Source organism: Tropicimonas marinistellae, from assembly GCF_001509585.1.
Taxonomy (GTDB): Bacteria; Pseudomonadota; Alphaproteobacteria; order Rhodobacterales; family Rhodobacteraceae; genus Tropicimonas; species Tropicimonas marinistellae.
Genome location: NZ_LNCI01000019.1, coordinates 1 through 54,184, shown reverse-complemented (window position 1 = coordinate 54,184; position 54,184 = coordinate 1). Strand labels below are relative to the sequence as shown.

49 protein-coding genes and 1 tRNA gene are annotated in these 54,184 nt (G+C 62.8%); 23 read left to right on the top strand and 27 right to left on the bottom strand.

All coding sequences use genetic code 11. The features are described from left to right. Positions 1-182: 182 nt before the first annotated feature. The 4 genes from msrQ to ARC39_RS24310 all read right to left on the bottom strand — a co-directional run bounded on the left by msrQ (position 183) and on the right by ARC39_RS24310 (position 3,612). Positions 183-821, bottom strand: coding sequence for a protein-methionine-sulfoxide reductase heme-binding subunit MsrQ (gene msrQ, locus ARC39_RS24320; RefSeq protein ID WP_068119179.1), 639 nt, complete (start codon positions 819-821; stop codon positions 183-185). Beyond that, positions 818-1,024: a GDCCVxC domain-containing (seleno)protein gene (locus ARC39_RS26325; protein ID WP_078059459.1), complete on the bottom strand. Its 207-nt coding sequence runs from the start codon at positions 1,022-1,024 to the stop codon at positions 818-820. The genes msrQ and ARC39_RS26325 overlap by 4 nt, the downstream gene beginning before the upstream one ends. A gap of 3 nt (positions 1,025-1,027) precedes the next feature. Further along, positions 1,028-1,957: a protein-methionine-sulfoxide reductase catalytic subunit MsrP gene (gene msrP, locus ARC39_RS24315; protein ID WP_068119176.1), complete on the bottom strand. Its 930-nt coding sequence runs from the start codon at positions 1,955-1,957 to the stop codon at positions 1,028-1,030. 113 nt (positions 1,958-2,070) lie between these two features. Then, the gene (locus ARC39_RS24310) at positions 2,071-3,612 is read right to left on the bottom strand and encodes an FMN-binding glutamate synthase family protein (RefSeq protein ID WP_078059460.1); all 1,542 of its coding nucleotides are present in this window, start codon (positions 3,610-3,612) and stop codon (positions 2,071-2,073) included. Between the two features lie 300 nt (positions 3,613-3,912). Here ARC39_RS24310 and ARC39_RS24305 point away from each other — a divergent pair, with 300 nt between their 5' ends. Next, positions 3,913-4,398 carry a fasciclin domain-containing protein gene (locus tag ARC39_RS24305; RefSeq protein WP_068119173.1) on the top strand — a complete coding sequence of 162 codons (486 nt, stop codon included), beginning with the start codon at positions 3,913-3,915 and terminating at the stop codon, positions 4,396-4,398. Positions 4,399-4,525: 127 nt separating this feature from the next. Continuing rightward, positions 4,526-5,266: a ParB/RepB/Spo0J family partition protein gene (locus ARC39_RS24300; protein WP_068119169.1), complete on the top strand. Its 741-nt coding sequence runs from the start codon at positions 4,526-4,528 to the stop codon at positions 5,264-5,266. Positions 5,267-5,711: 445 nt separating this feature from the next. On the opposite strand, the gene ARC39_RS24295 is transcribed toward ARC39_RS24300, so the two are convergent. From ARC39_RS24295 to ARC39_RS24275, 5 genes are all read right to left on the bottom strand, one after another. Continuing rightward, on the bottom strand, positions 5,712-8,822 hold the full coding sequence (locus ARC39_RS24295) for an efflux RND transporter permease subunit (protein WP_068119166.1): 3,111 nt from the start codon (positions 8,820-8,822) through the stop codon (positions 5,712-5,714). Then, positions 8,819-9,949, bottom strand: a complete 1,131-nt coding sequence (locus tag ARC39_RS24290) for an efflux RND transporter periplasmic adaptor subunit (RefSeq protein WP_068119164.1) — start codon at positions 9,947-9,949, stop codon at positions 8,819-8,821. The genes ARC39_RS24295 and ARC39_RS24290 overlap by 4 nt, the downstream gene beginning before the upstream one ends. Before the next feature lie 514 nt (positions 9,950-10,463). Further along, positions 10,464-11,141, bottom strand: coding sequence for a CPBP family intramembrane glutamic endopeptidase (locus tag ARC39_RS24285; RefSeq protein WP_068119161.1), 678 nt, complete (start codon positions 11,139-11,141; stop codon positions 10,464-10,466). Positions 11,142-11,305: 164 nt separating this feature from the next. After that, positions 11,306-12,628, bottom strand: coding sequence for a HAMP domain-containing sensor histidine kinase (locus ARC39_RS24280; protein WP_201455802.1), 1,323 nt, complete (start codon positions 12,626-12,628; stop codon positions 11,306-11,308). Further along, positions 12,597-13,283: a response regulator gene (locus ARC39_RS24275; RefSeq protein ID WP_068119192.1), complete on the bottom strand. Its 687-nt coding sequence runs from the start codon at positions 13,281-13,283 to the stop codon at positions 12,597-12,599. The genes ARC39_RS24280 and ARC39_RS24275 overlap by 32 nt, the downstream gene beginning before the upstream one ends. A 224-nt stretch (positions 13,284-13,507) precedes the next feature. Here ARC39_RS24275 and ARC39_RS24270 point away from each other — a divergent pair, with 224 nt between their 5' ends. The 3 genes from ARC39_RS24270 to ARC39_RS24260 are packed head-to-tail and all read left to right on the top strand — an operon-like array spanning position 13,508 to position 16,574. Then, positions 13,508-14,713: an HlyD family efflux transporter periplasmic adaptor subunit gene (locus ARC39_RS24270; protein ID WP_068119157.1), complete on the top strand. Its 1,206-nt coding sequence runs from the start codon at positions 13,508-13,510 to the stop codon at positions 14,711-14,713. Next, the gene (gene devC, locus ARC39_RS24265; protein WP_068119154.1) at positions 14,710-15,885 is read left to right on the top strand and encodes an ABC transporter permease DevC; all 1,176 of its coding nucleotides are present in this window, start codon (positions 14,710-14,712) and stop codon (positions 15,883-15,885) included. The genes ARC39_RS24270 and devC overlap by 4 nt, the downstream gene beginning before the upstream one ends. Beyond that, positions 15,885-16,574: an ATP-binding cassette domain-containing protein gene (locus ARC39_RS24260; RefSeq protein WP_068119152.1), complete on the top strand. Its 690-nt coding sequence runs from the start codon at positions 15,885-15,887 to the stop codon at positions 16,572-16,574. The genes devC and ARC39_RS24260 overlap by 1 nt, the downstream gene beginning before the upstream one ends. A gap of 375 nt (positions 16,575-16,949) precedes the next feature. Here the strand turns inward: ARC39_RS24260 and clpB are convergent, their stop codons facing one another. From clpB to ARC39_RS24245, 3 genes are all read right to left on the bottom strand, one after another. Further along, positions 16,950-19,565, bottom strand: coding sequence for an ATP-dependent chaperone ClpB (gene clpB, locus ARC39_RS24255; protein WP_068119149.1), 2,616 nt, complete (start codon positions 19,563-19,565; stop codon positions 16,950-16,952). Positions 19,566-19,759: 194 nt separating this feature from the next. Beyond that, a complete protein-coding gene (locus ARC39_RS24250; RefSeq protein WP_068119146.1) occupies positions 19,760-20,845 on the bottom strand; it encodes a polyamine ABC transporter substrate-binding protein in 1,086 nt (361 codons plus the stop codon). A 114-nt stretch (positions 20,846-20,959) separates the two neighbouring features. After that, positions 20,960-22,534 (bottom strand): bifunctional metallophosphatase/5'-nucleotidase, encoded by a 1,575-nt coding sequence (locus ARC39_RS24245; protein ID WP_068119143.1) that lies wholly within the window; start codon positions 22,532-22,534, stop codon positions 20,960-20,962. 161 nt (positions 22,535-22,695) lie between these two features. On the opposite strand from ARC39_RS24245, the gene ARC39_RS24240 reads away from it, so the two are divergent. From ARC39_RS24240 to ARC39_RS24230, 3 genes are all read left to right on the top strand, one after another. After that, a complete protein-coding gene (locus tag ARC39_RS24240; protein WP_068119140.1) occupies positions 22,696-23,034 on the top strand; it encodes a DUF952 domain-containing protein in 339 nt (112 codons plus the stop codon). After that, complete coding sequence (locus tag ARC39_RS24235) at positions 23,031-24,077, top strand: quinone-dependent dihydroorotate dehydrogenase (RefSeq protein WP_068119138.1); 1,047 nt, start codon at positions 23,031-23,033, stop codon at positions 24,075-24,077. The genes ARC39_RS24240 and ARC39_RS24235 overlap by 4 nt, the downstream gene beginning before the upstream one ends. Positions 24,078-24,230: 153 nt before the next feature. After that, positions 24,231-24,572: a nuclear transport factor 2 family protein gene (locus ARC39_RS24230; RefSeq protein WP_068119135.1), complete on the top strand. Its 342-nt coding sequence runs from the start codon at positions 24,231-24,233 to the stop codon at positions 24,570-24,572. Positions 24,573-24,590: 18 nt separating this feature from the next. Here ARC39_RS24230 and ARC39_RS24225 read toward each other — a convergent pair whose 3' ends face one another. The 3 genes from ARC39_RS24225 to ARC39_RS24215 are packed head-to-tail and all read right to left on the bottom strand — an operon-like array spanning position 24,591 to position 26,855. Next, the gene (locus ARC39_RS24225) at positions 24,591-25,913 is read right to left on the bottom strand and encodes an MATE family efflux transporter (RefSeq protein WP_438273279.1); all 1,323 of its coding nucleotides are present in this window, start codon (positions 25,911-25,913) and stop codon (positions 24,591-24,593) included. Position 25,914: 1 nt separating this feature from the next. Then, positions 25,915-26,421, bottom strand: coding sequence for a PaaI family thioesterase (locus ARC39_RS24220; RefSeq protein ID WP_068119188.1), 507 nt, complete (start codon positions 26,419-26,421; stop codon positions 25,915-25,917). Continuing rightward, on the bottom strand, positions 26,421-26,855 hold the full coding sequence (locus ARC39_RS24215) for a PaaI family thioesterase (protein WP_068119129.1): 435 nt from the start codon (positions 26,853-26,855) through the stop codon (positions 26,421-26,423). The genes ARC39_RS24220 and ARC39_RS24215 overlap by 1 nt, the downstream gene beginning before the upstream one ends. Before the next feature lie 145 nt (positions 26,856-27,000). Here ARC39_RS24215 and ARC39_RS24210 point away from each other — a divergent pair, with 145 nt between their 5' ends. The 8 genes from ARC39_RS24210 (at position 27,001) to ARC39_RS24175 (ending at position 34,606) form a co-directional block, all read left to right on the top strand. Further along, positions 27,001-27,369 carry a MerR family transcriptional regulator gene (locus tag ARC39_RS24210; RefSeq protein ID WP_068119185.1) on the top strand — a complete coding sequence of 123 codons (369 nt, stop codon included), beginning with the start codon at positions 27,001-27,003 and terminating at the stop codon, positions 27,367-27,369. 215 nt (positions 27,370-27,584) lie between these two features. Then, positions 27,585-27,983, top strand: coding sequence for a MerR family transcriptional regulator (locus ARC39_RS24205; RefSeq protein WP_068119126.1), 399 nt, complete (start codon positions 27,585-27,587; stop codon positions 27,981-27,983). 33 nt (positions 27,984-28,016) lie between these two features. Next, positions 28,017-29,795 (top strand): acyl-CoA dehydrogenase C-terminal domain-containing protein, encoded by a 1,779-nt coding sequence (locus ARC39_RS24200; protein ID WP_068119124.1) that lies wholly within the window; start codon positions 28,017-28,019, stop codon positions 29,793-29,795. Positions 29,796-29,811: 16 nt separating this feature from the next. Further along, complete coding sequence (locus ARC39_RS24195; protein ID WP_068119121.1) at positions 29,812-30,024, top strand: hypothetical protein; 213 nt, start codon at positions 29,812-29,814, stop codon at positions 30,022-30,024. Between the two features lie 21 nt (positions 30,025-30,045). Then, positions 30,046-30,690: a glutathione S-transferase family protein gene (locus ARC39_RS24190; protein WP_068119119.1), complete on the top strand. Its 645-nt coding sequence runs from the start codon at positions 30,046-30,048 to the stop codon at positions 30,688-30,690. A gap of 3 nt (positions 30,691-30,693) precedes the next feature. Beyond that, on the top strand, positions 30,694-31,905 hold the full coding sequence (locus ARC39_RS24185; RefSeq protein ID WP_068119115.1) for an acetyl-CoA C-acetyltransferase: 1,212 nt from the start codon (positions 30,694-30,696) through the stop codon (positions 31,903-31,905). Between the two features lie 32 nt (positions 31,906-31,937). Continuing rightward, entirely contained in the window at positions 31,938-32,411 is a 474-nt protein-coding gene (locus tag ARC39_RS24180; RefSeq protein WP_068119114.1) for a cupin domain-containing protein, read from the top strand. Further along, positions 32,408-34,606 carry a 3-hydroxyacyl-CoA dehydrogenase NAD-binding domain-containing protein gene (locus ARC39_RS24175; protein ID WP_068119111.1) on the top strand — a complete coding sequence of 733 codons (2,199 nt, stop codon included), beginning with the start codon at positions 32,408-32,410 and terminating at the stop codon, positions 34,604-34,606. Before ARC39_RS24180 ends, ARC39_RS24175 begins: the two co-directional genes overlap by 4 nt. A gap of 114 nt (positions 34,607-34,720) precedes the next feature. Here the strand turns inward: ARC39_RS24175 and ARC39_RS24170 are convergent, their stop codons facing one another. Next, positions 34,721-35,401 carry a Hint domain-containing protein gene (locus ARC39_RS24170; RefSeq protein WP_068119108.1) on the bottom strand — a complete coding sequence of 227 codons (681 nt, stop codon included), beginning with the start codon at positions 35,399-35,401 and terminating at the stop codon, positions 34,721-34,723. A gap of 327 nt (positions 35,402-35,728) precedes the next feature. Between ARC39_RS24170 and ARC39_RS24165 the strand changes: the two genes are divergently transcribed. Further along, the gene (locus ARC39_RS24165; protein WP_068119105.1) at positions 35,729-36,745 is read left to right on the top strand and encodes a hypothetical protein; all 1,017 of its coding nucleotides are present in this window, start codon (positions 35,729-35,731) and stop codon (positions 36,743-36,745) included. Between the two features lie 98 nt (positions 36,746-36,843). On the opposite strand, the gene ARC39_RS24160 is transcribed toward ARC39_RS24165, so the two are convergent. From ARC39_RS24160 to ARC39_RS24135, 6 genes are all read right to left on the bottom strand, one after another. Continuing rightward, positions 36,844-37,734 carry an SPOR domain-containing protein gene (locus ARC39_RS24160; RefSeq protein WP_068119102.1) on the bottom strand — a complete coding sequence of 297 codons (891 nt, stop codon included), beginning with the start codon at positions 37,732-37,734 and terminating at the stop codon, positions 36,844-36,846. Positions 37,735-37,817: 83 nt separating this feature from the next. Continuing rightward, positions 37,818-38,450: a uracil phosphoribosyltransferase gene (gene upp, locus ARC39_RS24155; RefSeq protein ID WP_068119098.1), complete on the bottom strand. Its 633-nt coding sequence runs from the start codon at positions 38,448-38,450 to the stop codon at positions 37,818-37,820. After that, a complete protein-coding gene (locus ARC39_RS24150; RefSeq protein WP_068119095.1) occupies positions 38,443-39,429 on the bottom strand; it encodes an adenosine deaminase in 987 nt (328 codons plus the stop codon). Before ARC39_RS24150 ends, upp begins: the two co-directional genes overlap by 8 nt. Continuing rightward, positions 39,429-40,640 (bottom strand): phosphopentomutase, encoded by a 1,212-nt coding sequence (locus ARC39_RS24145; protein ID WP_068119091.1) that lies wholly within the window; start codon positions 40,638-40,640, stop codon positions 39,429-39,431. The genes ARC39_RS24150 and ARC39_RS24145 overlap by 1 nt, the downstream gene beginning before the upstream one ends. Further along, positions 40,637-41,947 carry a thymidine phosphorylase gene (locus ARC39_RS24140; protein WP_068119090.1) on the bottom strand — a complete coding sequence of 437 codons (1,311 nt, stop codon included), beginning with the start codon at positions 41,945-41,947 and terminating at the stop codon, positions 40,637-40,639. The genes ARC39_RS24145 and ARC39_RS24140 overlap by 4 nt, the downstream gene beginning before the upstream one ends. 4 nt (positions 41,948-41,951) lie before the next feature. Next, on the bottom strand, positions 41,952-42,377 hold the full coding sequence (locus ARC39_RS24135; RefSeq protein WP_268874358.1) for a cytidine deaminase: 426 nt from the start codon (positions 42,375-42,377) through the stop codon (positions 41,952-41,954). Positions 42,378-42,559: 182 nt separating this feature from the next. Here ARC39_RS24135 and ARC39_RS24130 point away from each other — a divergent pair, with 182 nt between their 5' ends. Both ARC39_RS24130 and ARC39_RS24125 read left to right on the top strand, forming a co-directional pair. Next, positions 42,560-43,000, top strand: a complete 441-nt coding sequence (locus tag ARC39_RS24130; RefSeq protein ID WP_236545387.1) for an NUDIX hydrolase — start codon at positions 42,560-42,562, stop codon at positions 42,998-43,000. Between the two features lie 179 nt (positions 43,001-43,179). Continuing rightward, a complete protein-coding gene (locus tag ARC39_RS24125; RefSeq protein ID WP_068119079.1) occupies positions 43,180-45,075 on the top strand; it encodes a propionyl-CoA synthetase in 1,896 nt (631 codons plus the stop codon). A 101-nt stretch (positions 45,076-45,176) separates the two neighbouring features. On the opposite strand, the gene ARC39_RS24120 is transcribed toward ARC39_RS24125, so the two are convergent. Beyond that, complete coding sequence (locus ARC39_RS24120) at positions 45,177-45,938, bottom strand: NAD kinase (RefSeq protein ID WP_068119077.1); 762 nt, start codon at positions 45,936-45,938, stop codon at positions 45,177-45,179. Positions 45,939-46,135: 197 nt separating this feature from the next. Between ARC39_RS24120 and glyA the strand changes: the two genes are divergently transcribed. Beyond that, entirely contained in the window at positions 46,136-47,422 is a 1,287-nt protein-coding gene (gene glyA / locus ARC39_RS24115) for a serine hydroxymethyltransferase (RefSeq protein ID WP_068119182.1), read from the top strand. A gap of 63 nt (positions 47,423-47,485) precedes the next feature. Next, on the top strand, positions 47,486-48,196 hold the full coding sequence (gene gst, locus ARC39_RS24110) for a glutathione transferase, Atu5508 family (RefSeq protein WP_068119074.1): 711 nt from the start codon (positions 47,486-47,488) through the stop codon (positions 48,194-48,196). Positions 48,197-48,313: 117 nt separating this feature from the next. On the opposite strand, the gene rplA is transcribed toward gst, so the two are convergent. The 4 genes from rplA to secE form a co-directional block, all read right to left on the bottom strand. Continuing rightward, a complete protein-coding gene (gene rplA / locus ARC39_RS24105; protein WP_068119072.1) occupies positions 48,314-49,012 on the bottom strand; it encodes a 50S ribosomal protein L1 in 699 nt (232 codons plus the stop codon). Positions 49,013-49,015: 3 nt separating this feature from the next. Continuing rightward, complete coding sequence (rplK, locus tag ARC39_RS24100) at positions 49,016-49,444, bottom strand: 50S ribosomal protein L11 (protein ID WP_068119069.1); 429 nt, start codon at positions 49,442-49,444, stop codon at positions 49,016-49,018. Between the two features lie 144 nt (positions 49,445-49,588). Next, complete coding sequence (nusG, locus tag ARC39_RS24095; protein ID WP_068119066.1) at positions 49,589-50,122, bottom strand: transcription termination/antitermination protein NusG; 534 nt, start codon at positions 50,120-50,122, stop codon at positions 49,589-49,591. A gap of 220 nt (positions 50,123-50,342) precedes the next feature. Continuing rightward, entirely contained in the window at positions 50,343-50,534 is a 192-nt protein-coding gene (gene secE / locus ARC39_RS24090) for a preprotein translocase subunit SecE (protein WP_068119064.1), read from the bottom strand. Positions 50,535-50,750: 216 nt separating this feature from the next. On the opposite strand from secE, the gene ARC39_RS24085 reads away from it, so the two are divergent. Together ARC39_RS24085 and ARC39_RS24080 are read left to right on the top strand one after the other, a co-directional pair. Beyond that, on the top strand, positions 50,751-51,995 hold the full coding sequence (locus tag ARC39_RS24085; protein WP_068119062.1) for a hypothetical protein: 1,245 nt from the start codon (positions 50,751-50,753) through the stop codon (positions 51,993-51,995). 539 nt (positions 51,996-52,534) lie between these two features. After that, positions 52,535-52,611: transfer RNA gene (locus ARC39_RS24080), tRNA-Arg, on the top strand. Positions 52,612-54,184 lie beyond the last annotated feature (1,573 nt).

Sequence of the window (54,184 nt, the reverse complement as noted above, 5' to 3'; positions counted from 1 at the left end):
GATACTAACCAATACCCGCAAGGGGTTTTTTGCAGAAACATGACAGTTTTTTGGGATTTCTTGGAAAGAAAAACAATATCAATGCCTTACGGGATAAAAAACTCCCCGGACGTCCACAAAACCCAGCGTGGGAGGATGCGGCCGGCGCAAAAACCACGCACCGGGCGAGTCGGCAGGGAGACTCAGGGGCGCGTCGGACGTCCCCGTGCGAACAGGGCCGGCATCCCGATGGATTTGGGAACCTTGCGCAGTGCGAGCAGCCCGAGAATGGCGGCGAGGTAGTAGATTGGTTCCATCTGCCAGCCCTTCACCAACATCACGTAGTGGATCGCCCCCAGCGGAACCACAACATAGGTGAGACGGTGCAGTTTCCGCCACCTCAGGGCGCCGAGGCGCCGCACGGACCAATTGTTCGAGGTCAGCGCCAGCGGCAGCATCAGGACGAATGCCACCATGCCGATGGTGATATAGGGGCGCTTCACGATGTCCTGCCAGATCAACGCCGGAATCTGAACGTCCAGAATCAGCCAGACCAGCAGGTGCACGAGGATATAGAAGAAGGCGAGCAGGCCGATGGCGCGGCGGAACTTGATCAGGCGCACCCCGGTAAACCGCCCCAGGGGCGTGACCGCCAGCCCGGCGATCAGCAGCCACAGGCCCCAGAGCCCCAGCTGGTGCTCGATCGCCTTGACCGGATCGACGCCGAGCCCACCCGTCACACCCTGCCAGAACAGCCAGGCCACGGGCACCGCCCCGAGAATATAGAGCGGCCAGGCGGGAACATGGCGCAGCGCGCCGTTGATCGTCTGGGAGGGGGTCATGTGCAGCACTCTCTTTCCTGCCGGACCGGCGGGCAGGGCATTTCACCGAAGGAACAGAAGACACAGCAATCGCCCGGCAACGGCCGCAGCAGCGCCGCGCAGGCGGGGCACTCGAAGAACCACTGGCAGGCATCGGTCGGCATGGTCGCTTCCGTACGATGTCCGCAGTCAGGGCAGGTCAGCACGTTCGACCGGTCGCTCATGGCTCAATAGAACTTGCTGAGGTCCATACCGGTATAAAGCCCGGCGACCTCGTCGCCATATCCGTTGAACTTCTGCGTCGGAATACGCTTCACGAACAAACCGCCGCCGATCCGCCGCTCCGTCGCCTGGCTCCAGCGCGGATGATCCACCTCCGGGTTCACATTGGAGTAGAATCCGTATTCGCGCGGGATCGCCTTGTTCCAGGAGGTCGGAGGCTCGTCCTCGGTCAGCGTGATGCGGACGATCGACTTGATCGACTTGAAACCGTATTTCCACGGCACGACCAGCCGGATCGGCGCGCCGTTCTGGTTCGGAATGGGTTCGTCGTAGAGCCCGGTTGCCAGGATCGTCAGCGGGTTCATCGCCTCGTCCAGGCGGAGTCCCTCGACATAGGGCCACTCCAGCACCCGGGTCCGCGTGCCGGGCATCTCGTCGGGCCGCAGCGCCGTTTCGAAGGCGACGTATTTGGCTCCCGGCTGCACGCCCGCCCGGTTCAGCAGGTCGGCCAGTTCGAACCCCACCCAGGGTATCACCATGGACCAGCCTTCGACGCACCGCAGCCGGTAGATCCGTTCTTCCAGCGACGTGCCCTTGAGTACGTCATCCATGCTCCACGTGCCGGGCCGCTCGACGAGCCCGTCGATCTCGACTTGCCAGCCGTCGGTCGTCAGCGTGTGGGCATTCCGCTTGGGGTCTTCTTTCCCCGTCCCGAACTCGTAGAAATTGTTGAAGCTGGTGACCTCTTCCAACGTGTTCGGGGTCTCTGCGGTGGAATACTGCGAGGCGGCCGCGCCCAGTTTCGCCTGAACCGGCCCGGCGATGGCGCCGAACGTCGCCGCCCCCGCGGCAAACATGATCTGCCGGCGGTTCATCCACGCGACTTTCGGTGTCACATCCGACCATCCAAGGTCGTTCTTCCAGCGTCCGGCCATTTCGGTCCTCCTGCGATTTCCTTCTAGATACGGCAAAAATCCCGCAAGTTGCGGCTCTGACATCAAATATCACGCGAACGTTGACGATTGTCAGGCCGCAGGGCGCGCATCGGTCAGGGCAGGTGCAGCGTATGGCCCGCATCCGGCGGCCGCTGGAACTTGGGCGGCAACTCCCCGGCACGATAACTGGGGTAGATCTCGTTCATCGGAATCGACGTGCCGTCCGACTGCACGATACGGACATGCCGGCGCCGAATCTGGCGCGGCTCGCTCACGCCGACCGAATGGGCGATCACCTCCACCTCGTGGGTGAGCGCGGATGCGTATTGCGCGACGCGCGCCTCCTTTTCCTCCACGACCAGCCCTTTCTGGAGACGCGGATCGTGGGTCGTTATTCCCGTCGGGCAGGTATTGCGGTCGCATTTCAGCGCCTGGATGCAGCCGAGCGCAAACATGAACCCGCGCGCCGAGGTGACGAAATCCGCGCCCGCCGCCAGCGCCCAGGCGACATCGCCGGGGTTCACGAGCTTGCCCGAGGCGATCAGGCGAATCCGATCCTTCAGTCCGAACTCGTCGCGCAGGTTGGCGACGCGCGGCAGCGATTCCCGGATCGGCATCCCCATGAGGTCGATCAAAGGCATCGGCGCCGCCCCGGTGCCGCCCTCGCCCCCGTCGATCGTGATGAAGTCCGGCGCCGCCGCTTCGCCGCGCAATGCGAGCCGGTCGAAGAACTCCCGGAACTGCGTTGGCGAGCCGATGACGCATTTGAACCCCACGGGCTTGCCGGTCACCTCGCGGACATGCGCAACCAGGTCGAGAAGATCATCCCAGTCGTCGACCTCCTCGTGCCGGTTCGGCGAAATGCTGTCCCGCCCCGCGGGGATGCCCCGTATCGCGGATATCTCCGGCGTGATCTTCGCGCCCGGCAATATCCCGCCCTTGCCCGGTTTCGCGCCCTGGCTGAGCTTGATCTCGAACATTCGCACCTGCTCGTGCATCGCCACCTGGCGCAGTTTCTCGTCCGACAGCTTTCCGTCCTCGTCACGGACACCGTATTTCGCCGTGCCGATCTGGAAGACGATGTCGCAACCGCCCTCCAGGTGATAGGGCGAGAGCCCGCCCTCCCCCGTGTTCATCCAGATCCCGGCGCGCGCCGCGCCCCGGCTCAGGGCACGCACCGCTGGCCTGGAGATCGCGCCGAAGCTCATGCCGGACAGGTTGATGATCGACCGCGCGACAAACGGCGTTCGGCACTCGGGTCCGATGACCATCGGTTCGGTCGACGCGAACTGCCCGTCGATCGGCGGAAAGGCCGCATTCACGAAGATCGTCGTGCCGACCGCGCCGATATTCCGCGTCGATCCGAAGGCCACCATGTTGCTTTCCCCGTCGGCGGCATGGTCCACCCATTCCCGCTGCGCCCGGTTGAACGGCAGCTCCTCGCGATCCATGGCGAAGAAGTATTGCCGGAAGAACTCGCCCAGCTCCGAGAACCATCCCCGGAACCGCCCGATCACCGGGTAGTTCCGCCGGATCGCGTCCTTGGTCTGGAACCGGTCGGCGACGAAGAAGCTCACCGCCACGAACAGGACCACCCCGATGATGAAGACGAACGACAGCGACAGCATCTGGAGCGACCACAGCGTCCAGCCCATGACTCCATCCATTCCGACATCCTCCCCGGCCCCGCTCCACAGCACAGCCTCACCCTGACGCGCCGCACCGGGTGGAGCAAGAAATTTGCCCGCATCCCCGGCCCCGGCGATCACATATCGTCATCGCTTCGTGACTTGACCTCGCGCCACCGCCGGGCTTAGCGCGCGCCGGGCGGATATCAACCACGATTTTCGAGATTTCGGCGCGCGCATGGCACATCCACATCCGGACCGGCCGCGTAGGGATATTCGACGTCCAGTTCGGGCGTTCGAAGTCTGAACACACAAGGAGATCCGGATATGATCCGCAGAACGTTCCTCGCCCTCGCCTCGGCCACCATGCTGTCCGGCCCCGCCCTCGCGGACGGCCACTCGATGGACATCGTCGACACCGCCGTCGGCGCAGGGTCCTTCGAAACCCTCGTGGCCGCCGTCACCGCGGCCGGGCTTGTCGACACACTCAAGGGCGACGGTCCCTTCACCGTCTTCGCCCCCACCGATGACGCGTTCGCGGCCCTGCCCGACGGCACCGTCGAATCCCTGCTTCTGCCCGAGAACAAGGACCAGCTCGTCTCCATCCTGACCTACCACGTGGTCCCGGCCAAGGTGATGGCGGCGGACGTGGCCGGCCAGACCGTGACCGCCAAGACGGTCAATGGCGGCAAGCTCACGGTCGACGGGCGCGACGGCGTGATGATCAACGACGCCGAAGTCGTGCAGGCCGACATCATGGCCTCCAACGGCGTCATCCATGTCGTCGACAAGGTGATCCTGCCCGAGGGCTGACCTTTCGTCGGCGGGCGCTGCCATGGCGGCGCCCGCCGCGACCCTGCGCCAGCGGACGCCCCGCCGGCCCCGCGCGCAACGGCGCGCGACCCGCGGCATACTCTCCCGGAGCTTCCAGGAGACAGACATGCCCGCCCCCCTCCACGACATCGCCCTGTCCGACATCGACGCCGAGGCCCTGCCCCGCGACCGCGCCGCCAGCGATCACGAGGCCTTCGCCGAACTGCGCCTCTCGATCCTGCGCGACGGCCTGCGCCAGCCGGTCGAGATCTTCGCTTGCGAGGGCCCCCGCCCCTACGGCCTGATCTCCGGCCACCGCCGCCTCGCCGTCTTCCGCGACCTCGGCCGCGAAACCATCCCCGCCTTCCTGCGCCGCCCCGCGGACATCCCCGAAGCGCTCGCCGCCATGGTCACCGAGAACGAGATCCGCGCCCAGATCAGCCCGTGGGAGAAGGCGCGGCTCATCCTCACCTGCCTCGCCGCCGGGCTCTTCGACACGCCAGACGCCGCCATCGACGGCCTCTTCCCCGCCCTCTCGCGCCAGAAACGCTCGCGCCTGCGCGGGCACCTGATGGTCGCCGAGGCCTTCGACGGCTGCTTCGCCACGCCCGAACGCCTCTCCACCGCCCGGCTCGACCGCCTCGCGGGCGCGCTGCGCTCGGGCTGGGAAGACCTGCTGCACGATGCCTTGCCGAGCCGCGCCACCCATTCGCTCGCCAGCCAATGGGCCGCCCTCGCCCCGGTGATCGACGAGGCGCTGAACCCGCGCCCCGGCGAAGCCACCCCCGGCACGCCCCGCGCCCCCCGCCGCATGGCCCGGATCCGCCATGGCCTTACGGTGCGCCGCGAACTCACCCGCACCGGCTGAATCCTCCGCTTCTCCGGCCCGGAAGCGAAATCGCCGGGCCTCATCGACGACGTGCTCGACCAGATGGAACGCTGGTTCGGCCAGGAGTGAGACGCACGGCGGCGCTCATGGCACCGCTGACACGGGGTCTCGACGGCATCGCGCGGCACGGGCTCAAGGCGACGCTGCCCGGCTCGCGGTGCGTCTGTCGGGGCGCATTGCTACGCGTTGCCGACCCACGCGCATTGTGATGGCTTCGTAAGCGTAACAGACTTCCATGTGTAGCGACCGACCCACTGCTGCCGTTCATGCCGCAATTCTCTTGCACCGCGGCGACCCGTCGAAGCCGACATTCGTTGCAGGCTCACAGTCGGGATACATCTGAGGTCGGCACAGGGCGCCTCACATCAACTCTGACTTCCGAGCCGGCACCCGTCCGGCGTTGGGGGTGAGTTCCTCAGACCTTTTAAGGCGACGGCACGCTTCGAAGCGCCCGTTTCTCTCCGAGCATCAGCATCGCCGGTGTGACGACGAGGGTTAGAACCGTGGCGACGACGAGGCCACCCGCAATGGCGGCCGACAGTTCTGTCCACCACTGCGTGGAAGGGGCGCCGTAGATGACCTCGCGGGTATAGAAGTTCAGATTGACGCCGATGACCATTGGCATGAGCCCAAGGGAGGTCGTCAGCGAGGTAAGGACCACCGGCCGCAATCGCTGGGCGCCGGTACGCAGCGCGGCCTCCAGCGGGCTTTGCCCCGCGCGTTTGAGATCTTTGTAAGTATCGATCAGGACGATGTTGTTGTTCACCACGATCCCGGCAAGCGCGATTACCCCTATGCCCCCCATGACCACGCCAAACGGGCGCCCGGTCACCAACAGACCCAAAAGCACGCCGGCAATTGAAAAGACGATCGCGCTCATCACCACCAACGCCTGGTAGAAGCTGTTGAATTGTAGAATGAGTATGCCGAACATCAGGAAGACCGCAGCCAGGAACGCACTGATGAGGAAGTTCATGCTCTCTTCCTGATCTTCGGCCTCGCCGCCGAAACTGTAGCTGACGCCTTCCGGCAGGTCGGCAGAGGCAAGCGCAGCGCTAAGCGCGTTAACTTGATCGTTGACCAAAAGCCCGGGCAGAACATTGGCTTCGACGGTCGTTACGCGTTTCTGGTCCAATCGTCTGATGATACCGGTGCGCGGGGTTGGTACGAACGTGACGAAGTTCGAGATCGGGACCAGCCCGGCGGAGGTTGGAACGCGCAGGTTGCCCAGCTCGGCAAGCGAGCGTTCCTGCCGCGGAAACCGCACCCGGATGTCGAGAGCGTCGTCGGTGTCATCGGGCCGGTACTCCGCAACGGTAATACCTTGCGTCAGCAGTTGGACCGCCTGGCCAAGCAGGCTGACATCGGCGCCAAAGCGCGCGGCCTCTGCGCGGTTGACCAGGATGGAAACCTCGACGCCGGGAAGCGGGCGGGTGTCCGTGACGTCGGTGAAGGTTCCCATCTGGCCCATGATTTGCCGGATGGTCTCAACAGCAGCAAACTGGTCTTCCGGCAACCGGGAGGTGACCTTCAGGTTGATTGGCTTGCCCGAGCTCGGGCCGCCACTGTCTGTCTGGACCTGAACGTCGATGCCTGCAATGTCGGCCACGCTTAAGCGGATGTCGGCGCCGATCTCCTCCGCGGTCCGCCGTTTGCTCCAGTCGACCAGTTCAAGCTGGAGCGTGCCAATGGTCTCCTCGTCGCCTTGCCCGGCACTCATCGTCGAACGCGCATAGATGCTGGCAATCTCGTCATATCCAAGCAGACGGTCTTCCACCGCCCGTACCAGTGCATCGCGTTCGAAGATCGAGGAATTGTCCCGCGCGCGCACCTGAACCTGCATGAATTCCGGCTCGACGGAGGGAAAGAACGTCAGACCCCGACCGAACTTTCCATAAAGGCCGAAGCTGCCCAACAGCAACGCAATCGCCAGCAGAAACGTCGTGCCCGGGCGCAGGATTGCCCATTCGAGCAGCCTGACATAGGCGCCAGTGGCCCCTTGCATTCGACGCGGATCGCCAAACTCGGCCTCATGCAGTGCAGCTTTTGCCCCGGCGGTCTGAGCCTGCCGCTTACCGATGACCCCGCCAAACACTGGAATGAAAACCAACGCCATGAACATCGATGCGAACAGGGTCAGGATCACCGTGATCGGAAGGAATTTCATAAACTCCCCGATGATGCCGGACCAGAACAGCAACGGGAAGAAGACGCTCAGCGTTGTCGCCGTTGAAGCGATGATCGGCCATGCCATCCGTTTTGCAGCACGGGCGTAGGCCTCGCGCGGCGTTGCACCTTCCTGAAGTCGCCGGTCCGCGAATTCGGTGGTCACGATTGCGCCGTCCACGAGCATGCCGACCACCAGGATCAACGAGAACAAGACCACGATGTTCATCGTGTAGCCCATGACCCAAAGCGCGATAACGCCAGCCAGAAAGGCCCCCGGGATGGCAAATCCCACCAGTATCGCCGAGCGCAACCCAAGCGCGAACACGATGACGATCATCACCAGGACCACGGCGGCGATGACGTTGGCCTCCAGATCGCTCAGCAGGTCTTTGACCGTTTCGCTTTGGTCCTGCAGGTAGGTGACGTTCACGGTATCCGGCCAGTCGGTACGCATCTCGGCAACCAGGGTTCGAACAGCCGACACTGTCTCGATGATGTTGGCACCGGCGCGTTTCTTGACTTCGAGCGCCAGGGCCGGTTGGCCGTTGATGCGGGCAAATGAACTGGGATCCTCGAATGCCCTGCGAACCAAGGCGACGTCGCCGAAGGTGACGACGGCATTTCCACGTACCTTGATCGGCATGGACATGATGTCGTCCAGGTCTTCGATAAGGCCGGGCACCTTGAGGATGATGCGTCCGACGCCGGTCTCGATGGCTCCCGCTGCAATCAGGCGGTTGTTGCGCTGGATCTGCCCGATCAATTCGTCGAAGCTGAGATTGTAGGTCTGAAACACGGTGGGATCGACCAGCACTTCAAGGAATTCGGAACGCTTGCCGCCGATATCGACTTCCAGCACGCCTTCGAGCGCTTCGATTTCGTCCTGCAATTCTTCGGCCAACCGGTTGAGCGTGCGCTCGGGTACCGGGCCGGACAGGATCGCCGTGATGATCGGGAAAAGGGCCGTGTTAACCTCGGTGATGGTGATGTCATAGGCGTCGTCGGGCAGTTCGCTTTCGGCGCGGTCGGCGGCGATACGAACATTGTCGAGCGCTTCGGCATTGTCAGCGCCGGCGTTGAATTCCAGCAGGAGGGTGGCTGACCCTTCGGAGGCGTAGGACTCAAGGCTGTCCAGTTCGCTGATCGAAGTGAGTTCCTTTTCCAGCGGTTCGAGCAGAAGGCGTTCGGCATCGCCCGGGCTGATGCCGTCGAGACCTGTCGAGACGTAGAAGAAGGGCAGAGGCACCTCTGGATCCGCCTCTTTCGGAATCGAGACATAGGCGTAAGCGCCCACCGCGAGCACCACTACCAGCGCCATGACGACGGCCCGCGTTCGTGCGAATGCAGCGGAAATGATCGCGTTCATTGTCCAGGCTCTTCGGCGCTTGGACGAACGGTTTCCCCGTCGCGCACAAATCCCTGGCCGACCGTGATTATATCGGCCGTATCCGGAAGTCCGGTCACCCAAATCCCATCAAGTTGCGAACGAGCGAGGGCGACATGGTGAAAGCGTACGACGTTGTCGGCGCCGACCGTCTTGACGCCCAGTTCACCATCGGCATTGAGGGACACGACCGAGGGCGAAAGGAAATGGGCAACCGTTTCGCCGGTCGGAATCTCCACCTCGGCCGATATCCCCGCGGGAATCTCGCCGTCCAGATTCTGAACACGGACCTCGGCCAGAAAGGTTCGCGTTTCTGCCGAGGCAGACGTCCCGACGAAAATGACCCTGCCTTCGCGGACCTCGCCCGTGATGAAGCGCACGGTTGCGGTCTGCCCGTCATGAATGCGAGTCAACGACTGCTGAGGCACTTGAATAGTCACCGTCAACGGGCGGTTGTCGACGATCCGGCCGACTTCCGCTCCGGCAGAAATGAACTCACCCGGGTCCAAGTCCAAGGCTTCGATCCGCCCTGTGAACGGCGCCGTGATCCCGGCATCGACAACAGCCTCTCGGGCATTGGTAAGCCGCGACTCTGCCGCCGCGAATGCGACCCGGGCCAGCACCAGGCGATCCGTCGTTGCGACGCCACGTTCGAATAGCGTCTGTGCATTTTGAAGCTCACGCCGTGCCTGCGCTACGTCCTCACGGGCGCGCGCCAGTTCTGCGGAGGCCTCAGTTCGATCGAACCGGGCCACGACCGCCGCTTGTTCGACCATCTGGCCCTTGACCACATAGACCTCGTCGATTGTCCCCGACGTCTCGGCCCGAAGCGCAGAGTCCCGGTCAGGAAGGGCTTGACCTTCGGCTTGAAAGAGCTGCGTGACGGACTCGGCTGTCGACCGGCGCACGGCAACCGAAACCGGTTGCGGCTCGCCGCGGCGTGTCACTGGTTCGGAGGTGTCAGATGGAAAGACCAGGCCACTCCCCATCCAGGCAACGATCGCCACCACAAGTGCACCGGCGATCCAGACCGATCGTGACGCGCCCCGATCGGTCTCAAAGCTCAGCGTTTCACGCTGGGACGTTTCGTCTGCTGCACGAACTTTCATCTCGCTTTCCTTTGGATGTCCGCCCGGTGCGCTGGCAAATAGCAGCTTCGAGAACTATCGGCGTTTTCAGCGGAAATTTCCATCTTTCAAATCGAGATGCGGCACCGAGCCCGTGGGCAGGTCTATCCTGCCGATAGAAGCTCAACGATCTGCCGCGCCGCACGTCCACAGGGCCGGCGAGCGTCTCTTTCCTGCCGGTATCGCGGATCTCGATGGAGCCGAGAAACCGAAAAGCGTGTTTCGAATGAGAAGGGGGAAACGCCACGCCAAGCTCGTCCCGACATTCAGGTGAATGGCGTTGAGTTCCGCAACTTGGACTTTGGCGCAGACCGCCGCGAATGGCAGTTGTCTGCCGTTTCTACCTATTTCGGCAACTGGCATGGACGGAAATTTGCGGCCCGTTCCAGACCTTTAGGCAACGCTAGCACGGTGTCCGCAACGCGCCGGGCGGCTTCATTGGTGGAGGAATGTGAAGCACGATCAAGGCACATTTCCTGACGCACCCCGTGGTCTTTCAGAATGGCCGCACAATGGTTCCCGTGTAGAAAAACATGCCTGTCCCGATGGTGAACAGGATATTTCCCGCGACCGCATGCAGGACCACCGCCAACGGGAAGGACCCGCGCGCCTTGTAGGCCCAGGCAAAGACCAGCCCGCCGGCAAAAGTCATCGTCCAGACGACCCAGTTCCAATAGAGAAGATGCGCCAAGGAAAAGACCGCCGCGTTCAAAATCAGTGCGGCAGGTTGCGACGGCAGGATCGGATCGTAGCGGCGAAAGAACAGCGGGCGGAACACGATCTCTTGCGGGAGTGCAGACAGGATCGGGTAGAGCGCCATGATCGCCAGCCAGACCCAGGGATTCATGCGGTAGACCACCAGAAACGCGTCTGGCAGCAATGCGATCTGAATTGTCCAGGACACCGCGACGGTGATGAATGTGAAGATCGCCACGATCCGCCACTCGATATGCCTCCAGTCATGCGTCAGGTCACTCCAGCGAAAGCCTGGGGTTATGTGCAACAGGATCGCTCCCAGCAGCGTGACGGCAAGCAAGACGGAAAGCATTGCGGATGGCGGCAGAAATACCGCCAGAATGACCGGAACGACCACATAGAGCGCCAGGAACTCGGCCCGAAGCAACATACGCCGCTGACTGTCGGGTCCTGCTGTCTTGTGGCCCGCAGAAACCATCCGTCACACCTCAATGTGCCCGTCTGGGCATTTCAATCAACGCGGGCGAAGGCCCGCAGAGGCTTATATAGCAAGGCGGGCGTAAATGGCGGTAAAGGTATTGTAAAATTGCGTAAAACTGCCTGCGAACCCTCTACCTTGGTTGCTCGGACCGTCGTTCGGTTTCAGACCTCGTCGGCCTTGGGGCGCGGCATTGATGGACACCGGGGAATCTCCAATGTGATCGCCAAACCGCCGCTCTCTGGCAGTTCCGCGGACACGCGACCACCATGTCGTTCGACAGCCTGTCTCGCGATCGCCAATCCAAGCCCGTAGCCTCCTTGCGGCACGGCGTCAGAGCCACGGGAGAATGGCTGGAAGATCCTGTCCAACTCGTCGTCCCCGACGCCCGGCCCCTGATCCACGACACGCATAGTCAACCGATCGGCGTCCGCCTCGCATTGCACGGCTACCCGGGAATTCTCGGCAGTATACCTCGTGGCGTTTCGGATGACGTTTTCCAGCGCGCGATAGACCTGTTCACCGTCCACATCGGCAATGAAGGACCCCTCGATATCGGTCGTAATGGACACCCCTCGTCCCTGTGCTTCGAAGGACGCATCCGCGAGGATGTCGTTGAGTATCTCGATCACATCCAGCCTCTGGGTCTGAAAAGGATCGTCGGAGCCAGCCGTCATCCGGGCGAGCACAAGCACCTCGCCGACCAGCGCATCGAGCCGTTCGACCTCCCGGTCCATCCGGTCGAGCATGGAGGCCAGCTTTGCCGGGTTCTTCCGCAGGATGCCTGTGACTGCCTGAAGCCGGGACAGGGGCGAGCGCAACTCGTGCGACACGTCGTGAAAGAGGCGCTGCTGCGCGTCCTGGTGCTCCTGAAGCCGCTTGGCCGTCGTGTCGAAATCGCTGGCGAGCGCGGCGATCTCGTCCTTCCGCGTGGCCATGCTGTCGCCGATGCGGGTGTCGAAACGGCCCTGCGCAAGCGCGCTGAGTCCATCGCGAAGGCGCTCGACCGGGTTGACGAGATAGCGGGCGAGGAAAACTGCCGCCATCAGGCTCGACAACAGAACCGCCAGGATCAGCATGATCGGCGCAAACCGGCTCGACACCAGGCCCTCGGGACTCGCCACCGAAATGCGGTAGCATGCGCCTTCGTACGGGACGAGCCGGACATACTGTGCCGGCTCGGCCGTACAGGCCTCTCGCGCCGAAAGGCTCATGACCTCAAGCCCCAGCGGCTGGGCGTTTTCGCTGTTCGCGGCAAAGCGTATGGCTGCGGCTTCTCCGTCCTCGACCAGTATGGCTTCAGCCAAATCGAGAAGGATCTCCCGCTTCTGAAGCTCCAGTTGCGTGATCTGCGGCGCCGCCTGAAACGCGTCTAACACAAGAGCCATCGCCGCGACGGAGCCAAGGACCGTCAGCCAGATGATCGTGAGGAACTTGCGGAACAGCCTCGGCATATCAATCCAGAAGTAGCTGGTAGCCTTGGCCACGGACGGACTGGATCTGCGATTGTCCGTCCTCTCTCAGGCCAAGCTTGTGGCGCACGCTGCTCAAATGCACGTCAATGCGGCGATCGAACGGGGTCAGCGGCTTTCCGAAAGCCCGTTTCGAGATGTCCTGCTTGGACACGAGCTGGCCCGCATCGCGCGCAAGGACCTCGAGCAGGCTGAATTCGGTGCCTGTCAGATCGAGCGGCGTCCCATCCCATTCGGCGGTCCGGGTGCCCGGGTAGAGCACCAGACGGCCCGCCCGCACCGGCGCGTTGCTTCCGCGTCCTGCCGGCTGTTTCGTGCGCCGCAGGATCGCGCGCACCCGGGCGGCAAGTTCGCCCGGAGAGCAGGGTTTCGGCACATAGTCGTCGGCACCAAGGTCCAGGCCGGAAATCCGGTCGACGTCATCGCCACGGGCCGTCAGCATCAATACGGGAACCTGGCTCTGCTTCCGGATCCTCTGAAGCACTTCGATCCCGTTCATGCGCGGCATCATGATGTCGAGCACGATCAGGTCGACCGTATTGGCCGCCGCCGCCGAGATGGCGGCTCGCCCGTCCGACGCCGTCGAAACGTCGTAGCCTTCTTCTGAAAGATACTCCTGGAGCAGGGTCGTCAACTCGACGTCGTCATCGACAAGGAGAACCTTGGTCACCGGTCTCATCCTCTCTTCACTCGGCCAATCCATACCGCACGGAGCGCGCAAGGCGGCGTAATTTTACCCAACTTTACACAAGCTTGACCGCACTTGACATTCGGAGGGTTAGGTTGGGCTCAAGACGATCTGAACAGCACCCGAGGCCTCGCCATGACCGTGATCCGCCTTGCGCGCCCGTCGGGCAAGATCGTGGTGGGAAACTCCAGTAGAGACGGCCGCACATGAAACATGATCCATCGCTTCCGCTCTCAGACACTGGCACGCCGACTGCCGTGAATACTCCGGCACCCGGTCAGACGCGGCCAGATCTCTATCATCGGTTCAAGCTGTGGCGGGTCCCGTTGCTGGTCGCATTCCTCGGCGCCGGTGCGCTGGCAGGCATGTATTTCGAACCGCCAGCGCTGCGGGCATTGCTTGGCGTTGCCGGGCTTGAGACCGGAACCGAAGGCCGGCCATCCGTCGTCGAGCCCGCCCTGCCGCCTGCCGCGACGCCCGAGGCGCCTTCGAACGTCACGGCTCTGGGGCGGTTGATCCCGGAAGGGGACGTCGTGCGACTGGCGGTTCCCTTTGGCGCCGGAGACGCCCGTGTCGCACGGATACTGGTTGCGGAGGGTGAGCTCGTGGAAACTGGGCAGCCAATCGCCGAGTTGGACAGTCTTCCGCAATACCTCGCGGCCGTCACAGCGGCTCAGGCAAATGTTGCTGCAAAGGAAGCGGCTCTTGTGCAAGCGCGGGCGGCGGTGGAGGCCGCGCTGGCCGAAGCGCAGGCAAACTACGACCGGGCGGCCTCTATCACCGAGTTGACCGAGGAAGAGGCTGCACGGCAGCGTGATCTCTTCGAGCGGGGCGTGTCGACCCAGGCGGCACTCGACCGGGCCGAGGCCCTGTCGGTACAGGCCGCCCGTGACCTCGACCGGGCCGCAGCCCAGCTCGCGCGGCAGCGTGGTGGCGAGGCGCAGCCTGATGTCGTGCTCGCAGCCCGGCAGCTGGATGTTGCGCGGGCCGATCTCGCCCTGGCCGAAAGCGATCTTGCCCGCGGACAGGTCCTGGCGCCGCAACCCGGTCGTATCCTGTCGCTTCATGTACGTGTGGGAGAGAAGCCCGACACGGCCGGGATCGCGACGCTGGGGACCACCGAGCGGATGGAAGCGGAACTGGAGGTGTACCAGACCGATATTGCCCGCGTGGCACATGGACTGGCCGTCTCGCTATCGAGCCCCGCGCTGCCTGCGCCACTGACCGGCAAAGTTACGCGGATCGGGTTGGAGGTCGAGCGCCAGTCGATCCTGTCCGCAGACCCGGCGGCGAATACCGATGCCCGGATTGTGCGGGTCACGGTCGCTCTCGACGCCGGTTCCTCGGAGCGCGCGGCGGCTCTGACCGGCCTGGAAGTCACCGGACGTATCGAAGTGGAAGCAGAGCCGTGACGCGCCTGCTTGCCGCACTCCTGGGGCGATTGCCCATCGGCTGGTTGCAACTGACCCATAACCGAGGGCGGATGATAGCGGCGCTGGCCGGGGTGGCCTTCGCCAATGTCCTCGTCCTGGTCCAGCTTGGCATCCTGGGGGCGCTGAATGGCACCGTTGCCATCGCCTATGCGCCTTTCGAGGCGGATATCTTCATTTCCTCCTCGGATGCCAACACGCTGACGGACGGCTCCCCGCTGTCGCGGCGGGTGCTTTTCCGGGCGCTTTCCGACCCGCAGGTCGAGGCCGCCGCTCCCCTGTATCTTGCCAACGTGGACTGGACGCGCCACGACGGCTCCATCGCAACGATGATCGTCTATGGTCTCCCCGTCGAGGCTCAGGCTTTTGCCGGCAGCTTCATCCGGGAGGCGCTGCCCAGCCTCGCCATGCCCGATACCGCGCTGATCGACAGAGGCACGCGGGCGGCCGATTCCGAGGCATTGTCGCGCGTCTCGCCAGAAGCGCCGCTTCAGTTCGAGGTGAACGGCCGGACGATTACCGCGACGGGCAATTTCGATCTGGGCGGCAGCTTTTCGGCCGACGGGTCACTGGCGGTGTCCGACCAGACCTTCCTGCGGCTGTTCCCGAGCAGGATCTCCGGCACTCCGTCGCACATTCTCGTCGATGTCTCGGACGGGGCAGAGTCCACGGCGGTCGTCGCCAGGCTGGCCGAGCGGTTATCCCCGGAGCCGGTAAAGGTACGGACACTGGAGACTGCCAAGGCGGATGACCTGACCTACCAGCTGACACAGCGGCCCACCGGGGTCATCTTCGGCTTCAGCGTGGCGATGGCCGTGGTGATCGGGCTTGTCATCGTCTACCAGGTACTGTCCACCGATGTTGCCGACCACCTGTCGGAATACGCGACCTTCAAGGCAATGGGTTATCCGCACCGATTCTTCCTCGGCATCGTTCTGGAAGAATCCGTCGTTCTCGGCCTGATCGGCTTCCTCCCCGGGCTGATCGTGGCGGTCGGCCTCTACCAGTTCGTTGCCGGTCTGACGGGCCTGCCGATAGAAATGACCATCGCACGGGCAACGAGTGTCTTTTCCGGGACGATCCTTGCCTGTGCGGCCTCCGGCACCTTTGCGGCCCGGCGCCTGCGCGCAGCCGACCCGGCGGAGTTGTTCTGATGTCGCCGATTGTGGTGGAATGCTTGAATCACTGGTTCGGAGCGGGAGAGGTCCGCAAACAGGCGATCTATGACGTCTCACTGGAGGTGGATCGTGGCAGCCTGACTATCCTGATGGGGCCCTCCGGCTCAGGCAAGACGACACTGCTCACGCTCATGGGCTGCCTGCGGGAGGTGCAGGATGGTTCCGTGCGCCTTTTCGGGGCCGAATTGAAGGGCGCGGGCATTCAAACGCTCGAGGCGATGCGACGGCGGCTCGGCTTCATATTCCAGGCCCACAACCTGCATGAAAGCCTGACTGCCAGGCAGAACGTTCTGGCCGGTTTGCAGGTTCACGGACGGGGCGATCCTGCCCGGCACAACGTGGCGGTGGAGCACATGCTTCGCCTCGTCGGCCTCGGCGACCGGATCGACTATCTCCCCGGCAACCTTTCCGGTGGACAAAAACAGCGCGTCGCCATTGCGCGAGCGCTGGTGTCGAACCCCGAGGTCGTTTTCGCCGACGAACCCACCGCCGCGCTGGACCACGATTCCGGCATGGCTGTCGTTCGGATGCTGAAGACGCTTGGCCAGGAGCGCGGGACGACGACCGTGATGGTTACCCATGACAATCGTATTCTCGATCTTGCCGACCGGATAATGACGTTGGAGGACGGCCGGATCGTGGGCGATCAGAGGAAGACGCCGTAGTTCGAACCTTCCTGGGATCGAAACCACATCAAAAAGCCAACCGGTATCCGCCAGTTGTAGCCGGAGCAACAAGCCGTCGGCACCGACAAACAAAGCTCCATGGATCAAAGCTGACCGTAGAACGCGCAGCGGCGAATGGCCGATGTACGCCCTGGTTGATGAATGCTGTTTCCTGAAGCGGCTGAGTTTCGTGCCGGCACCGAGGTTTCGGAAGGCCTGCAAACCAGACCATGCAGCCAATCGTATCCCCGTTTTACCAAATTATCTTAACGAGGGGTAAATCCGCCCCCGCAACCCATTGAAATCATTGATACGGGAAAATGTCTCACGATGAGACAGGGCGGGGGAGGTCCCCCGCCCCGAGTTCTAACGGCCTCAGTGGACCACCGCGTCCTGGGGCGGCTGCCGGTTGGTGGAGCCCAGGCGGTCGCCGACGATCAGCCCGTCCGCCCCGGCCGAGACGTGCACGGTCGCCCCCTCGGCCACGTCGCCCGCGAGGATCATCTCCGCCAGCTCGTCCTGCAGCGCCTTCTGGATCACCCGTTTCAGCGGCCGGGCCCCGAAGACCGGGTCGTAGCCCTCGTCCGCGAGCCAGGTCTGTGCCGCCTCGTCGAGCTCCAGCGTGATCCCGCGCCGCTCCAGCCGATTGCCGAGGAGCCGGAGCTGGATCCGCACGATCCCGTCCATATCGCTCCGGCTGAGCCGGTCGAAGATGATGATCTCATCCAGCCGGTTCAGGAACTCCGGCCGGAAATGCGCCTTCACCGCGTCCATCACGTCCCGCTTGGCCTCCGAGGCATCCGCCCCGTCCGGCAGCCGGCTCAGCGCCTGCGCCCCGAGGTTCGAGGTCAGCACGATCAGCGTCTGCTTGAAGTCCACCGTCCGGCCCTGTCCGTCGGTGAGCACACCATCGTCCAGCACCTGAAGCAGCACGTTGAAGACATCCGGATGCGCCTTCTCCACCTCGTCAAAAAGCACCACCTGGTAGGGCCGGCGACGCACCGCCTCGGTCAGCACACCGCCCTCGTCGTAGCCCACGTAGCCCGGAGGCGCGCCGATCAGCCGGGCCACAGAGTGCTTCTCCATGAACTCCGACATGTCGATGCGCACCATCGCGCTGTCGTCGTCGAACAGGAATTCCGCCAGCGCCTTGGTCAGCTCCGTCTTGCCGACGCCCGTGGGTCCTAGGAACAGGAAGGAGCCCAGCGGCCGCCCCTCCTCGTTGAGCCCGGCGCGTGCCCGCCGCACGGCGTTCGAAACCGCCGTCACCGCTTGCCGCTGGCCGATCACCCGCTTGCCGATCTCCTCTTCCATGCGCAGGAGCTTCTCGCGCTCTCCTTCCAGCATCTTCGTCGTGGGAATCCCCGTCCAGCGCTCGACCACCTCGGCAATCTGTTCCGGCCGGACGGCTTCTTCGACCATGACATCGTCCTCGGAGCTCTCGGCGTCGGCTAGCTGCTTCTCCAGTCCCGGGATAATCCCGTAGGAAAGCTCGCCAGCCTTGGCGAGGTTGCCCTCGCGCTTGGCGATGTCGAGTTCCGCCCGCGCCTGATCCAGCTGTTCCTTCAGATCGCGCGCCGTGTCGAGCTTGTCCCGCTCGGATTGCCAGCGAGCCGTCATCTCGGCCGAACGTTGCTGCAGGTTCGAAAGCTCTTCTTCGAGCTTCTCCAACCGATCCTTGGAGGCCTGATCGTCCTCCTTTTTCAATGCCTCCGCTTCGATCTGCTTTTGGAGGATCTCACGGTCGAGCGCGTCGAGTTCCTCCGGCTTGGAATCGACCGCCATGCGCAACCGGCTCGCGGCTTCGTCCATCAGGTCGATGGCCTTGTCGGGCAGGAAACGGTCAGTGATATAGCGATGTGACAGCGTCGAGGCAGCCACCAGCGCGGAATCGGAGATCCGCACACCGTGGTGCAACTCGTACTTCTCCTTGATCCCGCGCAGGATGGAGATCGTATCCTCGACTGTCGGCTCCTCGACCATCACGGGCTGGAACCTACGGGCAAGGGCTGCGTCCTTTTCCACATGCTTGCGGTATTCGTCGAGCGTCGTCGCTCCCACGCAGTGCAACTCCCCGCGCGCCAACGCCGGCTTCAGCAGGTTGGAGGCATCCATCGCCCCGTCCGCCTTGCCCGCACCCACCAGCGTGTGCATCTCGTCGATGAAGAGGATGATCTCACCAGCGGCGGCCGTGATCTCGCTCAGCACCGCCTTCAACCGTTCCTCAAACTCGCCGCGATACTTCGCGCCGGCAATGAGCGACCCCATGTCCAGCGCCATCAGAACCTTGTTGCGCAGGCTTTCCGGCACATCGCCGTTGACAATGCGAAGCGCCAGCCCCTCGGCAATGGCGGTCTTGCCCACGCCGGGCTCGCCGATCAGGACGGGATTGTTTTTCGTCCGCCGGCTGAGCACCTGCATGGTGCGCCGAATCTCGTCGTCGCGTCCGATGATCGGGTCGATCTTGCCTTCACGTGCCGCCGCTGTCAGGTCGCGGGCATATTTTTTGAGGGCGTCATAGCCTTCTTCGGCGCTCGCCGTGTCCGCCGTACGCCCCTTGCGCACGTCGTTGATCGCCGTGTTGAGCCCCTGCGCCGTGACTGCGCCTGCTTCCAGCGCTTCCTTCGCGCCGGACCGCACAACCGCTAGCGCGGTCAGAATGCGCTCGACCGGTACGAAGCTGTCGCCGGCCTTGGTGGCGATCTTCTCCGCCTCGTCGAGCACCCGCGCCAGCTTCGGATCGAGATAGACCTGCGCGCCGTCCCCCGACACTTTCGGTATCTTGGCGAGCGCCGCGTCCACGGCGTCGACCACGCGCTCGGGCGATCCGCCAGAGCGCCGGATCAGGTTGCTCGCAAGCCCCTCTTCGTCATCCATGAAAGCCTTCAGCAGATGCTCGGGCACAAGCCTCTGGTGCTCTTCTCGCATCGCGATGGTCTGCGCGGCCTGAAGGAACCCGCGCGACCGCTCCGTGAACTTCTCCATGTCCATCGGTAACTCCTTTTTCCAAGCGCCCGCAGGAGATTTCGCCGCCCGCCCGGCGGCACGGCGATGTCGCGGGCCTCGGATGCGATATGGGAGCGGCGCCGCACGGCCGCAATCCCCACTGTCACATTTTTCACACAGATTGCCGCGCCTAGAGCGAACCAAATGGCATGACTAGCGGAGCAGCGCCCTGCCCCGAGCTACGTTCCGGACTTGATCTTCGTCCAAAGGCGCGTACCGAGCCGCTGGGTCTTCGGATCCCAGCCATCGAAGACCCAGAGCGTGTTCATCGTCTCCTCACCAGGATAGATAGCCGGATCTCCGATCACGTCATCGGCTAGAAATCTCTGCGCCGGCAGGTTGCCGTTGGCGTAGTAGACGTAGTTCGACACAGCGGCAATGTTCTCAGGCTCAAGCATGAAGTTCAGGAATGCATGAGCGGCATCGGGATGCGGGGCGTCCGCGGGAATTGCCATCTGGTCGAACCACATCGCCGAGCCCTCCCGAAACGGGTTGTAGGCGATCTCCACGCCATTGCCGGCCTCGTCTGCGCGGTCCCGCGCCTGCAGAATGTCGCCTGACCACCCTACCGCGATACAGATCTCGCCGTTGGCCAGCGCGGTGATGTACTCGGATGAGTGGAACTTGCGCACGAAGGGACGGACGGCCGTCAATACCTCTTCCGCCTTGGCGAAGGCGGCTTTGTCCGTCGAATTCGGGTCCAGCCCGGCGTAATTCATCGCGGCCGGAATCATCTCCACCGGCGCATCGAGGAAGTAGACCCCGCACTGGCTGAGCTTTTCCATGTTCGCAGGGTCGAACACCAACGCCAGGGAATCGAACGGCGCATCCTCACCCAGGACCTCGATCACCTTCTCCACATTGGCACCGACCCCGGTCGTTCCCCAGAGGTAATTGATCGAATAGGCGTTCTCTGGATCGAACTCGGCGGTGCGGCTGGCGATGAGATCCCATTGGTTGCCTGCGTTCGGCAATTTCGCCGGATCGAGTTTCTGAAAGGCACCGGCCTGGATCTGCCGCCGCAGGAAACTGTCGGATGGGACAACGACGTCGTAGCCAGAACTTCCGGCCAGCAGTTTCGTTTCCAGCACCTCGTTGGAATCGAAGACGTCGTAGATCACCTTGATCCCGGTTTCGGCTTCGAACGCTTCGAGCAGGCCCTCGTCGATGTAGTCAGACCAGTTGTAGACCCGCACTTCCTCGGCAAATCCGCCGGCGGCGGCGAAACAAAGTGCAAATGAAAGAGTCCAAACGCTGGGTTTCATGGCAGATGACTCGCTTGAGGAAGCTGCGCTACGAAGGCTGGGGCGTTGCGCGCGCCAGTAATTGCGAAGCGCCGAACCTTGTCGGCGCTTCGCTTGTTCCAAGGGTGCTCGCCGTCAGTTGACGGTGGCAATCCGTCCGTCGACGTAGGGCGTGTAGGGCCCTGTCTTGGCAAGGTATTCCGCCGTTACATCGGCCAGGTCCGGCCCGAAGTCGTAGGCGTTCTCGGCATCCGTGAACATCCCGTAGCCGTCGCCACCGCCGCGAACGAAGTTGTTTGAGACAACGTAATAGCTCGCCGATGGATCAAGCGGCATCCACGCGTCACCATCCTGAACCTGCACCTCGGCGATGCGCGCACCCGGTTCGGCTGCGGGATCCCAGGTGAATTTCAAGCCGGCGACCTGCGGGAAGCGCCCTGCCCCTTCTTCCACCTGGCTCACGCCGTTCTCCAGCGCGTCCACAAGCGTTTGGCCAGACACTTCGAAAGTCGAGAGCGTATTCTGGAAGGGCAGCACAGTCAGCACCTCACCCATGGTCACCTCGCCCGCGTCAATCGAGGCACGCAATCCGCCGCCGTTGGCGATGGCGATCTGTACGCCCTGATCCTTCACGCGGTCGAGCATCGCATCGGCAACAAGATTGCCCATGGCGCATTCCATTGCGCGGCAGACGTCCCGACTGCCCTCGATGGCCTCCGCCGTCTCGGCCACCACCTTGTTGCGGATCTCGTCCAGCGGCTGCGAGAGTTCCACGATGCGCTCGACCGTCGGCGCGTCCTCTGCAACTGACGAATCCATGATGAGCGGCTCGCCCACAGCCTCGGTGACCTTGCCCTCGTCATCGAATGTCACGTTCAACTCGCCCAGGAATTTGCCGTAGGCATAGGCTTGGACGATGGCCGTGTCGCCCACCATCGTGGGGTAGGGTCCGGCGGCCTTGTCGGAGACGTTTGACAGGTAGGTATTCGAGTGTCCGCCGACGATGACATCCACGCCGGTGGTCTTGTTGGCCACCCACAGGTCCACGTGATAGCCGGAATGGCTGAGTACGATGATCTTGTCGACCCCCTCGGCGGTCAGCTTGTCGACCTCGCCCTGCACCGCGTCTGCGGGATCGGTGAAGATGACGTTCGGACCGGGGCTCGCGAGCTCGTCGGTGTTCTGTGGTGTCAGACCGATCAGGCCAAGCTTCTCGCCGCCGCGTTCGATAACGGTGGATTTCATCAACACATCCGCCAGGGCAGGCTCGCCGCTGACGTCCGCGTTAGACATGAGGACCGGGAAATCGACGGAATCCATGAAGCCGCGCAGGACTTCTGGACCGTCGTCGAACTCGTGGTTCCCAACGGTCATCGCGTCGTATTCGAGCTTGTTCATGAACTCGGCGGCCATCTTGCCCTTGTAGTATGTATAGAACAGCGTGCCCTGGAATTGGTCGCCACCGTCAAACAGAACAGCGTTGTTGGATCGCGCCCGCGCGTCGGCGATGGCCGTCACCAGCCGCGCGGTGCCCCCGAAACACTTGCCTTCGGCGTTGTCCTCAGATGAACAGCCGGAATCGTACTTCGAAATCGGCTCGAACCGGGCATGGAAGTCATTGGTGTGTAGAATTGTCAGGCTGTAGTCGGCAGCAACCGGACCGGCAAGCAGTGCAGTGGCGGCGGCCGTGGCCAGGAAACGAACGGGCATTTGGATTCTCCGTGTATTGATACATGACAGAGTGTCGTTGGTTGCGCTCCGGGTCAAACCCTCTGACTCGCAAATGCGCAGCGTCAAGCTCCGTCACCCCGTCTGCGGCGCCACAATGCGCCCGACTTGACCGCGACTTCGCAAGCGGGCACAGGTCGGGCATGCTGGTATTCAAGATATTCCGCCGCCCCGAATGGGAGGCCTTTCGGACCGAGGGCAGGACGCTGGGTGCTCCGGTCGATCTCGCCGACGGGTTCATCCACTTTTCGACCGCAGCGCAGGTCGCGGAAACGGCAGCTAAGCACTTTGGCGAAGAGAGCGATCTTGTTCTGGTTGCACTGGAAGTCGACCGCATGGGACCCGCACTCAAATGGGAACCGTCGCGCGGCGGCGCGCTGTTTCCACACCTCTACCGCGCGCTCGTGATGGCGGATGTCGTCTGGGACAAATCCCTTCCGCTTGGGGCAACCGGACATATCTTTCCCGAGGGCGTGGTATGAGTTGGGTCGAACGCATCGGGATGGCGGCCTTTCACCGGATGGACCCGGAGCTTGCGCACGGTCTTTCACTCAAGGCCCTGAATGCAGGGCTCGCGCGGCTTCCCGGCCCCATCACATCGGCCCGGCTGCGGACGCGGGTGGCAGGGCTCGACCTGCCGAACCCGGTGGGGCTCGCAGCAGGCCTCGACAAGAACGCAATCGCCCTCGGAGCACTGGCCAAAGCGGGGTTCGGCTTCCTGGAAGTCGGTGCCACGACCCCGCGACCACAGCCGGGCAACCCGAAGCCGCGGCTGTTTCGCCTGCCGGAGGACCGCGCGGTCATCAACCGGTTCGGCTTCAACAACGACGGCATGACCGCCATGGCGGCACGCCTGGAAAACCGCCCCCCCGATGCGGTCGTCGGGCTCAATCTCGGGGCGAACAAGGACAGTGCGGACCGCGCCGCCGATTTCGCGCAAGTGTTGGAAACCTGCGGGCCGCGGTTGGATTTCGCCACTGTCAACGTTTCCTCCCCCAATACCGAGAACCTCCGCGACCTTCAGGGCAAGGCCGCGCTTGAGGCACTATTGCGGGGTGTTCTGACCGTGCGGGACGGACTCGACCGGCCGATTCCGATATTCGTGAAGATTGCCCCCGATCTGAGCGACGCCGAAATCGCGGATGTCGCCACCGTTGCCGGACAGGTCGGCATCGACGGGATCATCGCGACGAACACGACGCTCGCTCGCGACGGTCTGAAGAGTGACCTTGCGCACGAAAAGGGCGGTTTGTCCGGGGTGCCGCTGTTCGAGAAATCCACGGCGGTTCTTGCCAGGCTTCGCACGGAGACGGCCGGTACCATTCCCCTGATCGGCGTGGGAGGAATCGCATCCGGTGCCGATGCCTATGCCAAGATCCGCGCCGGCGCATCTGCTGTTCAGCTCTACTCGGCGCTCGTTTATGGCGGCATCGGTCTCGTGGCCCAGATCGTCGCGGATCTCGACACCAGACTGGCACAAGACGGTTTTGCAAGCGTCTCAGAGGCGGTCGGCACGGCCCCCTGACGCGGCACGGCGGCACGGCATCGGCTTCCCATCGGTAAACTCCGGAGTCGGTGTTCGCCTCCCGGCGTGGTATCCTGTCTGGGTCACCAAGGCGTTAGCTTTCGTGGCCAATCTCCGTGAAGAGCGAGACTCAACGAAATCCGGGAGGACACCATGTCACTATTCGAAAAGATCCAGGCGGCGCGGCAGAACAAGGACACTCAAGCCTATGCAGACCTCATGGCGGAGGATTGCGTTTTCGTACGGCACCAAAGCGGTACGCAAATGAAGAAGCCGGAAATCAAGGCGCTTCTTGACAACATGCTCGGTGGCGGCGGCAGCTTTGGCAAGGAGCGTTGCATCTACGAGAACGACGATATCCTCGTGGTTCATTCGATCAACGACTATCCCGACGGGTCCAGAGAAGCCGTCATGGGGGTGTATCTGCTCAAAGACGGCAAGATCGCCCGCTTCGAGACTGGCGCGACCCCGCTTCCGGCCACCGCACCGGCCTGATCCATGGCTGCGCCGCCGTCACGCGCGGGCGGCGGCGTTTTCCAGCGACGGATAGCGTGCGCCGAGCGTCACGCCTCTTGCAAGAAACGAGATCACAAGCGCAGCCCAGAGCCCGTGATTCCCGAAGGCCGGCATGAGCAGTGCGAGCGCCACGGCATATACGGCCGCCGAAACGACCATCATGTTGCGCATGTCGCGCGACCTGGTTGCGCCGATGAAGATGCCATCGAGCATCCACGCCGGTCCGCCGACAATCGGCACCGCGATCATCCACGGCAGATAGAGGCGAGCCTCCGCACGCACGCTTTCTGACGTGGTCATCACGTCCACAATGGCGGCACCAGCGAAAGCAAACACAGCGGCCAGCACAATGCCGCTTCCGATCCCCCATTGCCCGGTTCTGATAGCGCCGAGCCGCAACCGGTCACGCCGCCGCGCACCCGTGGCCTGTGCCACCAACGCCTCGGCCGCAAAGGCGAATCCGTCCATGGCAAATGCCGTGACCTCCAGGAATTGAAGGAGCACCTGATTGGCGGCGAGGGTCACATCTCCGAAATCCGCGCCATAAAACAGGAATGACACAAAGATCGCTTGCAACAGCAAGGAACGGACCAGGATATCGGCATTGACCGATGCCATGTGGGTCAATCGTTCCCGATTGAATATCCGGGGCCAGTCTCGCCATGCGACCGTGGAGAACGCATCGCGGCAGAGCCAAAGCCCGAGCGCCGCCCCAGACCACTCGGCAAGAAATGTGGCGATCGCGACGCCTTCGACGCCCCAGTCGAATTGCAGCACGAAGAGCAGATCGAGCAGGATGTTGATGGAGTTCATCACCAGTTGGAGCACAAGCACAGATCGCGTCCGCTCCAGCGCAATCAACCATCCCGTCAGGCCATAGACGGCAATGGCCGCAGGTGCCGACCAGATGCGGATTCCGACATACCGGCGCGCCAGTTCCTCCACCTCCGCAGAGGCCGGAGACAGGTAGAAAGCACCGGCAAAAACCGCGGGCTGCAACAGAATGAGCGCCAGCCCGGCGGCCCCCGCCACAATCAGGGCACGGGTGAGAAGTGCGGAGACCTCACCGGTGTTGCCGGCACCATGAGCCTGTCCGACCAGGCCGGTCGTGCCCATGCGCAGGAATCCGAACACCCAATAAACCGTTGCGAGGATGATCGCGCCGATCCCGACCGCCCCGATGGGCGCCGCCTCGCCCATCTGGCCCACAACGCCGGTGTCGACCAGACCGAGGATCGGCACCGTCGCATTCGACAGAACTATTGGCAAAGCCACGGCGAGGATGCGCCGATGCGTGATCGGCGCGGACGCGGCGGTCACGTCATCCACGGGAGGGCATGAGAAAATGACCTGTGGCCTGCGCAAAAGGCCGGGCGCGATTGTCCTGCCATGCTTCCACGTGAACGCTGGCATAGCGGCGGCCCGACCGGTTCACCCTCGCGCGTGCGTAGGCATCCCTTGGGAGGCCGGTGCGCAGATAGTCCACGGTCAGATCGATGGTTTTAGGCAGCTTCGGAAGGCGCTCCGGGCTGATCGTCGCCGGATCGACTGCGCCACTTTCGATCTCTTCCCAGAGGATCGACCACCCCAGCCCGATAATTGCGGTCACCTCGAGAAAGGACGCGGTCGCGCCACCGTGGAGGGCCGGCAGGTCCGGATTACCGATGTGAGCACCTTTGAAGGGAAGAAGCGCCGTGAGCTCGTCGCCGCGCCGGTCGAATTCGATGCCGAGGAACGAGATATACGGCACCCCCCGTACCAATGCGTCCAATGCTCGGTCGCGACGTTCCTTTACAACCTGGACCGGCTCCGGCGGCGACCGGCCGATCATGTGTCGATCCCCTGCTTCTGAAACGTGAACGCACCCACGGCGGAGGCTACCGGAATTGCGTCAGGCTCGTCGGAATCGGTTGCGTTCGCACGCACGAAGGCAACTGTCCGGGTCGTGTGATAGCAAATCGCCGTGCAGATAATGCGCGCGCCAGGCGTTGCCGCACGCATGTAGTCGATCCGCAAGTCTATCGTTGCTGTAACACCCGAACCGTCCGGCAAGGATATGACAGACGCACCACACGTCGTATCCATCAATGCCGAGACCGCACCACCATGAATGACGCCCGTGCGCGGATCCCCGATCAGCCGCGTGTCATAGGGCATGGAGATCACCGCGCGACCGTTTTCGATCTCCTCCAATTGCATCCCCAACGCCTGCGAGAATGGGAGCGCGTCGATAAGCTCGCGTCCGGCTATCGCGTTATTCATGCCAACACCTTACGATCCGTTTACCCACGCGGTTATCAGGTGCCGCGCGGTGTCACGCAAGTACGCGATGGGCGGCGATCAAGCATTGATCACGGCGCTCAGGAACCTTACCCTCAGGTCAACGAAAGCCACGACGGGGACCGAAGTGTCCGACACCCCACTGAGTTTCAAGCAAATGTGCGCGAAGTTCGACGTAACGCCGCGAACATTGCGGTACTACGAGTATATCGAGTTGCTTCAACCCGAAAAGGAGGGGCGCACGCGGTGGTACCACCCCCGCGAGGTTGCCCGAATGACACTCATCTTGCGCGGCCGGCGATTCGGTTTCAGCCTCGAAGAGATTCGGCAATGGCTGTTGATCTACGAAGAGGAAGGGACGCGCCCGCAGCTGGATGCCTGGATCGATATGGCCGACCGGCAGTTGTCGGCCCTGCGGCGCCAGCAGTCCGACCTCGCCGAGACCATCGCCGATCTCCAGGTACTTCGCGACGAGACAGCCCAAACCCTAACGTGATGACGGCGATACCGACACCTTGCACCGAACAACTCAACCATTGTTCCAAAGCGATTTGGACGTTGGCGGGCGGTTGGTCGGTCCGCTTCGCCCCAGACGAACGAATAATCGTGACGCAGCGTTTAACTTACGCGCACGTCAACTAGTGATGTAGGAGACCTCGAACGCAAACCGGGGTCAAAACGAAAATCCGCGGACCGCGGAGAGGAAAGACAATGACCGAAGACCTTATGACAATCCGGGAAATGTGCGACGCCTTCGAGGTGACTCCGCGCACATTGCGTTTCTACGAGGCCAAGGAACTGCTGTTCCCGATCCGGCAGGGTACAAGACGGCTCTTCACCCGTCGCGACCGCGCCAGATTGAAGCTGATCCTGCGAGGAAAACGCTTCGGATTCAGCCTGGAAGAAATCCGGCAGCTCCTCGACCTCTACGACATCGGCGACCATCAGGTGACGCAGCTTTCCAAGACTTACGAGCTGGCCACCCAACGCCTGGCAGACATGGAACGTCAGAGGGCCGAGCTCGACGAAGCGATCGTCGAACTCAAGGAGCAGCTTGCCTGGGGCAAGCAACAACTCGATTCACTGACCTCCACGGAAGCCGCACAGTAGACATCATGACATCCCCAGGGAGGAGACGCCCAGATGCCAAGCTACACGGCCCCCGTGAACGACATTCAATTTGTCCTGCACGCGTTGCTTGACGCGCCAAGCCAGGACATTCCCGGTTATTCCGAACTGGACGCGGACTTCACTGCGGCCGTGCTGGAAGAGGCTGGCAAGATTGCCGGAAACGTGCTTGCGCCGCTGAACGCGGTGGGCGACCGGGAGGGCTGTGTGCTCGAAAACGGCGTGGTACGCACGCCGACCGGCTTCAAGGATGCCTTCGACCAGATGAAAGAGGGCGGCTGGACCGCGCTCGACTGCGATCCGGAGTTTGGCGGACAGGGAATGCCGGTGCTGCTGGGCACCGCGGTGGGAGAACTTTTCTCAGGCGCCAACCAGTCGTTCACCATGTACCAGGGGCTGACCCACGGTGCCTATTCGGCGATCCACGCCCATGGCACCGAGGCGCAAAAAGCCAAGTGGCTGCCCAGGATGGTGAGCTGCGACTGGACCGGCACGATGAACCTGACCGAGCCGCATTGCGGCACGGACCTCGGCCTCATGCGCACCAAGGCAGTGCCACAGGACGACGGAAGCTACAGGATCACCGGCCAGAAGATCTTTATCTCCGCCGGCGATCACGACATGTCCGCGAATGTCGTGCACCTGGTACTTGCCAAGATCCCCGGCGGACCCGAGGGCATCAAGGGTGTCTCCCTCTTCATCGTTCCCAAGTTCCTTGTCGATGACGAGGGCACCATCGGCGCTCGCAACGGCGTCTCGGTCGGCAAGCTCGAAGAGAAGATGGGCATTCATGGCAATTCGACCTGTGTCATGAACTACGACGAGGCCGAGGGCTACCTGCTCGGCAGCGAGCACAAGGGCATGCGGGCGATGTTCACGATGATGAACGAAGCCCGCCTCGGTGTTGCAATGCAAGGTATGGCGCAGGCGGAGGCGGCCTATCAGAACGCCGTGATCTACGCCAAGGACAGATTGCAAGGCCGCGCCGTGACCGGCGCCGAAAACCCCGACGGACCCGCGGACCCGCTGATCGTGCATCCTGATGTGCGCCGCAACCTGATGGATCAGAAGTCGTTCGTCGAAGGTGCACGGGCGTTCATGCTTTGGGGCGCAAACCTGCTGGACCGGTCGCATCGCATGAATGATGCTGAGGCCGAGGGGCTGGTCTCACTTCTTACCCCGGTCCTGAAGGGGTTCCTGACGGACAAGGGCTTTGAATGTGCGGTCGCCGCGCAGCAGGTCTATGGCGGCCACGGATACATCGAGGAATGGGGCATGTCGCAATTCGCACGCGATGCCCGCATTACCCAGATCTACGAAGGCGCCAATGGTGTGCAGGCGCTGGACCTGGTTGGCCGAAAGCTCGCGGCCGACGGTGGCAAGCACGTGATGGGTTTCTTCGAACTGGTGAAAGCCTTCATCAAGGAAAACGAAGGCGACGAGGCACTCAAGGCCGATTTCCTGGAACCGCTGAAATCCGCCAGCAAGGATCTGCAGGCCGCGGGTATGTTCTTCATGCAGCACGGGATGAAGAACCCCAATGCAGCGCTCTCGGGTTCCTACGATTTCATGCACCTCTTCGGTCATGTCTGTCTCGGCCTGATGTGGGCCCGCATGGCGAAGGCGGCCTCGACCGCACTTGCATCGCAAACCGGCGACGCAGCGTTCTACGAGACGAAACTGGCGACCGGGCGCTACTATATGGCACGGCAACTGCCGGCAACGAAGATGCATCTCGCCCGTATCGAAAGCGGCGCTGCACCGGTCATGGCCCTGTCGGCCGCGGCTTTCTGAGACGGAAAGGAAGACAATGCCCAAACGCCTGCATTTCACGCGCCGGTTGAATATCGCACTGAGCGAGGATGCCTATCGCAACCTCCGGCGGTTTTCCGAGGAGGCGGGCGTGTCGCAAGACGAGGCATTGTGCTTTCTGTTCGAGAACTTCGGTAGCGTCACGGATGACGAGGCGCTGCCGCACAGGCTCAGGCTATTCAAGGCGGAGTTGCCGGACCGGAGGCGCTGAACCGGTTTCGGGGGAGGGAACATGACACTTCAATTGATGTGCTTCGGGGAATCCGGGCACTCCTACAAGGCGGCACTCGCCTTGGCGATGTCCGGTCTCGACTGGGAGCCTGTGGGGATCGACTTTTTCAACGGCGAAACGCGGCGCGACCCGTATCGGACGGACGTCAACGAGATGGGTGAGGCACCTGTGCTGATCGACGGGAGCCTCAAGCTCACGCAGTCCGGCGTGATCCAGCACTACCTGTCCGAGAAGACTGGCAAACTGGGAGGCTCGACCCCGGAGGAAGCGCGCGAAGTGCTGCGTTGGATTCTGTGGGACAATCACAAGCTGAGCTCATTCGCCGGGATTGCCCGTTTTCTCTTGCACTACGTGCCGGAAGAAAAGCGCCCCGAAGGCGTGGTTCCCTTTCTTCAGGGGCGCCTTGCGGGCAGCTATGCGATCCTCGACCGCCACCTGCAGGAACGCACGTGGATCGTCGGCGACGGTCTGACCAACGCAGATCTGACCTGTTGCGGCTATCTCTACTACCCCGAAGAATTCGGTTTCGTCCGGGCGAAGTGGCCTGCCATCGACGCCTGGCTCACCCGGCTTGCCGAACAACCCGGCTGGCAGCACCCATACGATCTGATGCCTCCCGCCCGCCCCGAAAACCGGAGATCCTGACCCATGACCGACGCCTATATCTTCGATGCCGTGCGCAGCCCGCGCGGCAAGGGCCGCAAGGACGGCAGCCTTCACGAGGTTACTGCGGCCAGACTTTCCGCGCAGATGCTCAACGCGATCAAGGACCGCAACGGGCTCGACGGCCACGTTGTCGAGGACGTGATCTGGGGCAACGCCACGCAGGTGATGGAACAGGGCGGTTGCCTTGCTCGAACGGCAGTTCTGGCCTCTGAGTTGGACGAGCGCATTCCGGGTCTGTCGATCAACCGATTTTGCGCGAGCGGGATCGAGGCGGTGAACCTCGCGGCCAATCAGGTCAAGGGCGGCGCAGGTGCGGCCTACATCGCCGGCGGCGTGGAAATGATGGGCCGCGTTGCAATGGGCTCGGACGGCGCGGCAATTGCCGTCGATCCCTCCATCGCCATGGAGACCTATTTCGTTCCGCAGGGCATCTCGGCCGATATCATCGCCACCGAATACGGCTTCACCCGCGACCAGGCGGATGCGCTCGCCGTGGAGAGCCAGCGCCGCGCCAAGCTCGCCTGGGACGAGAACCGCTTTGAAAAGTCCATCGTGCCGGTGGTGGACCAGAACGGCCTGACAATCCTCGACCGGGACGAGTACATGCGCCCCGGCACCGACATGCAGGCGCTCGGCGCCCTTAATGCGTCCTTCGAACAGATGGGCAAGGTGATGCCCGGCTTCGACAAGGTGGCGATCATGAAATACCCGCATTTGGAGGAGATCCGGCACATTCACCACGCGGGCAACTCCTCCGGTATCGTGGACGGCTCGGCGGCCATCCTTGTCGGCTCCAAGGAGTTTGGCGAGGCGCAGGGGCTCAAGCCCCGTGCGCGTATCCGCGCGACAGCCAAGATCGGCACCGATCCCACGATCATGCTGACCGGCCCGGTGCCCGCGACGGAGAAGATCCTGGCCGATAGCGGCATGGCGATCTCTGACATCGACCTTTTCGAAGTCAACGAGGCCTTCTCTTCCGTCGTGCTGCGCTTCCAGCAGGCATTCGACGTCTCGCCCGAGGTGGTGAACGTCAATGGCGGCTCCATCGCCATGGGCCATCCGCTCGGCGCAACTGGCGCGATCATCATCGGCACGCTGCTCGACGAATTGGAGCGCACGGACAAGGAGGTCGGGCTTGCCACGCTCTGCGTCGCCTCCGGCATGGGCGCCGCGACGATCATAGAACGGGTTTGATCCCCGCCGCTCCACAGCGCAAGGAAACTGCCATGCCGATTATCGACAAGGACAAATGCCCTGTCAGAACCGGGTCTACCTACCCCGCGCCCTATTCGGAAATGATGACTGGCCGCAGTTCGCTCCGGCTCGGCGATGCAGGTGGGCTTAGCCAGTTCGGCGCCAATCTTGTGCGACTGGCGCCGGGCGCGATGTCCTCGCTACGCCACTGGCACCAGAACGAGGATGAATTCGTCATGGTCACCGAAGGCGAATGCACATTGGTGGACGATACCGGAGAACACATGATGCGCGCGGGAGATTGTGCGGCTTTTCCGGCGGGCGACCCCAATGGCCATCACTTCATCAACAAGACAGATGCGCCGGCCACCTTTCTGGTGGTGGGCAGCAGGAAATCCGAAGAACGCGCCACCTATTCCGACGTCGACCTGATGGTCGATCTGAAAGACGGCAAAGCGACCTTTTGCCGGAAGGACGGCACACCCTATCCGGGAGACGAAGCATGACTGATTTCACCATGGATGTTGGCGCGGACGGCGTCGCAATCATCACCTGGAACACCCCGGGCAAATCCATGAACGTCATGTCGATGCAGGGCTTCGAGGACCTCGAGGCACTGGTCGACACGGTGCTGGAAGACGACGCAATCAAGGGAGCCGTCATCACCTCAGGCAAGCCCGACAGCTTTGCGGGCGGTATGGACCTGAATGTCATCGCCCAGATGAAGGAGAGTGCCGGCGACAACCCCGCCAAGGGGCTCTTCGAGGGCATCATGAATCTGCACCGGTTCCTGCGCAAGATCGAGCGCGCCGGCATGGATCCGAAGACCAACAAGGGGGGCAAGCCGATTGCAGCCGCCCTGCCCGGCACGGCGCTCGGCATCGGTCTGGAAATTCCGCTGGCGTGCCACCGGGTTTTCGCCGCCGACAATCCCAAGGCCAAAATCGGCCTGCCGGAAATCATGGTGGGCATCTTCCCGGGCGCCGGGGGCACCACGCGGCTGACCCGAAAGCTCGGCGCCATGGGCGCGTCGCCGCTGCTGCTGGAGGGCAAGCTCAACGACCCGAAGAAGGCCAAGATGGCAGGCGTGGTCGACGAGGTCGTGGCCCCGAATGACCTGGTAGACAAGGCGCGGGAATGGGTGCTGAGCGGGCCGAAGATCGTCAAGCCGTGGGATGAAAGAGGCTACAAGATGCCCGGGGGCGCTCCCTACCACCCGGCAGGTTTCATGACCTTTGTCGGCGCCTCTGCCATGGTCAACGGCAAGACCCAAGGCGTCTACCCGGCGGCCAAGGCGCTCCTTTCGGCTGTCTACGAGGGCGCGCAAGTGGATTTCGACACCGCGCTGAAAATCGAGGCGCGCTGGTTCACCAACGTGCTGATGAACCCCTCCTCTTCCGCGATGATCCGCTCGCTCTTCATCAACAAGGAAGCGCTGGAGAAGGGTGCGAATCGCCCCGAGGTTCCGGATCAGAAAGTCACCAGGGTCGGCGTTCTGGGCGCCGGCATGATGGGCGCGGGTATCGCGCTCGTTTCGGCGCAGGCTGGTATCGATGTCGTGCTGCTCGATCAGGATCAGGCCGCCGCGGAGCGCGGTAAGGCCTATTCCGAGAGCTACATGGACAAGGGGATCAAGCGCGGAAAGGCGACGCCGGAGAAGAAGGACGCGCTGCTGTCCCGGATCACCGCTACAACAGACTACGCGGCGCTCGCCGGTTGCGACCTGATCGTCGAAGCGGTGTTCGAGGACCCGACCGTGAAGGCCGAGGTGACGGCCAAGGTCGAGGCCGTCGTAGGCGAGGACTGCATCTTCGCGACCAACACCTCGACCCTGCCAATCACGCAACTTGCCAAGGCGTCGAAACGCCCGGAGCAATTCATCGGCATCCATTTCTTCTCCCCGGTGGAGAAGATGCTGCTGGTAGAGATCATCAAGGGGAAGCAAACCGGCACGCGAGCCGTTGCCAAGGCGCTCGACTACGTGCGTCAGATCCGCAAGACGCCCATTGTCGTGAACGACGCACGGTTCTTCTACGCCAACCGCTGCATCATACCCTACATCAACGAGGGCATTCGCATGGTGGCCGAAGGGATAAACCCTGCGCTCATCGAGAACGCCGCGAAGCTGGTGGGAATGCCGCTGGGGCCCCTGCAACTGGTGGACGAGACCTCCATAGACCTCGGGGTAAAGATCGCGAAGGCGACAAAGGCCGCCATGGGTGATGCCTATCCCGACGGGGCCGTGGATGATGTGATCTTCTGGATGGCGGAACAGGAACGCCTCGGCCGCAAGTGCAAGGCGGGGTTCTACAACTACGACGAGAAGGGGAAACGAACCGGCCTTTGGCTTGGTTTGGCGGAGAAGTACCCGCGTGCTGACGACCAACCGGATCTCTTGGAGATCCAACACCGGCTGCTGTTTGTTCAGTCTCTGGAAGCGGTGCGTGCTTTGGAGGAAGGCGTGTTGGAAGACATCCGCGAGGGAGATGTAGGTGCCATTCTCGGCTGGGGCTTCGCACCGTGGTCCGGTGGACCGTTCTCCTGGCTGGACATTCTCGGCACACCCTATGCCGCTGCCCGCGCGGACGAACTAGCCGACCGCTACGGCGCACGTTTCGCTGCCCCGGCGCTTCTGTCGGAGATGGGGGCAAAGAACCAGAGTTTTTACCGTCGGTTCGGTCAAGCGCCGGCCGCGGCCTGACGCACATCGGGAATCGGAAAACGGCGCGCGAGTAATTGCGCGCCGCTTTCACTTTCCCCGACCTTGGGACTCGACTGCTCGAAACCTCTTTGGGGGCTGTTCGGGTGAAATGGCTCAGGCGTATCGGGGATCGGGTGCAGAAATCGACGCCCTGACCGAATAGGCGTTCTGCAGGCCCATGCTCGCCACCACCATCTCGGCTGTCGCGCGTGGCAAAACCGTGTAGCGGCCGTGGTCACGACCCCACATCGCAGCTTCGATTGTGACGGGGTTGAGCGCATCTTCTGCCGGACACAGCACCAGCGCATTTCCCTCGACGAAAACCATTTGCTCTTCCTCGAAGCTCAGCGTGACGATGATCACCGGCTCTTCCGGCCGGACCTTCCGAGTGCCGCCGAGGCGCGAAAGCTGGCGCGCTTCCACAAGTGCGAAGGCATCTCCGAGGACGGTCTCCGCCAGGTCGCTTTCGACCACCACGGCCTGACCCTCGGAGACGGTCATCGGCCGCCGGTTGCCAATCAGCCCAGCAGGAATAGAGAGTACTGGCGCAGTGCGCGTGATGTCCGCCGGCCGCAACGGGTGCAGCCGGCGGCTCACGCCAGTGACGGTCTGGATGCCATCGTCGAATGTCACTACGTCATCCCCTACGCAGATCGACTCGACCGGGAGCCATCCATTCGGAGTCGCCACGAGGGTACCCGCAGCCAGACCTCCACTGAATTCGGTTTGGCGATGAATGCCGGATTTCCCGGTGGCGGGTTTCTTACCCGTTCTTCCAGACAGCCAATCCAGCATTCGTCCAATCCCATCAAAGTTGCCGACAAGCCGGCCTTTTCATGATTAATGAAGCCTTAGTGAACGGACCGGATTTCGGTCACAACGCGACGAAAGTTGGGCATTGGCGCGGGTCGCGCGACAAACCCGGCGCATGCGAAGCATTGTGGAGCAATCGGAGACAAATTTCGAAGATTGCGGCAGGCCTGGGGAGACGTTCGGCCCAATAGTGCCACATCCGCGGCCCGGATTCGCCCCCTCAGCTTCGATCCGACTCACCTGAATCGCCGCGATTGTTCCGGGCAAGCCGCTGGGCTATTCTCCCGATATTGTAGGCAGAGCAGATACATGACGGCGCTCAAGCAATATGCCAGGCTGGAATGCCCGGGCGTCTGGAAACCCGAACCCAACGCCCAGAGGCAGAATGTCATCGTCTCTTTTGGCGATGCATCGCTCGTTATTTGCGACCGAACCGGGCGCCCGCTCAGCCATTGGTCCCTGGCTGCGGTGGTTCGTATCAATCGCGGCAAGACACCAGCGCTCTACACGCCATCGGCCGAGGCAATCGAAACGCTCGAAATAGACGACACGTCAATGGTCGACGCGATCGAACAGGTACGAAGTGCGCTCCTGAAATCCAGGCCGCGACAGGGGCGGTTGCGCCTCTTCCTGACGGCTGGCGCAGCCCTATTGACGGCGGGTGCGCTGGCATTCTGGATGCCGGGGGCTCTCATGACGCACACGCTCGAGGTCGTGCCCGAACCAAGTCGAGACGAGATTGGCAATCGCCTCTTCGCTGCGATCGGGCGGGTTTCCGGAGCACCGTGCCACTCGAAACGCGGCGACCGCGCCCTGGCGCGATTGTCACAGCGTCTCATGATCCCCGACACCACGCGCCTGCTGGTTCTCAAGGGCGGGATACCCGACACGGTATCGCTGCCTGGGGGCACGATACTGATCAACAGCCGTCTGGTTGAAGACCACGAATCCGTCGAGGTCGTCGCTGGCTATATCCTTGCCGAAGATGCCCGTAGTGGCAGCCTGGATCCGCTGGAGCCGCTGCTGGAAAGTGCCGGTCTCGTCGCCGTTCTGCGTCTTCTGACGACCGGGCACCTTCCGGACAACGCCCTGCAATCCTACGCGGAAACCCTGACGGCTTCGGCGCCGGCCCCCGTGGCCGAGGAGGCGCTCGCCGCGCGATTTGCAGCAGCCGGGCTTTCCTCCACACCCTACGCCTATGCGCTCGACGTCACCGGAGAGGCCACGCTTGGCCTGATCGAGGCAGATCCCATGCGCGGCGAAGACGCAAGCACCGTTCTGGAAGACGGGGACTGGGTCGCGCTTCAGCAGATTTGCGAGGGCTAGACCCCCAAAAAGGGCGACGCCCCGCCCGGATCACGGGCGAGGCGTTAGCCTGGATGAGACCTGCATCTGTCTCTTTTTCTTAGTTATTATTCTTCTGCTTACCGCCTCGGGAACGCATCGGAGAACCCGGCGCGGCGTGCGGTTTCAACCGCCTGACGAACTTGCGCATCTGTTGCGAAGGGGCCCGCCAGAACAACCTGGTATTGCTTGGACCCGCTTGTATAGCGTGCGGTACCGACGGGCAATCCGGTCTTCTGCAACCGCGACACTGCGTTCGTCGCGTTCTGCGGTACACCATATGTACCCACCTGAACGTACCGCCCCGCCAGCGTGGCCGTGGCCGGTTTGCTTGGTGCGCGCGTCGTTTCCACAGACGACGCAGTGTCCGCGGTGGCCGCGACAGGACCACGGTTTGGATTGTACCGGCCCTCATCGAAAGCGTATTTGTAGCCCGGAGGCGGCTCTGGCAGCTTGGTGGTCGCACTGGCACCTGCCTTGCCGCACCAGATCGAAACCTTGTTGCCGCTGACCTTGCGGTACATCACGGGCGTATTTCCCGGGCAGCGGATCTGGACCGCCGGCGCACTCTGTGCCGGGCTGAGGGGCGCCGCGACGGTCCGTTTCGCGCCGCTACTCTTGCGTTTCGGCTTGGTGACCGCAACGGGTGCAATCGCAGTGTCGGCGGCCTCGGCTGGTTGCATTGACGCCGGCGTCTCCGCCGTAGTCGGGACGGCGGCAACGACCGAAAGCGTAGGCTGCATGCCACAGACGGGCTTCCGGTCGCGGGTCATCCGCGGCACCCAGTTTACGGCACCGTCGAGTTCGGCCCGAACGAAAACGCAGCCTTCGCTGTCGACGTACTGCGGCGCATCGAACCCTTCTGGCGGCAATTCCGCCGGTCCGCCTGCTCCACCAGCCGCGTTGGCCGGCGCGATCTCCGCGGCGATGGCAGTCGCCAGCAGAGCCACGAAAAGGGCCCGCATCTTCATTGTTATCCCCACAAGATGTTGCGGTGCAGGATGCCGGATGGCCCTAATCGAGTAAAGTCTTTTTTGTCTCGAAGTCGCTCGATCTACTTCGTGCCGAACATGCGGTCGCCTGCGTCGCCAAGTCCCGGCACGATATAGCCGTGATCATTCAATTGCTTGTCAAGCGAGGCGGTGACAATCGGGACGTCAGGGTGCGCTTCTTTCATCCGCGCGACGCCTTCGGGTGCCGCGAGCAGACACAGGAACCGAATGTTGGTCGCGCCTGCCTTTTTCAGCAAATCGATTGCTGCCGCGGAGGAATTTCCCGTGGCGAGCATGGGATCGACGACGATCACCAGACGATCGCTCAGGTCTTCCGGCACCTTGAAGTAATACTGCACCGGCTGCAGCGTTTCTGGGTCGCGGTAGAGCCCGACGAACCCGACCCGCGAGCCGGGAATGAGTTCCAGGATGCCGTCGAGCAGCCCGTTCCCGGCACGCAGGATCGAGATCAAGGCCATCTTCTTGCCGGAGAGTTTCGGTGCCTTCATCTTTGTGAGTGGCGTTTCGACCTCGACCTCTTCCATCTCCATGTCGAAGGTCACTTCGTACGCAAGAAGCTGACTTATCTCGCGCAGGAGCTGGCGGAACTTCGCAGTGGAGGTCTCCTTGTCCCGCATCAGGGTCAGCTTGTGTTGCACAAGCGGGTGATCGACGACGGTCAGGTGGTCATACATCGGCTGCCTCCAGTTTTTTCAGGATCGTCTTGCGGGTTTCGGCATCGCAGAAGGCGGCCTCGGCGGCAAGGCGATTGAGCGCGGCGAAATCGTCCGTGTCCCAGCCGAATGTGTCGGCCAGACGTTCGAATTCACGGGTCATCGTGGTGTGGAAGAAAGGCGGATCGTCGGTGGATACCGTTACTTTAACGCCGCGGGAACGAAGGCGCTCGATGGGATGTGCAGCCCAGTCGGGATAAAGACCAAGCGCGATATTCGAGCCGGGGCAGACTTCCAACACGATCCCGCGCTCAGCCAGGTCGCCGACAAGCGCCAGGTCCTCGATGGCGCGCACACCATGGCCGATCCGTTCCACGCGCAGGTCGTCCACCGCCCCACGGACACTGTCCGGCCCGCCCCACTCGCCAGCGTGACAGGTCAGACGCAGGCCGGCTTCGCGAGCGCAATCGAACGCCCAGGCGAAATCGCCCGGATTGCCAACGGCCTCGTTCCCGCCCATGCCGAAGCCCACGATCCAGTCGCCTGCCGTTTCGGCCGCGCAAAGGGCCGGTGCCTTCGCGCGCTCAGGGCCGAAGTGGCGGATCGGCGTGACGACACCACGCAATACGATACCGTCGGTTGCCTCGGCAGCGGCCGCGGCCTCTTGCATCGACGCAAGATATTCGCGCCAAGCGGCAAGGTCGCCGCCCCCGCAGAAGTCGGGCGACACGAACGTTTCTGCATAAACCACGCCGTGATACGCGAGTTCCTCCAAAACGGTCCGGACGAGTCGCCCGTAGTCCTCGGGCGTCTCGATGACAGACGTCGCGGCCTCGTAAACACGCAGGAAATCCACGAAACCGTCGTACGCGTAGGAGCCGCTCTCATCGAAAATACCCGATAGATCCACGCGCTTTTCAGCGGCGAGGGAGCGCACGAAGCCCGGCGGGGCGGCGCCTTCCAGATGCAGGTGCAACTCGACCTTCGGCACACCGCGCATCACAGGAAGCTCTGTCCCGGCCCTTGTGCCTGAATACCGAGGTGCGCAGCGACACTGGCCGCGACATCTGCAAACGCCACCTGCCCCACCGACCCCGCGCCTTTCCCGACACAAAGCACCGGCACCCGTTCTCGCGTGTGATCGGTGCCGGCCCAGGTGGGGTCGTTCCCGTGATCCGCTGTAAGGAGCAGAAGGTCTCCGTCGCGCAGGCGGGGCAGAAGCTGGCCAATGCCGGCATCAAACCATTCGAGCGCCGCCGCATAGCCGGAAACATCGCGCCGATGACCGTAGAGACTGTCAAACTCGACGAAATTGGCGAAGGTGAGGCTGCCGTCCGGAGCTTCGCCCACCAGGTCAGAAAGGTGCCCCATAAGGGCCCGATCCGAACCCTTGCGCACCTCGTCGATCCCTTGCATCGAGAAGATATCGCCAATCTTTCCCACCGCCTGCACCCTTCCTCCGGCGGCCTGCACCCAATCGCACAATGTTGGTTCAGGCGGCGCGATTGCATAATCGTGGCGATTGGTCGTACGGGTGAACCCCTCTTCAGGAGAACCGACGAACGGGCGGGCTATTACCCGACCGACCTTCATCTCGTGCAGCATCGGCGCGAGATCGACGCAGAGTTTTTGCAGGCGCGGCTCGCCGAACGTCTCCTCGTGCGCGGCGATCTGGAACACGCTATCGGCAGAGGTGTAGCAGATCGGCCAACCCGTTCGCATGTGCTCGGCTCCGAGATCGGCCAGTATCTGCGTGCCGGACGCATGGCAGTTTCCGAGCGTTCCGTCGGTCCCGGCCGCGTCGCGGGCAGCGCGCATGAGCTCTTCTGGGAAAGCGGGCTGCGTGTCCGGAAAGTAGTGCCAGTCCCATGGGACGGGCACACCGGCCAGTTCCCAGTGGCCAGACGGCGTATCCTTGCCCGGCGAGACCTCGGTCGCCGCACCGAACTGCGCGGCCGGGTCGGCCTCCAACCCCGGAGCAGACTCGCCCGATGCCAGCCGAACCGATGCGCCGAGCCCAAGCCCGTCGAGGACCGGCACTTTCAATGGCCCGCTGCGCCCGTTTTCTGCACGCCCGGCAGCGCAGGCCTGCGCGATATGGAGCAAGGTGTTCGCGCCGGTGTCCGGCACGTTCCCGTTGAAGAAGCGGCCCGCGTCCGGCGCGCCACCGCATCCGACCGAATCCATCACGACGAGAAACGCGCGTGTCATGGTCCTATCCTCTCCTGAACCAGCAGTGGCGGTGCTGCCCCTGCCCCGCCAATTGTATAGGCCCCGCGAATGGCCGCCTCTGCCGCCTCAGCATCCGCCTCGGTGGCGGCGTGCACCTGCGCCAGTGGCCAAGCTGCCGAAACCTCGGCGCCAATCCCCGCGAGCCGGTCAAACCCGACGGAATGGTCGAGAACGTCGCCCTCGCGAAGCCGCCCGCCCCCCAGGTGGACCACGGCCATTCCGACTGCCCGGGTGTCGATGCCCGTTACCGGTCCTGTTGCTTCGGGAAAGATGTCGCGCACCACCGGGGCCACCGGCAGGTAGCGCCGCCAGGAGCCGACGAAATCCGACGGGCCGCCGAGTGCTGCAATCATGCGTTCGAACCCCTCGACCGCACGGCCCGAGCGCAGCGCGTCTTCGATCTTCGTTTCGCCTGCGTCCGCATCATCGGCGAGCCCGCCGGTCGCGAGCAGAGCGCCGCCCAACGCGACCGTGAGTTGCCAGAGTGGCTCCGTCACCGCCTCGCCCGTCAAGGTCCGCATCACTTCCGCCACCTCAAGCGCGTTGCCCGCGCTATCGATCAGCGGCTGGCTCATGTCGGTGATCAACGCCGCCGTGCGGCACCCCGCACCCGTGGCCGTGGACACAAGCGACTGCGCCAGCGCGCGTGCGCTGTCGATGTCCTCCATGAAGGCGCCGGAGCCTACCTTGACATCCAAAACCAGCCCTTCCAGCCCGGCGGCAAGCTTCTTGGACAGGATCGAGGCGGTGATGAGGTCGATACTCTCCACGGTCCCCGTAACATCCCGGATTGCGTAGAGTCGCTTGTCGGACGGTGCGATCTCGCCCGAAGCGCCGACGATTGCACAGCCCACATCCGCCACGATTTCCCGCAACTGCTGCTGGGAAACTTCGGCCGTGTAACCCGGAATGGCCTCCAGCTTGTCCAGCGTGCCGCCGGTATGCCCCAGCCCCCGGCCCGAGATCATCGGGACATAGGCCCCGCAAGCCGCAAGCGCGGGAGCGAGCGGCAGCGATACGGCATCGCCGACGCCCCCTGTGGAATGCTTGTCGAGCACCGGCCCGGGCAGGTCCCAGGTCAAGACCTCGCCGCTGTCGCGCATCGCCTGCGTCAGCGCAACACGCGCCGCCTCGCTCAACGGAGCGCGGCAGACGCCCATGGCAAACGCGCCGACCTGCGCATCCGTCACAGCACCCGCGCCGACCGCCCCACCGAACCACGCGGCTTCCTGTGCCGAGATCTCGTGCCCCCGGCGCAAGATCGAGAGGATCGCCTTGGCATCCATGCGATCACCCACGCTCCATGTGCTCGGCGCCGAAGGCACCGGGCAACAATTCGGCGACCGTCATCGTCAGCGTCTTTCCGTCTGTCGTTGCCATCGTGACCTTCACGTCCCCCGCCGCGAATTCCTTCAGCTTCTGTCGGCAGCCGCCGCAGGGAGGAACTGGTGCTGGACTATCCGCGATCACTGCGACTTCCTCGATCCGGTATTCACCGGCTGCAGCCATGGCGGCGATGGCCCCAGCCTCGGCGCAGGTGCCTTCCGGGTAGGCCACGTTTTCAACGTTGCAGCCTGAATAGATTGCGCCTGACGGCGCCCGGATGGCCGCGCCAACCTTGAAATCCGAATAGGGGACGTAGGCCTTCTCTCGCACCGCGCGCGCGGCATCCATTAGCGGGCTTTCGGACATGGGATGCTCCGTTTTTTTTGACAGTCTGTTCGGCGCGTCAGTCCGATGCAAGGGGTCTCGTGAGCAACGGCGCCCGCGCCACTTTCACTCAACCGGACGAACCCGCTTGGGCGGGCTCGGAACACGGCCCCGGCATGTCCAGCTGGGCAAGGTGTTGAACCGGTGCGCGATTGCGGGCACATCGATAGTAAGAGTTAGAAGAATTCATGCCGACAAGAACACACCCGCCAATGGCGCCACATCCAAAACAAGCCGCATTGGCCGTTCTGCCCCAACGCGGCAGCGTACTGCTTGTCCGGCGGCGGAACGATCCGGATGCCGGCCTGTGGGGGTATCCCGGCGGTCATATCGAGGCCGGAGAGACTGCCCTTCAGGCCGCCGCGCGCGAACTTAGGGAAGAGACGTCGGTGATCGCCGAGCCGGTCAGACACCTTACCACCCTGGAAGTCGTGTCACGCGACGATGCGGGCGCGGTGCGGTACCACTTCCACCTCTTAGCCATCCTGTGTCGCTATCTCTCCGGCACGCCTCGCGCTGCCGATGATGCCCTTGAGGCGCAGTGGATCGCCGTCGAGGATGTACTTGGCGGCAAATTGGCGATGAGCCGCAACGTGGACACCGTCCTCCGCAACGCTTTGGACGGTTAGGGACCCCGCTCCCACGGCATCGGGACCTGAAGCGCCGCACGACTTTCTGCGGTGCGGCGTCATGCCTCGTCATATCCGCATACGTTAGCGTACAAACGCGACGAAGTGCCCACGCAACAGACTTGCGTGGAACCGCCCGGTTTGCGTAACTCCTGCAAAGCTTCGGAGGAGAGAGTTTCATGGGATATTCCGACATCTATGACGCCTGGAAAACGGACCCGGAGGCGTTCTGGATGAAGGCGGCGGAGGCGGTCGATTGGTTCAGCCCGCCGTCCAGGGCCCTGTTCGACGAGAACGCGCCGATCTACGAGTGGTACTCCGACGCCATGGTCAACACCTGCTACAACGCGGTTGACCGGCACGTCGAGGCCGGCCGCGGCGATCAGGTCGCAATCATCCACGACAGCCCCGTCACCCACTCCCGGCGTGAGATCACCTTCTTCGAACTGCGCAATCGCGTCGCCAGCCTCGCAGGCGGCTTGAAGGCCAAGGGCGTCGGCAAAGGCGACCGCGTCATCATCTACATGCCGATGATCCCCGAAGCGGTTGAGGCGATGCTCGCATGCTCGCGGATCGGCGCCATTCATTCGGTCGTCTTCGGGGGCTTCGCCGCGCATGAGCTTGCGGTTCGGATCGACGACGCCAAGCCCAAGTGCATCATCGCCGCCTCCTGCGGCATCGAGCCGGGCCGCGTCGTGCACTACAAGCCATTGCTCGACGGTGCACTGGAACAATCCGAGCACCAGCCCGACTTCTGTGTGGTCTTCCAGCGCGAACAGGAAGTCGCGCATCTCGAAGAGGGGCGCGATGTCAACTGGCATGGCTTCCAGTATGGGACCGATCCCGTGGACTGCCTTCCGGTCGAAGGCAACCATCCCTCCTATATCCTCTACACGTCAGGCACGACCGGGCAACCGAAGGGCGTGATCCGTCACACAGCCGGTCAACTCGTCGCGCTCCAGTGGACGATGGAGAACATCTACAACATGGAGCCGGGCGACGTCTTCTGGGCAGCGTCCGACGTCGGCTGGGTCGTCGGACACTCCTACATCTGCTACGGGCCACTGATCCACGGCAACACCACCGTGATCTTCGAGGGAAAGCCCGTGGGAACACCCGATGCCGGAACGTTCTGGCGGGTGATCCAGGAACACAAGGTTCGCGCGCTCTTTACCGCGCCCACGGCGTTGCGTGCCATCAAACGCGAAGACCCGAATGGCGAATTCATCAAGAAATACGATCTTTCGGGCCTGAAGGCACTCTACCTCGCCGGCGAAAGAGCCGATCCCGACACGATCAAGTGGGCACAGGAACACCTGGGCGTTCCGGTGGTCGACCACTGGTGGCAGACCGAGACCGGCTGGGCGATCGCTGCCAACCCGCTGGGCATCGAGGAATTGCCGATCAAGCTCGGCAGTCCGTCCGTGCCGATGCCCGGATACGACGTGCATATCCTCGACGAGGGTGGGCACGAGGTGCCGGCCGGACAGATGGGTGCCATCGCGATCAAGTTGCCGCTCCCGCCGGGCACGCTGCCGACGCTTTGGAATGCCGGCGAGCGCTACATGAAGTCCTACCTGGCCCATTTCCCCGGCTACTACGAGACCGGTGACGCAGGCTACAAGGATGAGGACGGCTACCTCTACATCATGGCGCGCACCGACGACGTCATCAACGTCGCTGGCCACCGGCTTTCCACCGGCGCCATGGAGGAGGTGCTTGCCGCCCATCCCGACGTTGCCGAATGCGCTGTGATCGGGGTCGCCGATACGCTCAAGGGACAGTTGCCGCTTGGCTTCCTTTGCCTGAATGCAGGCCACGAACGCTCGCCCGAAGAGGTGATCGCCGAATGCGTCTACATGGTGCGCGACCAGATCGGTCCGGTGGCGGCGTTCAAACACGCGTGCGTGGTCGACCGGCTACCAAAGACCCGCTCTGGCAAAATCCTGCGCGGCACGATGCAGAAAATCGCGGACAACGAAGCATTCAAGATGCCGGCGACAATCGACGACCCGGCGATCCTTGACGAAATCACGGTTGCCTTAAAGGACGCGGGCTACGCGAAGCAAAGCTAGCACCCTGTCGGCGAGTTCCTCCCGCCGCCCCGGGCACACCGAGGCGGCGGAGACGAGGCCTATGGGTCTGGTCCGTCGCGGCCGCCAATTATCCAGTGGCCTTAAACGAATTGCTCCCGGATCAGCCGCTCCTCGAGCCCATGACCGGGATCGAACAACAAGCGGTGCTTGATGTCTGGCTGACTGCGGATAACCACCGTGAGAACGTTTCGCACGGAGTTCCGGCTGTCCGCCTCGGCCATCACGGGGCGTTTTTCGTGCTGCAGGACATCGAAACGCACTTCTGCGGAAGCAGGCAACAAGGCGCCGCGCCAGCGCCGGGGACGAAACGCCGACATCGCCGTCAGGGCCAGCACTTCGGAACCGATCGGCACAATTGGCCCGTGTGCGGAGTAGTTGTACGCGGTCGAACCGGCCGGCGTGCTCACCAATGCCCCGTCGGCGACGAGTTCTTCCATGCGCACCCGCCCGTCGACCGATATCCGTAGCTTGGCAACCTGTGGTCCCTGTCGAAGCAGAGAAACCTCGTTGAGCGCCAGCGCGTCGTGGACATCGCCCTCGGGTGTCACGGCACGCATCGCCAGCGGATGAATCGTCTCTTCTTCCGCATCGGAAAGCCGCTCGATCAAGCCCTCGGCATGGTATTCGTTCATCATGAAGCCGACCGTGCCGCAATTCATGCCGTAGACGGGCGTATCGAGGTGCTGCATCCCGTGCAGCGTCTGGAGCATGAACCCATCGCCGCCGAGAGCGACGATCACGTCCGCCTCTTCCGGGTCGTGGTTTCCGTACATCTCGGCCAGCGTCTCTTGCGCATCCTGGGCGACCTCAACCCCGCTGGCCAGAAAGGCGATTTTCGTCATGTGAGGCTCCCTGGAGTCCGCGGAGGTTTCCGGTGCGACCGTCTCGCGCCTTCATCGGAAACGCAAGTCTCGCATTTTGACGCGCATGAGCGTCGACTCGTGGGTGGAGGCCTTTTGTCCTCGTGCGCCTTGGGCTACATCCCCTCCAACGAAACGCGCGCCCCCAATCAGGCGTGCCAGAGATGGAGCGCCTGCCAATGAGCCTTGATTCCGGATTCTTTACCGAGACCCTCTCCGCCAGCGATCCCGAAATCGCAAAGGCCATCGATCTGGAGCTTGGCCGTCAACGCGACGAAATCGAGCTGATCGCCTCGGAGAACATCGTCAGCCGTGCGGTGATGGAAGCCCAGGGTTCGGTGATGACCAACAAGTACGCCGAAGGCTATCCGGGCCGACGCTACTATGGCGGTTGCCAATTTGTCGACATTGCCGAGACGCTGGCCATTGACCGGGCGAAGGAATTGTTCGGCTGTGAATTTGCCAACGTGCAGCCGAATTCAGGCAGCCAAATGAACCAGGCCGTTTTCCTAGCCCTGCTCAAGCCCGGCGATACCTTCATGGGCCTCGATTTGAACTCCGGCGGCCACCTGACCCACGGCTCGCCCGTTAACATGTCAGGAAAATGGTTCAACGTCGTGTCCTACGGCGTGCGTGAACAGGACAACCTGCTGGACATGGAAGACATCCGCGCCAAGGCGCTGGAGCACAAGCCGAAGCTGATCCTAGCAGGCGGCACGGCTTATTCCCGAATCTGGGATTGGGAAGCCTTCCGTGCCATCGCCGACGAGGTCGGCGCCTATCTGATGGTAGACATGGCCCATATCTCCGGACTTGTGGCCGGTGGGGCTCATCCCTCGCCGCTGCCGCATGCACATGTGGTCACCTCGACCACCCACAAGTCGCTGCGCGGCCCGCGCGGTGGGCTGATCCTGACCAACGATGCCGATATCGCCAAGAAGGTGAATTCGGCAGTGTTCCCCGGCCTTCAGGGCGGTCCGCTGATGCATGTTATCGCAGCGAAGGCCGTCGCTTTCGGCGAAGCCCTGCGCCCGGAGTTCAAGGACTACGCCGCCCAGGTCGTCGCCAATGCACGCGCAATGGCCGACGAGTTGATCAAGGGAGGCATCGACGTGGTGTCCGGGGGCACCGATAACCACCTGATGCTCGCCGATCTGCGCCCCAAGGGGGTGACGGGCAAGGCCGCGGAGAAGGCTCTCGGCCGCGCCCATATCACCTGCAACAAGAACGGGGTGCCCTTCGACCCCGAGAAGCCCTTTGTGACCTCCGGCATCCGCCTTGGCACGCCCGCGGGCACCACGCGCGGATTCGGCGAGGCGGAATTCCGCGAGATCGCCCGGCTGATCGTCGAGGTCGTGGACGGATTGGCAACCAACGGCGAAGACGGGAATGCCGAGGTCGAAGCTAACGTGAAAGAAAAGGCGACTGCGCTCTGCGCCCGTTTCCCGCTCTATCCGGAGCTCTGATCTGCGCGCTGCCCCGGAACCTTCGGGGCAGCCGAACCTGGCACATGGGATCGCGGGCACGCAATGGCTGAGGACTATTCTCTCTACTACTGGCCACTCCCCTTTCGGGGCCATTTCATCCGGTACGTGCTCGCCCATGCGGGCACACGCTGGGATGAACCGCCGATCGAGGCCTTGGCCGCACTGAAGAATGCGCCCGTCAGCGAACAACCATTGCCATTCATGGCGCCCCCCCTCCTCCATGATCGCGGCGCCGATATCTGGGTCGCGCAGATGCCGGCGATCCTAGCCTATCTGGGCGAGAAGCACGCTCTCTATCCCTGCGATCCGGCAAAGGATGCGCTGACGAATACGCTCATCGGCAACGCGGGCGATGTGTTGGAAGAAATCACGTGTAACTGCGGTCGGACCATGTGGTCCCAAGAGGCGTGGGACGCTTTCGTAGACGTACGCTTGCCGCGATGGATGGCGATCTTCGAGGAGATCGGCCGTCGCCACGGGTTGACCGACGATGCCGGCACCATGCTCGGCACTCCACAATCGACGCTTGCCGATCTCGCGGTGGCAGCTCTTTGGGCCACAATGACAGAGTGCCTACCAGCGATCGAACCGCTGCTGAAAACCCATGCGCCTGCCATCGCGGCCCTCTCCAACCGGGTGGCGGCGATGCCCGCCATATCGGCAATGCGTGCGGAATGGCGGGCACAGCATGGAGAGGCCTATTGTGGTGGTCAGATCGAGGCATCGATCCGGCATGTGCTGGCAGGCTCGTAATCCACGACGCACGGCCACGTGTAAGGCGACACGACCGGCACCGCCAATGAACGAAAAAGGGCGCCCGAAGGCGCCCATTCCCAGGATCTGTTAAGGTGCACCTTCCGGCGCACGCGCTCACTGCGCGGTGGCAGAGGCCACATCGACGGTGACGCCGGGCCCCATTGTGGAGCTGAGCGAAACCTTCTGCATGTAGCTGCCCTTGGCGCCCGAGGGCTTAGCCTTTGCGACGGCGTCGCAGAAGGCACGGACATTCTCAACCAGCTTCGCCTCATCGAAAGAGGCTTTGCCGACACCGGCGTGCACGACGCCGCCCTTCTCGGCCCGGAACTGCACCTCACCGCCCTTGGCGGCCGCAACAGCTGCAGTCACGTCGGGGGTCACGGTGCCGACCTTCGGGTTCGGCATCAGGTTGCGCGGGCCGAGGATCTTACCGAGGCGGCCAACGATGGGCATCATGTCCGGCGTGGCGATGCAGCGATCAAATTCGATCGTGCCGCCCTGGATGGTTTCCATCAGGTCCTCGGCACCCACGATGTCCGCACCGGCGGCCTTGGCCTCTTCGGCCTTGTCGCCACGGGCGAAGACAGCAACGCGAACGCTCTTGCCCGTGCCGTTGGGCAGGGTGACAGTGCCACGGACCATCTGGTCGGCGTGGCGCGTATCGACACCGAGGTTCATCGCGATCTCGATGGTCTCGTCGAACTTCGCGGTGGCGTTCCCCTTGACGAGGGCCACGGCCTCTTCAATCGACAGGTCTTCCTTGCCGGCGATGGCTTCGCGTGCGGCGCGGGTCCGTTTTCCAAGCTTGGCCATGACTTACCCTTTCACCTCGATACCCATGGAACGCGCGGAGCCGAGAATGATCTGCATCGCGGCTTCGACGTCGTTCGCGTTGAGGTCTTTCATCTTGGCCTCGGCGATCTCTTTCACCTGAGCGGCGGTCACCGATCCAACGATCTCCTTGCCGGGGTTGTTGGCGCCAGATTTCTTCTTCGCGGCCTTCTTCAGGAAATAGGACGCCGGCGGCGTCTTGATGTCCATCGTGAAGGACTTGTCCTGATAGTAGGTGATCACGGTCGGGCACGGCGCGCCGGGATCCATGTCCTGCGTCTTGGCGTTGAAGGCCTTGCAGAATTCCATGATGTTAATGCCGCGCTGACCGAGCGCAGGACCAACGGGCGGGGACGGGTTCGCCTGTCCGGCGGGCACCTGAAGCTTCATGGTGCCGGCGAGTTTCTTGGCCATGGGCCAACTCCTTTCTCATCGGTACGCGAAATCACGCACCCTACAGAGACACGGCGCGCCGCGTCTCATTTGTTAGCGTGGTGTGGTCCGGGCACGCGTGCCCTCGCCTCCCACGAACGATTGGCGGGCGAGCCCGCCGCTTCCTCAGGCCTCCTTGGTGACCTGAGTGAATTCCAGCTCGACCGGCGTCGCCCGGCCGAAGATCGACACCGTCACCTTCAGGCGCTGGTTGTCGTCGTCCACTTCCTCGACCATGCCCGCGAACCCCTCGAAAGGCCCATCGGTCACGTTCACCTGCTCGCCCACTTCGTAAACGATCAGCGAGCGCGGGGCCTCGACGCCTTCCTCGACACGGTTGAGGATCTGGTTGACCTCGGCATCGCGCATTGGCATCGGCTTGCCCTGGGGGCCGAGGAAACCGGTCACACGGTTGATCGAGTTGATCAGGTGATAGCCCTGGTCGGACATCTCCATGTGTACAAGAACGTAGCCAGGCATGAAGCGGCGCTCGGCAGTCACTTTCTTGCCGCGGCGAACCTCGATTACCTCTTCGGTCGGCACAAGAACCTCGTCGATCTCGTCTTCGAGACCGGCCTGGGCAACGTCGTGACGGATCTGTTCGGCGATCTTCTTCTCGAAGTTCGAGAGGACGCTAACCGAATACCAACGCTTCGCCATGCCGTGCCTTGTCCTTGCTTCCGTGCCGGCGCCCGATGGCTCCCGGCGTATTTCTGATTCTCCGGCCTTGCGGCCCAACCCAAAAGAAAAGCGGCGTGCGACCCGAATCGATGCACGCCTGCTGGGAAAGTTTGGCTGCTTTACCGCTGCGCCCCGCGGTTTTCAAGGGCAGATCGGCTGCACCGGCGCACCGCCGGCGACCCAGCCAACAATCGCGCGGTCATCCGAACAGGCGCAGGACCTGTGTCAGACCGGTACGGATGATCAGGTCAACCACGAAGAAGAAAATCGCCGTCAGCGTCGCCATGGCGAGTACCATCATCGTGGTGAGCAGCACTTCGCGCCGTGTCGGCCAAACGACCTTGCCGACCTCGGTGCGCACCTGCTGCATGAACTGAAGTGGGTTGGCCATCTGTCTTCCTGCGCTTTTGCGTTTCCGCCGTGCTGGCTGCACATACGCGTCCTGCGGTGCGAGTTCAAGACAGACATCAGGTTTGGTCACCGGCGGAAACTTGCCGCCGCGCGACACGCCACGATCCTTCCAGATCCCTGCCACCGTTGCGCCATGAAGGCACGTAGAATGTTCAATCAACGGAATCCGACCCGATTGTTCTCTCGGAGGAAGGTCATGTTTGGCGCTCTCGCTCGTTTGCCTTGGTACGGCCATCTCGTCTTCGCGACGGCCCTGGCGGCCTTTGCCGTCTGGATGCATGGAGACATGGAGCGGATCGAAGCGGAAAAGGCCGCAGCCTTGTCCCGTCCCGTGCCGGAGGCTGTTCCGCTTGCAGAGTTCCGAAAGGACCGGGATATTCACATTGCCGACGAAGTCCATGTGCTGGGCTGGATCAACGGCGCGTACAATTATCACCTGACCAAGCAACGTCGCGGTGTCGATACGGAGCGGTACATGTTCGTATTGTTCGACGGAGCCGACGACGCGGCGGCCCGGATGGCGCGTGCCGCTGTCCTGCTGACGCCGAACCAGAAAGACAGATTTGTCGATTGGCTGCTCGATAACAACGCGCCCGGTGAAACGTTCGGTTCCCTCGGCACTGCCGATAGCGCGACGCCGGTCTACCGATTGAACGGTACCACCGAGAGGTCGCCCACGCTTCGGGGCATGGCCGAAGACGCCTTCGCGGAATCCGGCCTGACGCGCGCACCCGACTTCGTTTATATCGCGCCATTCTTGGATGGCAGAGCCGCCGCGTTCGCTCCAAACCCAGAGATGCCGATGCAGGTCGCTGCGGTCGTTGGCGCAATCGCCGGGGTCTTCCTGCTAGCGGCGCTCGTCAAGTTCCGCCGCAAGCGACGCGCAAGCCGTGTCAGTGCCGCCATGCAAACCGTCGACTGGCCAGTCGACCCGTCCCCTGTCGCCGACCCTGCCGCACCTGCCGATGGTCAAACTGCTCGAGCCTCAAGGCTTCGGTGGCTACGCTCTCCGTTCCTCTGGGTCATCGCAGCGTTTGTCGCATTTTCGTTTGTCCACGAACGACCGGCCGCGCTCGTGTTCCTGTCCATGCTGCCGACACTCTTCCTCGTGCTGGGAGTTCTCTGCGTCTACCGCATCATTCGGTCCTTGCGCCGCCGCTTCGGTGAGTCGCGACACGCTTCCGCCGAAAACGGGCAACCTGTGGTAGAGACTTTGGGCGAGGATGGCCACAATTCGGCCTTCGCTGCAGAACCCGAGGATGACGACACCGCGCCGGACGACACCGAGGTTACGCCTGCTCGCGACGAAATCGTACAGCTGTGCGATATCGACCCACGCTTTCCAATCACCCCACGATCCCAGCCGAAATCCAATGGCGACAGGGGGTTCCGCGGGCAGCCCCCGTCGCCGGGATATGCCGGCGTGGGACCCTCTCCGTAGACGGAGCCCGGCCCCGAGCAGACCACGCGCGTACCCTAGCCGCTGCGGCTCCGTACAAACGCCACCAAATCCACCGCCGCGGAATTCCCGCGAACTCTCCGAACCGGCGCCACCTTTCCGCCACGCGAAAGTGGGAAGAATGTCTTGTGTCCACCGGAGCGGGTATGAGTGATAGCAGACCGTGGGCTGTTGGTGGTTGAGGGTTGTTCTGGTGGGCACACCATTGCCGACGACGCCCAAGAGTACGGGGGGAAAGCCGGCAACTCGATTTCGCAAGGCGCGCGTTGAGTTGGCCTCGCGCCTCCGGACGAAAGACCAAGCGAGACCGTGCACCAGAAACCATCAACACGATCCAGACGCTGCCAACCGTGAGGCCGGCCTTTGAGGCTGCGGCACCAGGGCCATCCGACATTCATCTCTGCCATGCCCGTCGACCACCAGAAACACGGCGCGGTAGGATCGTCAGCGCCCATCACACGCAATTTCGTGTCGATTGCCCCTTGCACCCCGGTGCCGGCGCCGCTAAGTGAACGCCTCACGCGCTGGTAGCTCAGTTGGATAGAGTACTTGACTACGAATCAAGGGGTCGGGGGTTCGAATCCTCCCCAGCGCGCCACCTCATATTTATATCCAACTGAAAACGAATAAAAATACGTTGTTCGTCCCGCATCGTTCCCCCAATAGTTCCCCCACTGGACTCTGGAACTTGGCGGAAAACGCGAATGCTCCTTATTGTCTTCGTCTTGAGTAAGTTTCGAAGAACGTGGAAATCCCAGTTGGTAGACCGCATGGGTCTGGACCTACGTTCGAGACGAACGGCTTTGGTCCGGGCAGTCGCCACCCTGCGGTTGGCACCAATCCAAAGTAGACCGCAAGGGCGCTCACCGGCCGGCTTGGTGGGTAGCCTTATCTGACTGGTCCGGTTTGATCGATAGTGCATCATTGGCCTGGTTTGCGTCTGGATGATGGTTTCCGGCGCCGGTGGCCGATAGCCTAGGGCGCTGTGCCGTCGTATTCGTTCCGTTGGCGATCCTCTCCTGAGTCGCCACTCACGAGCCGGAACAACTTGAATAGAACTCGTTCCAATAGTCCGGCTCCTTCGCCGCTCTCGCCGCATAGAACGGGTTTTCTTCATAGAACTTCCTGAGATCCTGAGCCCTTCGGGCGCGTTGTTCAATCTCCTCAACCGGATGAAAACCATGGTTGAACAGACCCATCAACAATGGACTGGCGCGAACCAGCGCTTATGAGCCTTTCGCCCTCATGGCCTCGTCCCGGCTTCCGTCCACTTCGATCGGCTGGTCATACCGTCTGGCCCGGCACCAGGTCGTGGCATCTTCGCGGCTATCGAAGTAGCGGAAGCGATGGTAGCCACCCTCGAAGTACCGGAGCTCGAAAGTGTCGTGGGCGTCAAAGAGGCAGTCCGCTGGTAAACGCCTTTCTTGGATGTCGGTTCGATTGTTGGGTGGCTCTCCCCGCTCCGCAAGATCTCGCTGGATCAACGGATCAATCCAACTGATGTTAGCGTTGACGGTCGATACAACTACGAACTCACTCCTGCCATGGGCAGTGTCTCGGGCATATCGGTGGCTTCGAACACCGAATACATCACCGTTTCGAACTATGCTGGCTAACGCCTGATTGATGCCATGCCTGTGGTCCAGATCGGCGAACGCATCCCCGTAGACCTCCCGGATTGAGTACACCCGCCCTACGGGCATCTGACGAATGGCGTTGGCAATCAATGGAAGGTCCCGGAGGACACGTTGTCGGCCTGTCAGCATGACTCCTCCTCATGAGTCCAATGGTTGTCAGGATACCTACCATAAGGAGGGTCGAGCCGGACGCACGTGATGCCACGTCCGAATTGGAAACCTGGATGCTGAATAAGATCCGTCTCGCGCGCGAGCACTTGTCCATACGTAGTCGGGATATCAGCATCACCGCCCAGCTCAGCATAAACTGCAGAGGGGTCGAAAGTCACATCCCATACGTTTCCGTAGCCGGCCATAAAGACCCTTTTTGGGCCCACATCCGGACCTTGGCCTAGGAACATTTGGCAGTCGCGAACGGCCCGTAGCTGCCATTCGAAACGATCGTGACAGATGTCTGCTATGCGTTCGTCGTGATCGTGAGGTATTGTTGGAACGCCGCCTTCGCTTCCTGACGCGGCTAAGCCGGTCATGCCG

Coding starts and splice junctions, on each gene's coding strand:
- secE (WP_068119064.1), bottom strand. CDS start 50,534: ATGGCCAACCCACTTCAGTTCATGCAGCAGGTGCGCACCGAGGTCGGC.
- rplA (WP_068119072.1), bottom strand. CDS start 49,012: ATGGCCAAGCTTGGAAAACGGACCCGCGCCGCACGCGAAGCCATCGCC.
- ARC39_RS24290 (WP_068119164.1), bottom strand. CDS start 9,949: ATGAAAGTTCGTGCAGCAGACGAAACGTCCCAGCGTGAAACGCTGAGC.
- rplK (WP_068119069.1), bottom strand. CDS start 49,444: ATGGCCAAGAAACTCGCCGGCACCATGAAGCTTCAGGTGCCCGCCGGA.
- ARC39_RS24285 (WP_068119161.1), bottom strand. CDS start 11,141: ATGGTTTCTGCGGGCCACAAGACAGCAGGACCCGACAGTCAGCGGCGT.
- ARC39_RS24150 (WP_068119095.1), bottom strand. CDS start 39,429: ATGCGCGGTGTGCCGAAGGTCGAGTTGCACCTGCATCTGGAAGGCGCC.
- ARC39_RS24300 (WP_068119169.1), top strand. CDS start 4,526: ATGCCCGCCCCCCTCCACGACATCGCCCTGTCCGACATCGACGCCGAG.
- ARC39_RS24145 (WP_068119091.1), bottom strand. CDS start 40,640: ATGACACGCGCGTTTCTCGTCGTGATGGATTCGGTCGGATGCGGTGGC.
- glyA (WP_068119182.1), top strand. CDS start 46,136: ATGAGCCTTGATTCCGGATTCTTTACCGAGACCCTCTCCGCCAGCGAT.
- ARC39_RS24205 (WP_068119126.1), top strand. CDS start 27,585: ATGACCGAAGACCTTATGACAATCCGGGAAATGTGCGACGCCTTCGAG.
- ARC39_RS24140 (WP_068119090.1), bottom strand. CDS start 41,947: ATGGATGCCAAGGCGATCCTCTCGATCTTGCGCCGGGGGCACGAGATC.
- ARC39_RS24260 (WP_068119152.1), top strand. CDS start 15,885: ATGTCGCCGATTGTGGTGGAATGCTTGAATCACTGGTTCGGAGCGGGA.
- ARC39_RS24120 (WP_068119077.1), bottom strand. CDS start 45,938: ATGACGAAAATCGCCTTTCTGGCCAGCGGGGTTGAGGTCGCCCAGGAT.
- ARC39_RS24190 (WP_068119119.1), top strand. CDS start 30,046: ATGACACTTCAATTGATGTGCTTCGGGGAATCCGGGCACTCCTACAAG.
- ARC39_RS24305 (WP_068119173.1), top strand. CDS start 3,913: ATGATCCGCAGAACGTTCCTCGCCCTCGCCTCGGCCACCATGCTGTCC.
- ARC39_RS24295 (WP_068119166.1), bottom strand. CDS start 8,822: ATGAACGCGATCATTTCCGCTGCATTCGCACGAACGCGGGCCGTCGTC.
- msrQ (WP_068119179.1), bottom strand. CDS start 821: ATGACCCCCTCCCAGACGATCAACGGCGCGCTGCGCCATGTTCCCGCC.
- ARC39_RS24270 (WP_068119157.1), top strand. CDS start 13,508: ATGAAACATGATCCATCGCTTCCGCTCTCAGACACTGGCACGCCGACT.
- ARC39_RS24125 (WP_068119079.1), top strand. CDS start 43,180: ATGGGATATTCCGACATCTATGACGCCTGGAAAACGGACCCGGAGGCG.
- ARC39_RS24185 (WP_068119115.1), top strand. CDS start 30,694: ATGACCGACGCCTATATCTTCGATGCCGTGCGCAGCCCGCGCGGCAAG.
- ARC39_RS24240 (WP_068119140.1), top strand. CDS start 22,696: ATGCTGGTATTCAAGATATTCCGCCGCCCCGAATGGGAGGCCTTTCGG.
- nusG (WP_068119066.1), bottom strand. CDS start 50,122: ATGGCGAAGCGTTGGTATTCGGTTAGCGTCCTCTCGAACTTCGAGAAG.
- ARC39_RS24085 (WP_068119062.1), top strand. CDS start 50,751: ATGTTTGGCGCTCTCGCTCGTTTGCCTTGGTACGGCCATCTCGTCTTC.
- upp (WP_068119098.1), bottom strand. CDS start 38,450: ATGTATGACCACCTGACCGTCGTCGATCACCCGCTTGTGCAACACAAG.
- ARC39_RS24195 (WP_068119121.1), top strand. CDS start 29,812: ATGCCCAAACGCCTGCATTTCACGCGCCGGTTGAATATCGCACTGAGC.
- ARC39_RS24160 (WP_068119102.1), bottom strand. CDS start 37,734: ATGAAGATGCGGGCCCTTTTCGTGGCTCTGCTGGCGACTGCCATCGCC.
- ARC39_RS24165 (WP_068119105.1), top strand. CDS start 35,729: ATGACGGCGCTCAAGCAATATGCCAGGCTGGAATGCCCGGGCGTCTGG.
- ARC39_RS24310 (WP_078059460.1), bottom strand. CDS start 3,612: ATGGGCTGGACGCTGTGGTCGCTCCAGATGCTGTCGCTGTCGTTCGTC.
- ARC39_RS24235 (WP_068119138.1), top strand. CDS start 23,031: ATGAGTTGGGTCGAACGCATCGGGATGGCGGCCTTTCACCGGATGGAC.
- gst (WP_068119074.1), top strand. CDS start 47,486: ATGGCTGAGGACTATTCTCTCTACTACTGGCCACTCCCCTTTCGGGGC.
- ARC39_RS24175 (WP_068119111.1), top strand. CDS start 32,408: ATGACTGATTTCACCATGGATGTTGGCGCGGACGGCGTCGCAATCATC.
- ARC39_RS24215 (WP_068119129.1), bottom strand. CDS start 26,855: ATGAATAACGCGATAGCCGGACGCGAGCTTATCGACGCGCTCCCATTC.
- ARC39_RS24180 (WP_068119114.1), top strand. CDS start 31,938: ATGCCGATTATCGACAAGGACAAATGCCCTGTCAGAACCGGGTCTACC.
- ARC39_RS24170 (WP_068119108.1), bottom strand. CDS start 35,401: ATGCTGGATTGGCTGTCTGGAAGAACGGGTAAGAAACCCGCCACCGGG.
- msrP (WP_068119176.1), bottom strand. CDS start 1,957: ATGGCCGGACGCTGGAAGAACGACCTTGGATGGTCGGATGTGACACCG.
- ARC39_RS24130 (WP_236545387.1), top strand. CDS start 42,560: ATGCCGACAAGAACACACCCGCCAATGGCGCCACATCCAAAACAAGCC.
- clpB (WP_068119149.1), bottom strand. CDS start 19,565: ATGGACATGGAGAAGTTCACGGAGCGGTCGCGCGGGTTCCTTCAGGCC.
- ARC39_RS24250 (WP_068119146.1), bottom strand. CDS start 20,845: ATGAAACCCAGCGTTTGGACTCTTTCATTTGCACTTTGTTTCGCCGCC.
- ARC39_RS24200 (WP_068119124.1), top strand. CDS start 28,017: ATGCCAAGCTACACGGCCCCCGTGAACGACATTCAATTTGTCCTGCAC.
- ARC39_RS26325 (WP_078059459.1), bottom strand. CDS start 1,024: ATGAGCGACCGGTCGAACGTGCTGACCTGCCCTGACTGCGGACATCGT.
- ARC39_RS24245 (WP_068119143.1), bottom strand. CDS start 22,534: ATGCCCGTTCGTTTCCTGGCCACGGCCGCCGCCACTGCACTGCTTGCC.
- ARC39_RS24230 (WP_068119135.1), top strand. CDS start 24,231: ATGTCACTATTCGAAAAGATCCAGGCGGCGCGGCAGAACAAGGACACT.